The organism is Burkholderia sp. BCC0405 (genome assembly GCF_902833075.1).
In the GTDB taxonomy this organism is placed as follows: Bacteria; Pseudomonadota; Gammaproteobacteria; order Burkholderiales; family Burkholderiaceae; genus Burkholderia.
Genome location: NZ_CADFEO010000004.1, coordinates 336,557 through 394,227 on the forward strand (window position 1 = coordinate 336,557; position 57,671 = coordinate 394,227).

At 67.3% G+C, this 57,671-nt stretch carries 46 protein-coding genes (2 of these 46 running past the window's edge); 27 read left to right on the top strand and 19 right to left on the bottom strand.

Annotated features, from left to right (window positions below):
• Positions 1-268 carry the 5' portion of an ABC transporter ATP-binding protein gene (locus HWX36_RS08960; RefSeq protein ID WP_175951752.1) on the bottom strand. Its footprint begins 1,565 nt before the window's first position, so only the first 268 of its 1,833 coding nucleotides appear in the window; its start codon is at positions 266-268; the stop codon falls past the left edge of the window.
• A 564-nt stretch (positions 269-832) separates the two neighbouring features.
• Here HWX36_RS08960 and HWX36_RS08965 point away from each other — a divergent pair.
• The 3 genes from HWX36_RS08965 to HWX36_RS08975 all read left to right on the top strand — a co-directional run bounded on the left by HWX36_RS08965 (position 833) and on the right by HWX36_RS08975 (position 3,443).
• Positions 833-1,897 carry a glycosyltransferase family 4 protein gene (locus tag HWX36_RS08965; protein ID WP_175951753.1) on the top strand — a complete coding sequence of 355 codons (1,065 nt, stop codon included), beginning with the start codon at positions 833-835 and terminating at the stop codon, positions 1,895-1,897.
• 235 nt (positions 1,898-2,132) lie between these two features.
• On the top strand, positions 2,133-2,939 hold the full coding sequence (locus HWX36_RS08970; RefSeq protein WP_175951754.1) for a hypothetical protein: 807 nt from the start codon (positions 2,133-2,135) through the stop codon (positions 2,937-2,939).
• Positions 2,940-2,978: 39 nt separating this feature from the next.
• Positions 2,979-3,443: a DUF2214 family protein gene (locus HWX36_RS08975; protein ID WP_175951755.1), complete on the top strand. Its 465-nt coding sequence runs from the start codon at positions 2,979-2,981 to the stop codon at positions 3,441-3,443.
• Between the two features lie 177 nt (positions 3,444-3,620).
• Here the strand turns inward: HWX36_RS08975 and gudD are convergent, their stop codons facing one another.
• Positions 3,621-4,973, bottom strand: a complete 1,353-nt coding sequence (gene gudD, locus HWX36_RS08980) for a glucarate dehydratase (RefSeq protein WP_175951756.1) — start codon at positions 4,971-4,973, stop codon at positions 3,621-3,623.
• A 358-nt stretch (positions 4,974-5,331) separates the two neighbouring features.
• On the opposite strand from gudD, the gene HWX36_RS08985 reads away from it, so the two are divergent.
• The gene (locus tag HWX36_RS08985; RefSeq protein ID WP_175951757.1) at positions 5,332-6,093 is read left to right on the top strand and encodes a FadR/GntR family transcriptional regulator; all 762 of its coding nucleotides are present in this window, start codon (positions 5,332-5,334) and stop codon (positions 6,091-6,093) included.
• Positions 6,094-6,231: 138 nt separating this feature from the next.
• On the opposite strand, the gene HWX36_RS08990 is transcribed toward HWX36_RS08985, so the two are convergent.
• The 3 genes from HWX36_RS08990 to pdxY form a co-directional block, all read right to left on the bottom strand.
• Complete coding sequence (locus tag HWX36_RS08990) at positions 6,232-7,380, bottom strand: branched-chain amino acid ABC transporter substrate-binding protein (protein WP_175951758.1); 1,149 nt, start codon at positions 7,378-7,380, stop codon at positions 6,232-6,234.
• A gap of 361 nt (positions 7,381-7,741) precedes the next feature.
• The gene (locus HWX36_RS08995; RefSeq protein ID WP_175951759.1) at positions 7,742-9,886 is read right to left on the bottom strand and encodes a phospholipase C, phosphocholine-specific; all 2,145 of its coding nucleotides are present in this window, start codon (positions 9,884-9,886) and stop codon (positions 7,742-7,744) included.
• A 272-nt stretch (positions 9,887-10,158) separates the two neighbouring features.
• Positions 10,159-11,019 carry a pyridoxal kinase PdxY gene (gene pdxY, locus HWX36_RS09000; RefSeq protein ID WP_175951760.1) on the bottom strand — a complete coding sequence of 287 codons (861 nt, stop codon included), beginning with the start codon at positions 11,017-11,019 and terminating at the stop codon, positions 10,159-10,161.
• Between the two features lie 173 nt (positions 11,020-11,192).
• On the opposite strand from pdxY, the gene HWX36_RS09005 reads away from it, so the two are divergent.
• On the top strand, positions 11,193-12,254 hold the full coding sequence (locus HWX36_RS09005; RefSeq protein WP_175951761.1) for an alpha/beta hydrolase: 1,062 nt from the start codon (positions 11,193-11,195) through the stop codon (positions 12,252-12,254).
• A gap of 36 nt (positions 12,255-12,290) precedes the next feature.
• On the opposite strand, the gene HWX36_RS09010 is transcribed toward HWX36_RS09005, so the two are convergent.
• On the bottom strand, positions 12,291-13,289 hold the full coding sequence (locus HWX36_RS09010; protein ID WP_175951762.1) for an LLM class flavin-dependent oxidoreductase: 999 nt from the start codon (positions 13,287-13,289) through the stop codon (positions 12,291-12,293).
• A 639-nt stretch (positions 13,290-13,928) separates the two neighbouring features.
• Here HWX36_RS09010 and hpnI point away from each other — a divergent pair.
• From hpnI to HWX36_RS09090, 16 genes are all read left to right on the top strand, one after another.
• Entirely contained in the window at positions 13,929-15,104 is a 1,176-nt protein-coding gene (gene hpnI, locus HWX36_RS09015; RefSeq protein ID WP_175951763.1) for a bacteriohopanetetrol glucosamine biosynthesis glycosyltransferase HpnI, read from the top strand.
• Between the two features lie 136 nt (positions 15,105-15,240).
• Positions 15,241-16,683 (top strand): hopanoid biosynthesis associated radical SAM protein HpnJ, encoded by a 1,443-nt coding sequence (gene hpnJ / locus HWX36_RS09020; protein WP_306426965.1) that lies wholly within the window; start codon positions 15,241-15,243, stop codon positions 16,681-16,683.
• Positions 16,684-16,686: 3 nt separating this feature from the next.
• Positions 16,687-17,571, top strand: a complete 885-nt coding sequence (hpnK, locus tag HWX36_RS09025) for a hopanoid biosynthesis-associated protein HpnK (protein WP_175951764.1) — start codon at positions 16,687-16,689, stop codon at positions 17,569-17,571.
• Positions 17,568-18,602: an HpnL family protein gene (locus HWX36_RS09030; protein WP_175951765.1), complete on the top strand. Its 1,035-nt coding sequence runs from the start codon at positions 17,568-17,570 to the stop codon at positions 18,600-18,602. Before hpnK ends, HWX36_RS09030 begins: the two co-directional genes overlap by 4 nt.
• An 87-nt stretch (positions 18,603-18,689) precedes the next feature.
• Entirely contained in the window at positions 18,690-19,247 is a 558-nt protein-coding gene (locus HWX36_RS09035; RefSeq protein ID WP_043182057.1) for a lipoprotein, read from the top strand.
• Between the two features lie 276 nt (positions 19,248-19,523).
• Complete coding sequence (hisQ, locus tag HWX36_RS09040; protein WP_175951766.1) at positions 19,524-20,213, top strand: histidine ABC transporter permease HisQ; 690 nt, start codon at positions 19,524-19,526, stop codon at positions 20,211-20,213.
• Positions 20,210-20,923 (top strand): ABC transporter permease, encoded by a 714-nt coding sequence (locus HWX36_RS09045; RefSeq protein ID WP_043182061.1) that lies wholly within the window; start codon positions 20,210-20,212, stop codon positions 20,921-20,923. Before hisQ ends, HWX36_RS09045 begins: the two co-directional genes overlap by 4 nt.
• 20 nt (positions 20,924-20,943) lie before the next feature.
• Positions 20,944-21,744 carry an ABC transporter ATP-binding protein gene (locus HWX36_RS09050; protein ID WP_175951767.1) on the top strand — a complete coding sequence of 267 codons (801 nt, stop codon included), beginning with the start codon at positions 20,944-20,946 and terminating at the stop codon, positions 21,742-21,744.
• 22 nt (positions 21,745-21,766) lie between these two features.
• Positions 21,767-22,804 (top strand): GlxA family transcriptional regulator, encoded by a 1,038-nt coding sequence (locus tag HWX36_RS09055; protein WP_175951768.1) that lies wholly within the window; start codon positions 21,767-21,769, stop codon positions 22,802-22,804.
• A gap of 1,012 nt (positions 22,805-23,816) precedes the next feature.
• Complete coding sequence (locus HWX36_RS09060) at positions 23,817-25,049, top strand: aspartate aminotransferase family protein (protein ID WP_175951769.1); 1,233 nt, start codon at positions 23,817-23,819, stop codon at positions 25,047-25,049.
• A 30-nt stretch (positions 25,050-25,079) separates the two neighbouring features.
• Entirely contained in the window at positions 25,080-26,132 is a 1,053-nt protein-coding gene (gene aruF, locus HWX36_RS09065) for an arginine/ornithine succinyltransferase subunit alpha (RefSeq protein ID WP_175951770.1), read from the top strand.
• Positions 26,129-27,160, top strand: a complete 1,032-nt coding sequence (gene astA / locus HWX36_RS09070) for an arginine N-succinyltransferase (protein ID WP_175951771.1) — start codon at positions 26,129-26,131, stop codon at positions 27,158-27,160. The genes aruF and astA overlap by 4 nt, the downstream gene beginning before the upstream one ends.
• Before the next feature lie 7 nt (positions 27,161-27,167).
• Entirely contained in the window at positions 27,168-28,631 is a 1,464-nt protein-coding gene (gene astD / locus HWX36_RS09075) for a succinylglutamate-semialdehyde dehydrogenase (protein WP_175951772.1), read from the top strand.
• A 14-nt stretch (positions 28,632-28,645) separates the two neighbouring features.
• A complete protein-coding gene (gene astB, locus HWX36_RS09080) occupies positions 28,646-29,986 on the top strand; it encodes an N-succinylarginine dihydrolase (protein ID WP_175951773.1) in 1,341 nt (446 codons plus the stop codon).
• Entirely contained in the window at positions 29,970-31,040 is a 1,071-nt protein-coding gene (gene astE / locus HWX36_RS09085; protein WP_175951774.1) for a succinylglutamate desuccinylase, read from the top strand. The genes astB and astE overlap by 17 nt, the downstream gene beginning before the upstream one ends.
• 355 nt (positions 31,041-31,395) lie before the next feature.
• Positions 31,396-32,190 carry an ABC transporter substrate-binding protein gene (locus HWX36_RS09090; RefSeq protein ID WP_043182082.1) on the top strand — a complete coding sequence of 265 codons (795 nt, stop codon included), beginning with the start codon at positions 31,396-31,398 and terminating at the stop codon, positions 32,188-32,190.
• A gap of 109 nt (positions 32,191-32,299) precedes the next feature.
• Here the strand turns inward: HWX36_RS09090 and HWX36_RS09095 are convergent, their stop codons facing one another.
• Together HWX36_RS09095 and cdpA are read right to left on the bottom strand one after the other, a co-directional pair.
• A complete protein-coding gene (locus HWX36_RS09095; protein WP_175951775.1) occupies positions 32,300-33,799 on the bottom strand; it encodes an HDOD domain-containing protein in 1,500 nt (499 codons plus the stop codon).
• 27 nt (positions 33,800-33,826) lie between these two features.
• Entirely contained in the window at positions 33,827-35,569 is a 1,743-nt protein-coding gene (cdpA, locus tag HWX36_RS09100; protein ID WP_208457794.1) for a cyclic di-GMP phosphodiesterase CdpA, read from the bottom strand.
• Between the two features lie 279 nt (positions 35,570-35,848).
• Here cdpA and HWX36_RS09105 point away from each other — a divergent pair, with 279 nt between their 5' ends.
• Positions 35,849-36,400, top strand: coding sequence for a peroxiredoxin (locus tag HWX36_RS09105; protein ID WP_175951777.1), 552 nt, complete (start codon positions 35,849-35,851; stop codon positions 36,398-36,400).
• 151 nt (positions 36,401-36,551) lie between these two features.
• On the opposite strand, the gene HWX36_RS09110 is transcribed toward HWX36_RS09105, so the two are convergent.
• On the bottom strand, positions 36,552-37,181 hold the full coding sequence (locus tag HWX36_RS09110; RefSeq protein ID WP_175951778.1) for an NAD(P)H-binding protein: 630 nt from the start codon (positions 37,179-37,181) through the stop codon (positions 36,552-36,554).
• A gap of 288 nt (positions 37,182-37,469) precedes the next feature.
• Here HWX36_RS09110 and HWX36_RS09115 point away from each other — a divergent pair, with 288 nt between their 5' ends.
• Positions 37,470-38,894 (top strand): NYN domain-containing protein, encoded by a 1,425-nt coding sequence (locus HWX36_RS09115; protein WP_175951779.1) that lies wholly within the window; start codon positions 37,470-37,472, stop codon positions 38,892-38,894.
• Between the two features lie 129 nt (positions 38,895-39,023).
• Here the strand turns inward: HWX36_RS09115 and HWX36_RS09120 are convergent, their stop codons facing one another.
• The 8 genes from HWX36_RS09120 to HWX36_RS09155 all read right to left on the bottom strand — a co-directional run bounded on the left by HWX36_RS09120 (position 39,024) and on the right by HWX36_RS09155 (position 52,887).
• Complete coding sequence (locus HWX36_RS09120; protein ID WP_175951780.1) at positions 39,024-39,407, bottom strand: VOC family protein; 384 nt, start codon at positions 39,405-39,407, stop codon at positions 39,024-39,026.
• Between the two features lie 106 nt (positions 39,408-39,513).
• Positions 39,514-42,822, bottom strand: coding sequence for an efflux RND transporter permease subunit (locus tag HWX36_RS09125; protein WP_175951781.1), 3,309 nt, complete (start codon positions 42,820-42,822; stop codon positions 39,514-39,516).
• A gap of 3 nt (positions 42,823-42,825) precedes the next feature.
• Complete coding sequence (locus HWX36_RS09130; RefSeq protein WP_175951782.1) at positions 42,826-45,939, bottom strand: MdtB/MuxB family multidrug efflux RND transporter permease subunit; 3,114 nt, start codon at positions 45,937-45,939, stop codon at positions 42,826-42,828.
• 15 nt (positions 45,940-45,954) lie between these two features.
• Positions 45,955-47,298 (bottom strand): MdtA/MuxA family multidrug efflux RND transporter periplasmic adaptor subunit, encoded by a 1,344-nt coding sequence (locus HWX36_RS09135; RefSeq protein ID WP_175951783.1) that lies wholly within the window; start codon positions 47,296-47,298, stop codon positions 45,955-45,957.
• 252 nt (positions 47,299-47,550) lie between these two features.
• Entirely contained in the window at positions 47,551-48,375 is an 825-nt protein-coding gene (locus tag HWX36_RS09140; protein WP_174935067.1) for an IclR family transcriptional regulator, read from the bottom strand.
• A 594-nt stretch (positions 48,376-48,969) separates the two neighbouring features.
• Complete coding sequence (locus tag HWX36_RS09145) at positions 48,970-50,931, bottom strand: alkaline phosphatase PhoX (RefSeq protein WP_175951784.1); 1,962 nt, start codon at positions 50,929-50,931, stop codon at positions 48,970-48,972.
• A gap of 159 nt (positions 50,932-51,090) precedes the next feature.
• Positions 51,091-52,284 carry an ammonium transporter gene (locus HWX36_RS09150; RefSeq protein WP_175951785.1) on the bottom strand — a complete coding sequence of 398 codons (1,194 nt, stop codon included), beginning with the start codon at positions 52,282-52,284 and terminating at the stop codon, positions 51,091-51,093.
• A gap of 267 nt (positions 52,285-52,551) precedes the next feature.
• Positions 52,552-52,887 carry a hypothetical protein gene (locus HWX36_RS09155; protein WP_175951786.1) on the bottom strand — a complete coding sequence of 112 codons (336 nt, stop codon included), beginning with the start codon at positions 52,885-52,887 and terminating at the stop codon, positions 52,552-52,554.
• Between the two features lie 193 nt (positions 52,888-53,080).
• Here HWX36_RS09155 and HWX36_RS09160 point away from each other — a divergent pair, with 193 nt between their 5' ends.
• The 4 genes from HWX36_RS09160 (at position 53,081) to HWX36_RS09175 (ending at position 55,555) form a co-directional block, all read left to right on the top strand.
• A complete protein-coding gene (locus HWX36_RS09160; protein ID WP_175951787.1) occupies positions 53,081-53,506 on the top strand; it encodes a hypothetical protein in 426 nt (141 codons plus the stop codon).
• 90 nt (positions 53,507-53,596) lie between these two features.
• Complete coding sequence (locus tag HWX36_RS09165; RefSeq protein WP_175951788.1) at positions 53,597-54,028, top strand: Rrf2 family transcriptional regulator; 432 nt, start codon at positions 53,597-53,599, stop codon at positions 54,026-54,028.
• A 167-nt stretch (positions 54,029-54,195) separates the two neighbouring features.
• Positions 54,196-54,837, top strand: a complete 642-nt coding sequence (locus HWX36_RS09170; protein ID WP_175951789.1) for an NAD(P)H-binding protein — start codon at positions 54,196-54,198, stop codon at positions 54,835-54,837.
• Positions 54,838-55,084: 247 nt separating this feature from the next.
• On the top strand, positions 55,085-55,555 hold the full coding sequence (locus HWX36_RS09175) for an Lrp/AsnC family transcriptional regulator (protein ID WP_175951790.1): 471 nt from the start codon (positions 55,085-55,087) through the stop codon (positions 55,553-55,555).
• Positions 55,556-55,636: 81 nt separating this feature from the next.
• Here the strand turns inward: HWX36_RS09175 and HWX36_RS09180 are convergent, their stop codons facing one another.
• Together HWX36_RS09180 and HWX36_RS09185 are read right to left on the bottom strand one after the other, a co-directional pair.
• Positions 55,637-56,410, bottom strand: a complete 774-nt coding sequence (locus tag HWX36_RS09180) for an ABC transporter ATP-binding protein (RefSeq protein ID WP_175951791.1) — start codon at positions 56,408-56,410, stop codon at positions 55,637-55,639.
• 4 nt (positions 56,411-56,414) lie between these two features.
• Positions 56,415-57,671, bottom strand: partial view of an iron ABC transporter permease gene (locus HWX36_RS09185; protein ID WP_175951792.1) — the 3' portion only. Its footprint extends 432 nt past the window's final position; only the last 1,257 of its 1,689 coding nucleotides appear in the window; the start codon falls outside the window, past its right edge; the stop codon is at positions 56,415-56,417.

The following is a 57,671-nucleotide window of genomic DNA, read 5'->3' on the forward strand; positions in this document are numbered from 1 at the left end:
CGGCGGCGATCAGCCCGACGAGCAGCGCGAATGCGCTCCACAGCGGGCCGGGGTGATGCCGCCCGGTCGCCAGCACGTCGATCAGGTGCTTGATCGCGTATTGCGAGCCGAGCGCGCAGCCGACGGCGGCCAGCACGCTGCAGAGCACGACCAGGTGGGCGACGGGGTGAAGGCGAATGTAGCGGAACAGGAACGCGATCGGCCGGTGCGCGTAGCTCGACAGCTTCGCGTTGTGGGCGTTGCGCTGGGCAGGGGTGAGAGATTCCAAAATATGCGTGCGGTGATTCGGTGATTGAGCGTGGCGGCTGGATCGCAGGCCGGCGTTCGCCCGGACTGAATAATCCGGCATTGTAAACAAGGCCGCGTGTCGCGCTGCGCGAATCTTGCCTTGGCCGGGGGCTCGCGATCGATTTTGAGATAAAATCCGGCATCCCGTCCTGCCTCATGTGCCGGAATCACGCTGCCGGCAGTCACGGGGGCAAGGAATGCCAAAAGGGCCTTCCACTCTAGAACGGACACCCAAGTCCGCGGGTTGCAAAGTGTTGCACCTTTGTAACAAAGTAAAGTGTTTGAAATGTTGTGCGCCGTATCGGGATTAACCCTAGATAATCGGCTCCGGGTTCGATTCCAGGTTTTTTTACGAACCCCTGTCAACGGGTCTTCGTTTCAAACGTTCTATGCCTGTCGCGTCGCCGACGCTCCTTGAGCAGCGCGGGTTTGACGCCCCCGGCAGGCTGATTCGTCCGACCTTCGGACGAAATGCATCCAGCCCGGACCGCCGGCAGGTTGCCGACCCATACCTGGTTTTTAGCCGATTTTTTAGGAGTTACGCATGCGAATCGCCCAAATCGCTCCGTTGCACGAAGCGGTGCCCCCGAAACTGTACGGTGGTACCGAGCGAGTGGTGTCCTACCTCACCGAAGCACTTGTCGAGATGGGGCATGACGTCACGCTCTTCGCGAGCGGCGATTCGCAAACCTCCGCGAAGCTCGAAGCCTGCTGGCCGCAGGCGCTGCGCCTCGACCCGACGATCCGCGACGTGATGGCCCCGCACATGCTGCTCCTCGAGCAGGTGCGCCGCCGCGCGGAAGAGTTCGATGTCCTGCACTGCCACATCGACTACTACCCGTTCTCGCTGTTCTCGCGCCAGCCGGTCCCGCATCTGACGACGATGCACGGCCGTCTGGACCTGCCGGAACTGCAGCCGATCTTCAACGCATTCAGCGACGTGCCGGTCGTGTCGATCTCCGACAACCAGCGCATCCCGCTGCCGCAGGCGAACTGGCTGTCGACCGTCTACCACGGCCTGCCGGAAAACCTGCTGACGCCGATCCCGAACGTGAAGCCGAGCTACCTCGCGTTCCTGGGCCGCATCTCGCCGGAGAAGCGCGTCGACACGGCGATCCGCATCGCCGAGCAGGCCGGCCTGCCGATCAAGATCGCCGCGAAGCTCGACAAGGCTGACCGCGCGTACTACGAAGAGAAGATCAAGCCGCTGTTCGCGCTGCCGCACGTCGAGTACATCGGCGAAATCAGCGAGTCCGAAAAGACTGAATTCCTCGGCAACGCGCACGCGCTGCTGTTCCCGATCGACTGGCCGGAGCCCTTCGGCCTCGTGATGATCGAGGCGATGGCTTGCGGTACGCCGGTGATCGCGTTCAAGCGCGGCTCGGTGCCGGAAGTGATCGACAACGGCGTGTCGGGCTTCGTCGTCGAAGACGAGCTGTCGGCTGTTGCCGCGCTCAAGCGCCTCGATGCGCTGCCGCGCGAGCAGGTCCGCGCCGCGTTCGAAGCCCGCTTCTCGTCGAAGGTGATGGCGCAGAACTACGTGAAGGGCTACGAGGAACTGCTGCGCCAGAAGCGTCGCACGGTGCTCCGCGAAGTCAACGCAAGCTGATTGCGGGCCGCCGCCGCGCTGCGGCGCGGCTTGCCCTAGACGCCCCGTCCGGGTTCCCGGCGGGGCGTTGTCACATCCGCGGCGCGGATCTGTTGTATTCTCGCCGCGCCCGACGCCGCGAACGGCCCCCGAAGCGACCCGCCATGGCATCCGGTCGTCTGTCCAGACGGTAATGTCCCTATAATGGCCGTGCCGTGAAATCCGGCCCCGCACGAATATCCAGAGGAGAGCAGTCTTGGCGAGAACGAAATCCACGCGCGCAGCGCCGGCCCCCGGCGCCGGTGTGATCTTCGCGTTGCGTGCGATCGGTCTCGTGCTGCTCGCGCGCTGGCTGTTCTCGATGTCCCAGATGGGTTATCGCTCGTCGCTGTCGGCGATGGTGTCGTCGCCCTGGGCATTCGTCTATCTTCTGCTGATCTTCCTGCTGCTCGCGCTGCCGGGCGCCGTCGCGCGCGCCGAACGGCCGTTTCATCCGCTGCCGCAGTGGCTGCGCCAGGCGCTGCGCGTCTTCGCGCTGATCGGTTTCCTGTTCGCGGTCTGGTCGATCGGCATGTTCGTCTGGGTGGACGGCTGGCGCCTCGCGCTGCATGCGGTGACGGCGACCAACGGCTGGCTCGTTGCCGCACCGGCGCTTTATGCAGCAATCGTCTGGATCTGTCGCCCGCGGCCGCTGTGGCGGACCAACGTGGCCGCCCGCCGCTTCGCGGTCGGCCGTTATGCGATTTCGCTCGACGTGCTGACGCGCACCGCGATCGTGTGGATGGAAAGCCGCAAGGTCGGCCAGTACGATGCGCGCGAACTGTCGGTGCGCTGGCCCGGCCAGGCGGCCCCTGCGGCAGGCGAGGGCGCATCGGACGCGCAGCCGGCAGTCGTGCCGCCGCGCCGCGGCAGCCTCTTCAACCGACCGAAGGTCGAACTGCTGTGGGATTCGCCGGCGGCCGTCGGCCATAACCGGCAGATCGTCATGCGTGCGCCGCTCGCGACCGAAGGCGACCGCGTCGCGGTGCTCGCGCTCGACGCCGCGCTCAAACAGATCGTCTGACAAGTCCCGCGCACGGCCCGCGGGCGACAAGGAGGCGTGATGATCGTCCGCTGGTTGCTGGCTGCCATTCACCTGAGCGCGTTCGGCGTCGCGTTTGCCGCGATCGCGGGGCGTAACCGCGCGTTGCGCCGGCTCATCGCGTCGGCGCAGGCGGCCGACTTGCCCGGTGTATTCAAGGCCGATGCCGCATGGGGGCTGTCGGCGCTCGTGCTGATCGTGACGGGCCTGATGCGCGCGTTCGGCGGTTTCGAGAAAGGCTCCGCGTACTACCTGCACGAACCGCTTTTTCATCTGAAGATGACCGCGCTCGTGCTGATCCTGCTGCTCGAGGTCGTGCCGATGCTCGGGCTGATCCGGTGGCGCGTCGCCGCGCGGCGGCAGCAGATGCCCGATCTCGGCCGTGCGCGCACCTATGTGCGGATCGGCCATTGGCAGGCGGTGCTGGTGATCGTCATCGTGTTCGCCGCGTCGGGGATGTCGCGAGGGATTGGGTTGGCCGGGTAGGTGCGGCCCAGGCGAGGCCGGGCAGGCCGGCCATCGCTGCCGCCACCTTCACCCCGATCCCGTTCGACCCAAGCAGCGTTTTCCGCCCGAGACCCGTCATCGTCCCGGCAGCGGGCCGCAGCGCTTCGCTCGGTGCCGGCTCGACCGGGCGATCCTGCCGCCCGGTCCGTCCCGTGCTTAGCGCACGAGGCAGGGGCGCTTGTTGTTGAAGGTCCACCCCGGAATCAGGTACTGCATCGCCGCCGCGTCGTCGCGGGCACCGAGCCCGTGCTGCTTGTACAGTTCGTGCGCGACCGCGACGGCATCCATGTCGATATCGATGCCGAGCCCCGGCCGCTTCGGCACCTCGACCAGCCCGTTCTCGATCTTCAGCGGTTCGCGCGTCAGCCGCTCGCCGTCCTGCCAGATCCAGTGCGTGTCGATCGCGGTGACCTGACCCGGCGCGGCGGCCGCGACGTGCGTGAACATCGCGAGCGACACGTCGAAGTGGTTGTTCGAATGCGAGCCCCACGTGAGGCCCCAGTCGCGGCACATCTGCGCGACGCGCACCGAACCCTGCATCGTCCAGAAGTGCGGATCGGCGAGCGGGATGTCGACGGCCTGCAACTGCACCGCATGACCCATTTGCCGCCAGTCGGTCGCAATCATGTTGGTGGCCGTCGGCAGCCCCGTCGCGCGGCGGAATTCGGCCATCACTTCGCGGCCCGAGTAGCCGTTCTCCGCGCCGCACGGATCTTCCGCGTAGGCGAGCACGTGATGCTGGTCACGGCACAGCCGCACGGCTTCGTCGAGCGACCACGCGCCGTTCGGGTCGAGCGTCACGCGTGCGTCGGGGAAGCGCTCGGCGAGCGCCGTCACGGCCTCGATCTCGCTCGCGCCTTCGAATACGCCGCCCTTCAGCTTGAAGTCGTTGAAGCCGTAGCGCGCACGCGCGGCCTCGGCGAGCCGCACGACGGCCTCGGGCGTCAGCGCGGCTTCGTCGCGCACGCGCGTCCAGTCGTCGGTCGCGCCGCTGCCGTCGCGGTAGGCGAGCGCGGTCTTCGTGCGGTCGCCGACGTAGAACAGGTAGCCGAGCATTTCGACACGCTCGCGTTGCTGGCCCTCGCCGAGCAGCGCGGCGACCGGCACGCCGAGATGCTGGCCGAGCAGGTCGAGCAGCGCGGCTTCGAGCGCGGTGACCGCGTGGATCGTCGTGCGCAGGTCGAAGGTCTGCAGCCCGCGGCCGCTCGCATCGCGGTCGGCGAAGGTGCGCCGCACGTCGTTGAGCACGGCGAGGTAATTGCCGACCGGCTGGCCGACGACGAGCGCGCGCGCATCGTCGAGCGTGCGGCGGATGCTTTCGCCGCCCGGTACTTCACCGACGCCGGTCCGGCCCGCGCTGTCCTTCAGGATCACGAGGTTGCGGGTGAAGAACGGGCCGTGTGCGCCGCTCAGGTTGAGCAGCATGCTGTCGTGACCGGCGACCGGAATCGCTTGCAGGTCGACGATGCGCGGCGTGTCGTGGGAGGGCGAGGCAGTGACGGCGTTCATGGGCGGCGATGGCGAAAGGGTGGGCAATGCCGCGCGGCAAAAGCTTTGCCGCGCGCGGCGGGAGGTGCGATCATTCGACAACCGACCTGCGTGGCGCGCAAGCCCCGCAGGTCGACGCCACCCGGCACGGGGTGGGAGCGGCAACCGATCCGGCGGAGCGCGGAACGCGAACGCTGGCTGATCGTAAGGCATGGGACCGGGCGGCGCTGGAATGCTCGCTTGAGTCGACAGGAGATCCGTGTTTCTATCATCAGTCGTCGGATGACTTGTGACGAAGTATAATGAATCATCGGCTTTCGCTCAAACCCCGCGTAAACCCTCGGCTCACATCAAGATCATTCAAAAAGGAACCGGCCTCATGTCCGTGCCTACGCTTCCCGCAGCGCCGCGTCGTCGCGCACGCAGCCTCGCACAAGATGTCGTCGACGCGCTGACCGCGCAGATCGAAAACGGCACGCTGCGCCCCGGCGACAAGCTGCCGACCGAAACCGAAGTCATGGCGGCGCAGGGCGTGAGCCGGACGGTCGTGCGCGAGGCGATCTCGCGGATGCAGGCGAGCGGCCTCGTCGAGACGCGCCACGGCATCGGCAGCTTCGTGCTGGAGCCGTCGCGCCGCCAGGCGCTCGGCATCGACCCGGCGACGATCACGACGCTGCGCGACGTGCTCGCGGTGCTGGAACTGCGCATCAGCCTCGAGAGCGAATGTGCGAGCCTTGCCGCGCAGCGCGCGAACGATACCGACCTGGCCGCGCTGCGGCGCGCGCTCGACGCGATCGCAACGGGGGCGGGCGGCGGCCGCGACACCGCACAGCTCGACTTTCAGTTCCACCTGCAGATCGCGCAGTCCACCGGCAACCGCTATTTCGTCGACATCATGACGCAGCTCGGCACGTCGATCATCCCGCGCACGCGCGTGAATTCGGCCCGCTTTGCCGGCGACGATCTCGAGCGTTACGTCGGCCGGCTGAACCACGAGCACGAGGACATCTACGAGGCGATCGCGCGCCACGATCCGGAGGCCGCACGCGCCGCGATGCGCACGCACCTCACCAACAGCCGCGAACGGCTGCGCCGCGCGCACGAGGCGGCCGAGGCCGAGCGCGACACGCAGGCCGGCTGACGCGCCGGGCGGCGCGGCCCGTGTTGCCGCTTGCCCGCTCGAATCGCTTCAACGTCAGTCGTCATACGAGATCGATATCCCTTCATCGATCGCCGCAGGCCGGGCGGCGTCTCCGCCGCCGGCCGCCGGCACCACCGATCAGCCTCCCTTCGTCGTGATCGTCTTCCATGCGCCGCTCTTCACCTGGTACAGCGTCGACATCCCGCTCTTCAGCGAGCCGTCGTTCGCGAACGAGATGCGGCCGGTGACGCCTTCGAAGTCGATCTTCTTCAGCGCCGGACGATAGACCTTCGGGTCGGTCGAGCCGGCCGCCTGCATGGCCTTGATCGCTGCCCACGCCGCGTCGTAGCCGAACTGCGCGTATGACAGCACGTCGACGCCGAAGCGCTTCTTGAAGCGTTGTTCGAAATCCTTTCCTTGCGGCAGCTCGTCGAGGGGCCGGCCGTATTCCCATGCCATCGCGCCTTCGGCGGCCGGGCCCGCGATCTTGATGAACTCGTTGTCCTTCACGCCGCCGCCGCCGACGAACTGCGCGTTCAGCCCGAGCTGGCGCATCTGCTTGATGAAGTTCGCGGCGAGTGAGTCGAGGCCGCCGAAGAAGATCAGGTCGGGGTTCCTGGCCTTCAGGCTCGTGATCTGCGCGCGGAAGTCGACCGCCTGGTTGCTGGTGAATTCGCGGCCGACGATGTTCCCGCCGGCGGCCTTCACGGCCTTCTCGAACTCGTCGGCCTCGCCCTGGCCGAACGCGGTGCGGTCGTCGATGATCGCGATGCGCTTCGCCTTCGTCACGTCGACTGCGTACTTGCCCGCGTTGCCGGCGTTCTGGCCGTCGGTCGCGATCACCATGAACATGTTCGCGAGCCCGCGCGCGGTGAGCGTCGGGTTGGTGGCGGCCGGATCGATCACCGGGATGCCGGCCTTGTCGTAGACGACCGACGCCGGAATCGTCGTCCCCGAGTTGAAGTGGCCGACCACGACCGACACGTTCTGGTCGACGAGCGCCTGCGCGGCCTGCACGCCGATGCGCGGGTCGGCCTGGTCGTCCTGCACGACGAGGTCGAAGTGTGCGGGCTTGCCGGCGATCTGCACCTTCTGCGCGGCGGCATCGTCGAGCGCAAGCTGCACGCCGTTTTGCAGGTCCTTGCCGTAACCGGCGTTCACGCCCGTGAGCGGCGCGGCGAACCCGACTTTTACGTCGGTCGTATCGGCGGCCTGGGCGGCCTGTTGCGAGAGGAGGGCAAGCGCGGATGCAATCGACACCGACAGTACGGAATGACGGAATTTCATGTTGTTCCTCTTGTTCGACACCTGCGAGTGAATACCGCATGCGCTCGGGCGGGCCGGGCGCGTGCGACGGGCGGGCGGTTCGACCGCTTCTCGGAATCGGGCGGGGAGGTCGGCATCGTGATCCTCGGAAGATTCTCCCGTCAGGCTTTGTGAGGCGCCCCGACTGCCTCGATATATAGGTCGCCGATATGCCCGGGTCTTGGCAATTTGCCGCGCATTCGGTGAGGATTTGCGCATAGCTTCCGCGCGTGCGGCGGCGGCCGGTATCGGGAGTTTCCCGTCGCGAACGGAGCGGGTGGAGAGGGGGGAGGAGCAGGGAGGCGGCGCGGCCCGCCGGGGCCGCGCCGCGCACCGGACGCCGTCAGTCGGACAGGGCGTCCGATGCGGCTTCGGCATCGTCGTGCGATGCGTGCGTGCGGATCAGCGGATCGCTGGTGCTCGGACGGCCCGTCTCGACGTGGCCCGCGAAGCGGCGCAGGAAGCCGAGCAGCCGGCCGTCGCTGACGGTCAGGTCGTACCAGCCGTGGCTGCCGCGCAGATCCCAGTAGTCGTCGATCTGCTGGCCCGGTGCGAGGTCGAACGTGCGCGCGCGGCCGTGGCCGTACGCGTTCGTGACCTTGAGCCGCACGGCCTGGTGGCCGCGGTTCATCAGGCGCAGCGTGATGTTGCCGTTCGCGACGTCGTAGCCGTAGATCACCTCGGGGTTCACGTTCGCGCTGCCGACGCCGGTCGCGAACGGGCCACGGAAATGGCAGTAGAAGCCGTTCGGGCCGTACACGTCGAGGTCGTACAGGCCGAGCGACGCGGCGGCGCTCCACGTGTCGTCGATCCGCTTGCCGGCTTCGACCGTATACGTCCACGGACCGTCGAGACGGTTGCGCGACTGCACCTGGAACGCGGCGCCCGCCCGGCCCGTGTTCGCGAAGGTCAGCCGGAACAGGCCGTTCACCGATTCGACGCGGCCGTGCGCGAACAACTCGTACGGCAGCGCGCGCGCCGGACGCAGCCCGGCCTCCTGTTTCGGCAGCTTCTGCAGCACCGGCGGCACCGGGATGTAGTCGGGGTGGCGCAGGCGGTCGGGCGGCGCGTAGCCGCTCGTGTCCGGCAGCGTCGGCCAGCCGGCGTCGGTTGTTGCGAAATCGAACGCGGCGGTCAGGTCGCCGCACACCGTGCGACGCCACGGCGAGATGTTGCCGGCCTTGACCGGATACTGCGCGCCGAAGCGCGCTTCGATGAATTGCAGCAGCGACGTGTGATCGAAGGTCTGCGAGCAGACCCAGCCGCCCTTCGTCCATGGCGACACGACGAGCATCGGCACGCGTGGCCCGAGCCCGTACGGGCCGGCCATGTGCGATGCATCGCCGGGGAATACCTCGTTGGTCGTCGCGACCGTCGACAGTCCGTTGTCGCGCGACTGCGGCGCGAACGGCGGCTGCACGTGGTCGAAGAAGCCGTCGTTTTCGTCGTACGTGATGAAGAGCGCGGTCTTGCTCCATACCTCCGGATTCGACACGAGCGCCTTCAGCACCTGCTCGATGTACCAGGCGCCGTAGTTCGCCGGCCAGTTCGGATGCTCGGAATACGCTTCCGGCGCGCAGATCCACGACACCTGCGGCAGCGTGCCGTTCTTCACGTCCTGCTGCAGCACGTCGAACAGCGTGCCGCCCGCACTGATGTTGGTGCCGGTGCGCGCCTTGTCGTACAGCGGCGTGCCGGGCAGCGCGGTGCGGTACTGGTTGAAGTAGAGCAGCGAGTTGTCGCCGTAGTTGCCGATGTACGGGTTCTGCGTCCAGCCCCACGACCCGGCGGCGTTCAGGCCTGTGCCGATGTCCTGGTAGATCTTCCACGAGACGCCGGCGTTCTCCAGCACTTCCGGGTAGGTCGTCCAGCCGTAGCCCGCTTCCTCGTTGCCGAGCACCGGGCCGCCGCCCGTGCCGTCGTTGCCGACGTAGCCCGTCCACATGTAGTAGCGGTTCGGATCGGTTGAGCTCGGGATCGCGCAGTGGTACGCGTCGCAGATCGTGAACGCGTCGGCGAGCTGGTAGTGGAACGGGATGTCGTCGCGCTTCAGGTACGCCATCGTCGTGGTGCCCTTGTTCGGCACCCACTGGTCGTAGCGGCCCTTGTTCCAGGCGGCGTGCATGTCCTGCCAGCCGTGCGGCAGGTCCTGCAGGAACTGCAGGCCGAGCTTGTCCGCGCCCGGATGGAATGGCAGCAGCTCGGCCGGGCCGACCGGCTGGTGGAACGCCGACTTGCCGTTCGCGAGGCGCAGCGGGCGCGGGTCACCAAAGCCGCGGACACCGCGCATCGTGCCGAAGTAGTGGTCGAACGAGCGGTTCTCCTGCATCAGGATCACGATGTGTTCGATATCGCGGATGGTGCCCGTGCGGCGGTTCGCGGGAATCGCAAGCGCATCGCGAATCACGGGCGGAAACAGGTTCAGCGCGGCGGCGCCGGCGGTGCCGGCAGCGACGCGCAGGAAGTCACGACGGTTCGATCGGGTCATGGTCGTTATCGTGCGTTAAAGGGGGAGCCGATTGGCGGGACCTGCTGGAAGGGCGCGCCTGGGTCGCAGGATGCGGCTGCGTCGGGTCGTGCCGCCGCGAGCATAGCGAGGAATCGGTGTCATTCATGTGAAGTCCGGAAACGTTTGCATCCGCATCGAAGCGATCTCGAGGCAGCGTCGGGACACCTGTCGCCGGCGGTCGTGGTGCGGCGGGGGCGGCTGGAAAGCGGCGCGGGATGCGCGCCGATGAAGCGGAGGGCGACGCCCGCGTGTCAGGCGTCCGTGACCCACGCCCCGAACCATTCGCTCGGGCGCGCGATTTCGTCCTGCGCGGCGACCAGTTCGAGCTCGTAGCGGCGCGCATCGTAGGTAGCCTTCACGACCGCATGCACGGCCGCGAGCGTATGCTCGAACGCGGCGCGCACGGAGTCGCCGCGCAGCCGGCATGCGACGAAGATCGCGCTGGTCAGGTCGCCGACGCCGACCGGATGGCGCGGAAACGCGTACAGCGGACGCTGGCCGATCCACGCTTCGGTTTCGGTGACCGCGAGCATGTTGAAACGATCGGCCGGGCTGTTGCGGTCGTGCAGGTGCTTGACGAGGACGATCTGCGGGCCGCGGCGGATCAGCGCGCGGCACGCGTCGACGGCTTCGGCGACGGTTTCGATGCGCCGTCCGACGAGCTTCTGCAGTTCGGTGTGGTTCGGCGACATGCCGTCCGCGAGCGCCGGCATCTCCTGGACCATGAATTCCTCGACGCCGGGCTCGGGCCGGATGCCGCCCGTCTGGCCCATCGCCGGATCGCAGAAGTACCACGCGTTCGGGTTCATCGCCTTCACCGAGCGGACGATCTCGACGGCCGCACGCGCCTGCGGCGGCGAGCCGAGGAAGCCGGACAGCACGGCGTCGCAGCGCTTGAGTGCGCCAATGGCGGCGATGCCGTCGACGAGCTGCTCCATCTTCGCGGCATCGATCGCACTGCCGGCCCAGTGACCGTACTGCATGTGATTCGACAACTGGACGGTATTGAGCGGCCAGACGTTGACGCCGAGGCGCTGCATCGGGAACACGGCCGCACTGTTGCCGGCATGGCCGTAGATGACGTGCGACTGAATGCTGAGGACGTTTTTCATGGGAATCGCCTGCACGCGTTTCAGGGTCACGTCACACGATACCCGAGTTCGTCGCGCGCGCGGAAGTCGCGCGGCCCCGGAGTGTTGCGCGCCGTCGTCAGCGTGACCGCGTAGAATCGCTGGGCGCGAGGCGGCCTGGCTGCCCGCGAGCGTCTCCAATCACCGTGATCGCCATGCTTTCGATTCGCAAGATGTTGTTTGCCGCGCGCGCCGCCGTGCTCGGCATGGGTGTCGCCGCCGCGTGCGCCATGCCTGCCATGGCGGCCGCCGCATCGCCCGCCGGCAACGACGGGCCCGTGTATGGACCGCGCCTGGAAGGGTTCACCTATCCGGCGCCCGTGCATCTGTACACGTTCGTGTCGCAGCGCGAAACCCTCGAGATGGCCTATCTCGACGTGCAGCCGGCACACCCGAACGGCCGCACCGTCGTGCTGCTGCACGGGAAGAACTTCTGCGCGGCGACCTGGGAGGACACGATCGGCGTGCTGAGCCGTGCCGGCTATCGCGTGATCGCGCCGGACCAGATCGGCTTCTGCAAGTCGTCGAAGCCCGATCGCTACCAGTACAGCTTCCAGCAACTGGCGCGCAACACGCACGCGCTGCTCGAATCGGTGGGGGTGAAGTCGGCGACGATCGTCGGCCACTCGACGGGCGGGATGCTCGCGATGCGCTACGCGCTGATGTATCCGAAGGCGACCGACCAGCTCGTGCTCGTGAACCCGATCGGCCTCGAGGACTGGAAGGCGCTCGGCGTGCCGCCGCTGCCGGTCGACTACTGGTATGCGCGCGAACTGAAGACCACGGCCGACGGCATCCGCCGCTACGAGCAGGGCACGTACTACGCGGGCAAGTGGTCGCCGTCGTACGAGCGCTGGGTGCAGATGCTGGCCGGGATGTACCGTGGCGCGGGTCGCGATGCGGTCGCGTGGAACTCCGCGCTGATCTACGACATGATCCTCACGCAGCCGGTGGTCTATGAACTCGGCGCGATCCGCGTGCCGACGCTGCTGATGATCGGCGACAAGGACACGACCGCGATTGGCAAGGACGTCTCGCCGCCTGACGTGCATGCGAAGCTCGGCCGCTACCCGGAACTCGCGAAGCGCACGCAGGCCGCGATCCCCGGCGCGCAGCTCGTCGAGTTCCCGGCGCTCGGGCACGCGCCGCAGATCCAGGACCCGGACGCGTTCCACAAGGCGCTGCTCGACGGGCTCGAGGCCGTGCACCCGCAGTGATGCGGGGCCGGCCGCAGGCGGCCCGGGCGAGCGCCGTCAGTGCGTTTCGCTCGCGAGTTCGTCGCGGATCTGCGCGGTCAATTCGAACGAGCGCAGCCGTGCCGCGTGATCGTAGATCTGTGCGGTGACGATCAGTTCGTCGGCCCCCGTCTGCGCGATGCGGTCGCGCAGCTTGTCGCGCACCGTGTCGCGCGAGCCGACCGCCGCGAACGACAGCGAATGCGCGACGGTCGCGAGTTCCAGCTCGTTGGCCTCGAGCACGTCGACCGGCGGCGGCAGCTTGCCCGGCGTGCCGCGCCGCAGATTGATGAACTGCTGCTGCAGCGACGTGAACAGGCGCCGCGCCTCGTCGTCGGTATCGGCGACGAACACGTTGACGCCGACCATCGCATGCGGCTTCGGCCATGCGGCCGACGGCCGGTACTGCGCACGATAGATCTCGAGCGCGCGCATCAGGTAATCCGGCGCGAAGTGCGACGCGAACGCGAACGGCAGCCCGAGCATCGCGGCGAGCTGGGCGCTGAACAGGCTCGAGCCGAGCAGCCACACGGGCACGTCGAGCCCTGCGCCGGGCACTGCGCGCACGCGCTGGCCGGGCACGGGCTCCGCGAAGTAGCGCTGCAGCTCGGCGACATCATCCGGAAACGAGTCGGCGCTGCCGATCAGGTCGCGGCGCAGCGCGCGCGACGTGGTCTGGTCGGTGCCGGGCGCGCGGCCGAGGCCGAGATCGATGCGCCCCGGATACAGCGACGCGAGCGTGCCGAACTGCTCGGCAATCACGAGCGGCGCGTGATTCGGCAGCATGATGCCACCCGACCCGACCCGGATCGTCTGCGTGGCGCCCGCGACGTGGCCGATCACGACGGCCGTTGCCGCGCTCGCGATGCCGGGCATGTTGTGATGCTCGGCGAGCCAGTAGCGCCGGTAACCCCAACGCTCCGCATGCTGCGCGAGATCGACGGTGTTGCGGAATGCCTGGGAGGCGTCGGCGCCGGCCGGAATGGGGGCGAGGTCGAGTACGGAAAACGGAGTCATCGGTTGGCCTTCGAACGGGGGAGCGGGGTGATGCACTTACGCAACAAATGCCGGGGATTTTGCCAAAGGGCACCGGAACGTGCTGGGGGCGGCCCGATACCCATGCGCCTTTCAGGGATGCAGGGTTGAATTTGATGATCGTTGCAAAAATCAATCTAATTGCCGATTAATTACCAATCTTTACGGCGATTGGATGTGAATCCGCATCGACATACAAATTTGCACGAAACGTTTGATTTTCAAGACTGCAATACGCCTGCAAACCGCTTACGCTAACGTGAACGCGGGTGTGCCCAAATGGTTCGCCGACTGCGCAGCTTTGCCGGAATTGCACCAGTCCGTTTCTCGTAGTGCCGAGCGCGGGGTGCCGCGGGCTGCTAAAATCCGGCGCCTGCCCATGTTGTGCCGAAGGTAGCCATACGAGTCTTCCCGTATCCCGTCCGGGTGTCGCGCGGCGATGCGCCACGCGAAGCCGGGCATGGCCATACCCGAAAGATGGGTCGAGCCTCCCTCATATACAGACGCTGCTGGAACAAGGAGTCGGGTCGTGCCCGCGTTCGTCGTTGTCGGAATACCGAATCACGCTCAATCACGCTCAGGCGTGCTCCATGGCGTTCAGGTCGCCGGGAGGCGTCGCGCATGACGGCAACCGCAACGATGCTCGACTGGCTCCTGATCGCCTTCACGCTGGCCGCGGCCGGCTATGCGCTCGTCGCGGCGTTCGCACCGCGGCCGCGTACGCCGCGCACGGCCATGCGCGACGGCTTCGAGCCGGTCAGCGTGCTCAAGCCGCTGTGCGGCGCGGAGCCGCACCTGTACGAAAACCTCGCGACGTTCTGCGAGCAGCGCCATCCGCGTTATGAAGTGCTGTTCGGCGTCGCGTCGGCGGCCGATCCGGCCATTGCCGTGGTCGAACGGCTGCGCGCCGATTATCCCGAGTGCGACATCACGCTCGTGGTCGACGCGCGCGTGCACGGCAAGAATCTGAAGGTCGCCAACCTGATCAACCTCGCCGAGCGCGCGAAGTACGGCCGCATCGTGATCGCGGACAGCGACATCGCGGTGAGGCCCGACTATCTGGAGCGCGTGACGGCGCCGCTCGCCGACGTGTCGGTGGGGGTCGTCACGTGCCTGTACCATGCGCGCAGCGTCGGCGGGTTCTGGACGCGGATCGGCGCACAGTTCGTCGACGCCTGGTTCGCGCCGTCGGTCCGGATCACGCACCTCGGCCGCTCGAGCCGCTTCGGCTTCGGCGCGACGCTCGCGCTGACGCGCGACACGCTCGACCGGATCGGCGGCTTTCCCGCGCTGAAGGACGAACTGGCCGACGATTTCTGGCTGGCCGAGCTGCCGCGCCGCCTCGGGCGACGCACCGTGCTGTCGGAGGTCGAGGTCGCGACCGACGTGATCGAACCGTCGTTCGGGCCGCTGTGGCACCGCGAAACGCGCTGGCTGCGCACGATCCGTTCGCTGAACCCGGCCGGCTTCACGTTCCTGTTCATTACGTTTACCGTGCCGTGGCTCGCGATCGGCGCGGCGCTCGCGCTGCGCCTCGACGGAACCTTCGCCGGCTCGCTGGCGGGCTGGGCGGCCGTGGTGGGCGCGTTCGGGCGGCTCGTGCTGCACGCGCGCGGCGAGGACGGCTGGCTCGCGTTCTGGCGCGACCTGCCGCTCGTCGCGGTGCGCGACACGCTGCTCGCGCTCGAATGGCTCGCGGCCGCGTTCGGCACGCACGTCGTGTGGCGCGGCGCGCGGATGACGGTCGTCGGCGGCGAACGCGCGACGGCGGCAGTGGAAGCAGTGGACGGCCGCTAGGGCCGCTCCAACCGAACCCGGCCCGAGGGCCGAGACGCGCTGCGCGGCGAGGCCGCGCGGCGCGACATGACAGAGAGGCGGGCGCCGGTACGGCGGCCCGCGGTTTTTTGACTGAATCGTTGTGACGAATCGAACTATGCAGGCTACCGGAGCATTCATGAAAACGCTGTTCTTGCAGGCCCCTTCGTATGACGGCTTCGACGGCGGAGCCGGCTCGCGCTATCAGGCGAAGCGCGAAATCCGTTCCTTCTGGTACCCGACGTGGCTTGCGCAGCCGGCCGCGCTCGTGCCGGGCAGCCGCGTCGTCGACGCACCGGCCGACGGCCTGTCGGTCGAGGAAACGCTGAAGATCGCGAACGACTACGACCTCGTGATCATCCACACGAGCACGCCGTCGTTCCCGACCGACGCGATGTTCGCGCAGGATCTCAAGAAGATGAAGCCGTCGATGCTGGTCGGCATGGTGGGCGCGAAGGTGATGGTCGATCCGCACAACTCGCTCACGGCGAGCGAGGCAATCGACTTCGTGTGCCGCGAGGAATTCGACTACACCTGCAAGGAAATCGCCGAAGGCAAGCCGTTCCCCGAGATCAAGGGCTTGAGCTGGCGCGCGAAGGACGGCTCGATCGAGCACAACGAAGCGCGTCCGATCCTCGAGAACATGGACGAACTGCCGTTCGTCGCGCCCGTCTACAAGCGCGACCTGAAGATCGACAACTACTTCATCGGCTACCTCAACTATCCGTACGTATCGATCTATACGGGCCGCGGCTGCAAGTCGCGCTGCACGTTCTGCCTGTGGCCGCAGACGGTCAGCGGCCATCGCTATCGCACGCGTTCGGTCGAGAACGTGCTCGCGGAAGCGAAGTGGATCCGCGACAACATGCCGGAAGTGAAGGAACTGATGTTCGACGACGACACCTTCACCGACGACCTGCCGCGCGCTGAGGCCATCGCCATCGGCCTGGGCAAGCTCGGCATGACGTGGTCGTGCAACGCGAAGGCGAACGTGCCGTACAAGACGCTCAAGGTCATGAAGGAAAACGGCCTGCGCCTGCTGCTGGTCGGCTTCGAATCCGGCGACGACCAGATCCTCGTGAACATCAAGAAGGGCGTGCGCACCGATTTCGCGCGCCGTTTCAGCGCGGACTGCAAGAAACTCGGCATCAAGATCCACGGCACCTTCATCCTCGGCCTGCCGGGCGAGACGCAGGAGACCATCAAGAAGACGATCGAGTACGCGAAGGAAATCAATCCGCACACGATCCAGGTGTCGCTCGCCGCGCCGTATCCGGGCACGACGCTCTACAAGCAGGCCGTGGAAAACGGCTGGATGGAAGAGAACAAGACCATCAACCTGGTGAGCAAGGAAGGCGTGCAGCTCGCGGCGATCGGCTATGCGCACCTGTCGCGCGACGAGATCTATCACCATCTCGAGCAGTTCTATCGCCAGTTCTACTTCCGTCCGTCGAAGATCTGGGAGATCGTCCGCGAGATGCTGACGAGCTGGGACATGATGAAGCGCCGCCTGCGCGAAGGCGTCGAGTTCTTTCGCTTCCTGCGCGCACACGAGGCCTGATTCGTGGCGACGCAGCGGGCGGCGCGGGCGCTGATCTACACCGCGGACGACTTCGGGCTGCACCCGCGCGTCAACGCGGCGGTCGAGCGCGCACACCGCGACGGCGTGCTGAACGCCGCCAGCCTGATGGTCGGCGCGCCCGCCGCGCAGGATGCGATCGAGCGCGCGCGGCGGTTGCCGTCGCTCGCGGTCGGCCTGCATCTCGTCCTCGCGGACGGGCCGGCCACGCTGCCCGCGCATGAGATTCCCGCGCTCGTCGGCCCCGACGGGCGCTTCGGCGATGCGATGGCGAAGGACGGCTGCCGCTTTTTCTTCCTGCCGCACGTGCGGGCGCAGCTGCGCCGCGAGATTCGCGCGCAGTTCGACGCGTTCGCGGCGAGCGGCCTGCCGCTCGACCACGTGAACGCGCACAAGCATTTCCACCTGCATCCGACCGTGCTGTCGATGATCATCGAGATCGGCCGCGACTACGGGCTGCGCGCGGTGCGGCTGCCGTACGAGACGAGCGCACCCGCGCTGCTCAAGCCGTGGATCGCGCTCGTGCGCGCGCGGCTCGACCGCGCGGGGCTCGCGCACAACGACTACGTGGTCGGGATCGAGCATACGGGCGCGATGGACGAGGCCGTGCTGCTCGACGCGCTGGCCAAGCTGCCGCCGGGCGTCGGCGAGATTTACTGCCATCCGGCCGAAGCCGGCGACGGCCCGATCACGCCGACGATGGCCGGCTACCGTCCGGTGGACGAACTCGACGCGCTGCTGTCGCCGCGTGTCGCGGCCGCGCTGAAGGCCGCCGGCGTCGCGACCGGCGGCTTTGCCGAGGTGTTCGGTCAGCCCGCGGCACGGCGCGGCGCACAAACGTCGCGTGCACCGGGGGCGCAGCCGTCATGACCAAGTGGATCAAATGGCTCGGCTGGCCGCTCGGTATCGGCATCCTGCTCGCGCTGGGGCTGCATGAAGGTATCGGCGACGTGTCGCAGATGCTCGCGCGCGCCGGTTACGCGCTGCTGTGGCTCGTGCCGTTCCATGCGCTGCCGCTGCTGCTCGATGCATATGCGTGGCACTTGCTGCTCGACAAGCGCTCGTCGCTGCCGTTCCTGTGGTGGATTGCCACTGTCCGCGAAGCGGTGAACCGGCTGCTGCCGGTGGTCGGGATCGGCGGCGAGCTGGTCGGCATCCGGCTTGCGCGCTGGCAGGTGCCCGACGCGAGCCGCGTGACGGCGTCGGTGATCGTCGAGGTGCTCGTGACGATCGTCGTCCAGTATGCGTTCGCGACGCTCGGCCTCGTGCTGCTTCTTGCGACAACGGACAACATGGGCGGCGGCACGATCGGCCTCGCGCTGCTGCTCACGCTGCCGCTGCCGGTGCTCGGCGTCGTGCTGATGCGTCGCGGCGGCATCTTCCATGCGATCGAGCGTTTCGCGGGCCGCCTGCTCGGCGATTCGCACCGGCTGCTGCAGGGTGTCGACGGCAAGCGGCTCGATGCCGACATCGATGGGCTGATGTCGCGCACGGGCCTGCTGTTCAGCGCATTCTTCTGGCAGCTGGCCGGCTATGTGCTCGGCGCGCTCGAGATCTACTGGGCGCTCGCGCTGCTCGGCCATCCGGTGTCGATCGGCGGCGCGATCGCGATCGAGGCGATGACGCAGGCCGTGCGTCATGCGGCGTTCATGGTGCCGGGCGGCCTCGGCGTGCAGGAGGCGACCGTCGTGCTGCTCGCGCAGATGTTCGGCGTCGACCGCGAGACGGCGCTGTCGCTCGCGCTGGTCAAGCGCGGCCGCGAGGTGCTGTTCGGCTGCCTGGCGCTCGGTTCGTGGCAGCTTGCCGAACTCGTGCGCACGCGGCGCCGCATCGGTGTGCCGCCGGCCGCGCCGCAAGCGACGAGCCGCGTGGCCGAGACCGAAACCGAAACGATGCATTGAACACGAGACGGACCGCGCGCCCGTCTCGCGCTTTTGGCGTCGCGCGGGTATCCTTGGCGCGTGTTTTCTCGACGCGCATTTCTTCCGATGAATTTCCGTTTCCGGCTGCTTCCCGTCACGATGCTGGCCGCCGCGCTGGCGCTGACCGGCTGCGACGACAAGCAAGGCAACCTCGACGTGCAACGTATCAGGGACTTCTTCAACGCGATCAAGCCCGCGCCGCTGCTGCTGAAGGGGCTGAAGGTCGGCGAATCGACCGAGGCCGACGTGCGCGGCACGATGGGCAAGCCCGAGACCGAGCGCGACTTCACCGATGGCTCGAAGCGTCTCGAATACCCGCGCGGCCCGATGGGCAACCAGACGTGGTTCGTCGATCTCGATGCGAACGGCCGCTATACGGGCGCGACGCAGGTGCTGACCGCCGAGAATTTCGCGAAGGTGCGCCCGGGGATGAACGAGGACGAGGTGCGGCGCCTGCTCGGCAAGCCGGGCGACATCGCGCAGTATCCGCTCAAGCCCGAGACGGTGTGGAGCTGGCGCTGGCTCGAGGACGGCGTCAACACCGACGCATTCTTCAACGTCCATTTCGGCCCGGACGGGCTTGTCTATACGACTTCGCGCTCCGACATCCTGAAGGGGCGATAACCGCAGCCGCAGCCCGCTTCGGCGCTATATCGAAAAAGCGACCGGAAAATTGCAAAAAGTCCGCTTCCCTGCCCGTTATCCGGTTGTCAGGGAGCGGCTTTTCTCCTTTTGAAACAGCGGTGTAGGCCAACGTCGTAAATGGTGGGGCGGATTGTTGCGGCGCAGCAATCGCATGCAAGGTGATTTGAGACAATCAATTTCGCTTGCGACTATCCGCGTCAGCCCGGCGCGGGACAGGCATACGCGTCGGCATCCATTCCAACTCTGGAGACGCGCGTGTTCCTTTACGGCTTTGGTCCCGTCCTCTGGGCCGGCACCGTGCAGACCATCGAGCTGTCGGTGCTGTCGCTCGCCACTGCGGTGGCGCTGGGGCTGATCGGCGCGGTGGTGAAGCTGTCGCACAACCGGGTGCTGCGAGCGATCGCGACCGGTTATACGACGCTGATCCGCTCGGTGCCCGATCTCGTCCTGATGCTGCTGTTGTTCTACAGCATCCAGATCTGGCTGAACCAGTTCACCGACTTCGTCGGCTGGGACCAGATCGACATCGACCCGTTCGTGGCCGGCGTGCTGACGCTCGGCTTCATCTACGGCGCGTACTTCACCGAGACGTTCCGCGGCGCGTTCCTGTCGGTGCCGCGCGGCCAGCTCGAAGCCGGTGCGGCTTACGGGATGAGCGGCGCGCGCGTGTTCGCGCGGATCATGTTTCCGCAGATGATGCGCTTTGCATTGCCCGGGATCGGGAACAACTGGCAGGTGCTCGTGAAGGCCACCGCGCTGGTGTCGATCATCGGCCTGGCGGACGTCGTGAAGGCCGCGCAGGACGCCGGCAAGAGCACGTTCAACATGTTCTTCTTCATCCTCGTCGCGGCGCTGATCTATCTCGCGATCACGACCGTTTCCAACCTCGTGCTGATCCAGCTCGAGAAGCGATATTCCATGGGCGTGCGGCACGCAGAACTATGATCGAGATCCTTCAGGAATTCGGCCAGGCGTTCCTTTACTGGGACGGCCAGCGCCTCTCCGGCCTCGCGGTGACGCTGTGGCTGCTCGTCGCGTCGATTTCGCTCGGCTTCGTGTGCGCGGTGCCGCTCGCGGTTGCGCGCGTGTCGAGGAACAAGTGGGTGTCGACGCCGGTGCGGTTCTACACGTACGTATTCCGCGGCACGCCGCTCTACGTGCAGTTGCTGCTGCTGTACACGGGCATGTACAGCCTCGAGTTCGTGCGTTCGCATTCGCTGCTCGATGCGTTCTTCCGAAGCGGCTTCAACTGCGCGATTCTCGCGTTCGCGCTGAACACCTGCGCGTACACGACGGAGATCTTCGCGGGGGCGATCCGCGCGATTCCGCACGGCGAGGTCGAGGCCGCGCGCGCATACGGGATGTCGCCGTTCACGATGTACCGCCGCGTGATCCTGCCGTCGGCGCTGCGCCGCGCGCTGCCGCTGTACAGCAATGAGGTGATCCTGATGCTGCACGCGACGACCGTTGCGTTCACGGCGACCGTACCGGACATCCTGAAGGTCGCGCGCGACGCGAATTCCGCGACCTACATGGCGTTCCAGTCGTTCGGAATCGCCGCGCTGATCTATCTTGCGGTATCTTTCGCACTCGTCGCGGCGTTTCGCCGCGCGGAGCGCCACTGGCTTGCGTATCTCGCGGCCGCCCGTCATTGAATCACTTCGAGGAGAGCCAGTTGGCCGAGATCACTCAAACGAGCGCTGCCGCTTCCGTCAAGCTTGCCGCGATCGACATTCACAAGCGCTATGGCGACAACGAGGTGCTCAAGGGCGTGTCGCTGAACGCGAAGGCCGGTGACGTCATCAGCATCATCGGCGCGAGCGGCTCGGGCAAGAGCACGTTCCTGCGCTGCATCAATTTTCTCGAACGGCCGAATGCGGGGCAGATCGTCGTCGACGGCGAGACCGTGCGCACGAAGACCGACCGCGCCGGCGCGCTCGAAGTCGCCGATCACAAGCAGCTTCAGCGTATCCGCACGAAGCTTGCGATGGTGTTCCAGCACTTCAATCTGTGGGCGCACATGAACGTGCTCGAGAACGTGATGGAAGCGCCGGTGCACGTGCTCGGCATTTCGAAGAAGGAAGCCGAGGAGCGTGCACGCGCGTATCTCGAGAAAGTCGGCCTCGCGCCGCGCGTCGAGAAGCAGTATCCGTCGCACCTGTCGGGCGGTCAGCAGCAGCGCGTCGCGATTGCGCGTGCGCTGGCGATGCATCCGGACGTGATGCTGTTCGACGAGCCGACGTCGGCGCTCGACCCCGAGCTGGTGGGCGAAGTGCTGAAGGTGATGCAGAAGCTTGCGGAGGAAGGCCGCACGATGATCGTCGTCACGCACGAGATGGGCTTCGCGCGCAACGTGTCGAATCACGTGATGTTCCTGCACCAGGGGCGGACCGAGGAAGAGGGCGATCCGAAGGAGGTGCTGGTGCGCCCGCAGAGCGAGCGGCTCAAGCAGTTCCTGTCGGGCAGTCTCAAGTAACGCGACAGGGCAGGTTTCAACCGTGGTACCGGTGTCTCGTCCCGCAGGCGCTACCCGCACGACGCAGGTGGCGATCGTTGCATTGCCGCCCGTGTCGATGTCGGGCGTGGGGCCGATCGTCGATGCGTTGAACCTCGCGAACGAGATCGACGGGCGGCTGCTGTATCGCTGGCAGGTGTGTTCGTGGGACGGGCGACCCGTGACGCTCGCGGGCGGCGCGCAATGGCATGCCGATGCGGCGTTCAACGATGCGATCGCGTGCGACTGGCTGATCGTCGTGTCCGAGCGGTTCCAGCAGTTCGCCGATTACCGGCTGTTTCTCGCGAGTCTCGCGCGGGTCGGGCAGCGCACGCCGGTCGTGACCGGCATTCATCATGGCGTGTGGTGGCTGGCGATGGCCGGGCAGCTTTCCGGGTATCGCGTGAGCGTGAACTGGGAAACGTATCAGCAGTTCGCAGAGCAGTTCGAGCGCTCGATCGTCACGCAGCAGATCTTCGAGATCGATCGGGATCGCGCGACGTGCGCGGGTGGGCAGGCTACCGTGGATTTCATGCTGGCCATGATTGGCCGGGAGCATGGGCCCGATCTCGGTGAGCGGATTGCCGATGCGCTCGGTGCGGGGACTTTGCGGAGTGGCGAGGAACGCCAGCGGATTCCTTTTGTGACCGCGCCCGGCGAGCGGCATCCGCGGTTGAACGATGCGTTGCTGTTGATGGAAGCCAATATCGAGGATCCCCTGACTACCGATGAGATCGCCGAATTGGTCGGCGTTTCGCGCCGACAGTTAGAGCGGTTGTTTCGGCAGTATCTTGGGGCGATGCCCTCGAAGTATTACCTCAATCTTCGGTTGCTCAAGGCTCGGACCCAGTTGCAGCGCACGAGCAAATCGGTCGTGCAGGTGAGTCTTGCCTGTGGGTTTTCTTCTGCTGCGCACTTTTCCAATGCCTATCGGGAAAGGTTCGGCGTGACGCCTCGCGAGGACCGGCGAGCGTGGCTCGAAAAGCAGACCGGGGGGGAGCCTCGCGGGGGCGCGTTGGTTGAGCGGGAGGGGAAGGATTGATTCGGGGTTTGCTTGCGGTTTTCGTGAAGTGCCTGTGATGGTGTCGGTCTATTAGCGTCGCCCCTGCGCGGGGCGGCGGTTACTTTTCTTTGTCTTGCCAAAGAAAAGTAACCAAAAGAAAGGCGCTGTGAAAACGCATGACTTCCCGGTGCCGTGGTCATCGGAGTGGCCCGCGCCTAAGTGTCCGCGCCAGTCAGGAAACCGGAGTGGTTCGAGCAATGGTTCTGACACCACTCACCACCCGACAGAGCGGTATACCGCCCGCAAGCTCCATCCTCGCTACGCTCGGCTGCAAGGTGCCTCAAATCGCGCGGCTGGCACTTATGTGCTTCCGCCCGCGCGGCGCGCCGGGTCCGATATTCTGACCGATTACGCCCCTCTGACGACCGGGCCGGTTGCCTGTTATCGCTGCTCAACTGCGCTATGAGGGCGCGTGTTTCCGTGTTGGTGAGTACGTCCCTCTTTTTCTGCAGCGAGAGGTGAGGACCGCGTACGTATCGGGTTTGGGGTGATCTTTCGATCGTGCTGCTTGAGCGGTGTGAACCTGTCGACCGAGCGAAGCGAGGGCGGAGCTTGCGGGCGGTATACCGCTCTGTCGGGTGGTGAGTGGTGTCAGAACCATTGCTCGAACCACTCCGGTTTCCTGACTGGCGCGGACACTTAGGCGCGGGCCACTCCGATGACCACGGCACCGGGAAGTCATGCGTTTTCACAGCGCCTTTCTTTTGGTTACTTTTCTTTGGCAAGACAAAGAAAAGTAACCGCCGCCCCGCGCAGGGGCAACGCTAATAGACCGACACCATCACAGGTGCTTCACGAAAACCGCAAGCAAACCACCCAAAACCCCCAAAAAAAACGAGACACGAAAACACGACCTCCCCCCGCCGAAAGGGCAAAATAAAGCGACCTATCCGCTTCCGATAGAACCCGTCGCAATTCCGCAAGACGCTTGCGTCACCCTTCCCTAAACTTGATCCTGTTGAACCCTCTTACGAAACCGAAAGGAACGACCATGACGACCTCGACCGTGACCCGCCAGACATTCGATGAAGTGATGGTGCCGGTATTTTCCCCCGCGCCGTTCGTGCCGGATCGCGCAGAGGGCTCCCGCGTGTGGGACACGGCCGGCCGCGAATACATCGATTTCGCGTGCGGTATCGCCGTGACGTCGCTCGGCCACGGCCACCCGGAACTGCTGAAAGTCCTGGACGAACAAAGCCGCAAGCTCTGGCACATCGGCAATGGCTACACGAACGAGCCGGTGCTGCGCCTCGCAAAGCGCCTCGAATCGCTGACCTTCGCCGACCGCGCATTCTTCGCGAACTCGGGCGCGGAAGCGAACGAAGCCGCACTGAAGCTCGCTCGCCGAGTCGCATTCGATCGCCACGGCGCCGATAAAGCCGAAATCATCTCGTTCGTGCAGTCGTTCCACGGCCGCACGTTCTTCACGGTCAGCGTCGGCGGCCAGCCGAAGTACTCGGAAGGCTTTGGCCCCGTGCCGGCCGGCATCACGCACCTCCCATACAACGACATCGAAGCCGCCAAGGCCGCGATCGGCCCGCAAACCTGCGCGGTGATCGTCGAGCCCGTGCAAGGCGAAGGCGGCGTGATCCCGGCCGATCCGGCCTTCCTGAAGGCGCTGCGCGAAGCCTGCGACGCCAACGACGCACTGCTGATTTTCGACGAAGTGCAAACGGGCGTCGGCCGCACGGGCCAGTTCTACGCTTACATGGATACCGGCGTCACGCCGGACATCCTGACGACCGCGAAGGCGCTCGGCAACGGCTTCCCGATCGGCGCGATGCTGACGACGAACGAACTGGCCGCGCACTTCAAGGTCGGCGTGCACGGCACGACGTACGGCGGCAACCCGCTCGCATCGGCAATCGCCGACAAGGTCGTCGAACTGATCGGCGACCCGGCACTGCTCGAAGGCGTGCGCGAACGCAGCGTGCGCCTGAAGGGCGCGCTCGAGCGCATCAACGCGCGCTTCGGCATCTTCAAGGACATCCGCGGCAAGGGCCTGCTCGTCGGCGCCGAACTCACCGCCGCGTTCGACGGCCGCGCGAAGGACTTCGTCACCGCAGCAGCAGAGAACGGCCTGATCATGCTGATCGCCGGCCCGAACGTGCTGCGCTTCGTCCCGTCGCTGGTGATCCCGTTCGACCTGCTCGACGAAGGCGTGAAGCGCTTCGAGAAGGCCGTCGAACAAGTGCTCGCCGCCCAGGAAGCCACCGCGCGCTGATCGGCGCACCCATCGCAGACAGGAACGACGATGCTATTTGTTCGCCCCGGCAAACTCACGGATCTCGATGCGCTCGCGCACATGGCGCGCACCGCGCAGCCGGTCCTGCACTCGCTGCCGCACGACCGCGCGGCGCTCGAGGCGCGCGTGGCGCTCTCCGAGGATTCGTTTCGCGCGGACGTCGACTTCGCCGGCGAGGAGTTCTACCTCTTCGTGCTCGAGGATTCGTCGACCGGCAAGCTGCTCGGCACGGCGAGCATCGTGGCCGCGGCCGGCTACTCGGAACCATTCTACGCATTCCGAAACGACGCGCTGATCCACGCGTCGCGCGAGCTGCACGTGAACCGCAAGATCCACGCGCTCACGATGTCGCACGAGCTGACCGGCAAGAGCCGGCTGGCGGGCTTCTACGTCGATCCGTCGCTGCGCGGCGACGCGGCCGCGCACCTGATCTCGCGTGCGCGGATGATGTACATCGCCGCGAACCGCCGCCGCTTCACGCCGGAAGTGTTCACGCTGCTGCTCGGCGTGAGCGACGGCAACGGCGCATCGCCGTTCTGGGAAGCGGTGGGGCGCAAGTTCTTCGGCCGCAACTTCACCGACGTCGACATCGCGTCGGGCGGCCGCAGCCGCACCTTCATCGCGGAAGTGATGCCGGCGTATCCGCTCTACGTGCCGCTGCTGCCGGAAGCCGCGCAGCGCGTGCTCGGCGAGCCGAACGAATCGGCGCTGCTCGCGTACGACATCCATCTCGAGGAAGGCTTCGAGCCCGACCGCTTCGTCGACATCTTCGACGCGGGCCCGGTGCTGACCGCACAGGTCGATCGCACCGCGTGCGTGAAGCACGGCGCCGAGCGCATCGTGCGCGAGGCCGCGCACCAGCAGGGCGATGTCGCATACATGGTGTCGACGGGCAGCGGCGAATCGTTCCGCTGCGTGCTGGCCGACCTGCCGGCCGATGCGGGTGACGCGCCGCTGGCCGGCGACGTGCGCGCGGCGCTCGATGTGAAGGATGGCGATGTCGTGCGCTGCGTGCCGCTGCATCGCCGCGACGAGGAAGATTTGAAGGGAGACGCAGCATGATCGTCGTTCGGGTCGTACAAACGGGCGACGTCGACGCGCTCGTGTCGCTCGCGAAGGAAACCGGGCCGGGCCTGACCACGTTCAAGCCCGACCGCGACGCGCTCGCCGCGCGCATCGAGCGCACGCGCCGCACGCTGGCAGGCGAGGCGGCGCCCGGCGAAGCCGGCTACTTCTTCGTGATGGAAGAATCGAAGACGGGCGACATTGCAGGCGTGTGCGGGATCGAGACGCAGGTCGGCCTCGAACAGCCGTTCTACAACTACCGCGTGAGCACGGTCGTGCACGCGAGCCAGGAGCTCGGCGTGTGGACGCGGATGTCCGCGCTGAACATCTCGCACGACCTGACGGGCTATGCGGAAGTGTGCTCGCTGTTCCTGAGCCCGCGCTATCGCACGGGCGGCGTGGGCGGCCTGCTGTCGCGCTCGCGCTTCATGTTCATCGCGCAGTTCCGCGAGCGCTTTCCGGAGCGCATCTGCGCGGAATTGCGCGGCCACTTCGACGAAGACGGTACGTCGCCGTTCTGGCGCGCGGTCGGTTCGCACTTCTACCAGATCGATTTCAACGCAGCCGACTATCTCAGCTCGCACGGCCGCAAGTCGTTCCTCGCGGAACTGATGCCGCGCTACCCGGTGTACGTCGACCTGCTGCCGCAGGACGCGCAGGACGCGGTCGGTCTCACGCATCGCGACACGCTGCCGGCCCGCAAGATGCTCGAAGCGGAAGGGCTGCGCTACCAGAATCACGTCGACATCTTCGACGCGGGCCCGGTGCTCGAATGCCACGTCAATGACCTGCGCACGGTGCGCGAGAGCGTCGTCGTGCCGGTCGCGATCGGCGTGCCGGATGCGCGAGAGGATGCACCGAAGTCGCTCGTGTCGAACACGTCGCTCACCGATTTCCGCGTCGGCGTCGCGCCGGGCGTGGTCGCGAACGGCTCGTTCGTGCTGTCGGCCGACGATGCCGTCGCGCTCGACGTGAAGGCCGGCGATCCGGTGCGCGTGCTGCCGCTCAAAGTCAAACAGGGATAAACGAATCATGACGGAACTCTTCATCGACGGCGCCTGGGTCGCAGGCTCGGGCCCCGTGTTCGCTTCGCGCAACCCGGGCACCGACGAGATCGCGTGGCAGGGCGCAAGCGCGTCGGCGGCCGACGTCGACCGCGCGGTCGCGAGCGCGCGCCGCGCATTCGCCGGCTGGTCGGCGCTCGACTTCGAATCGCGCTGCGCGATCGTCAAGCGATTCGCCGCGCTGCTCAACGAGCGCAAGGAAGCGATCGCGACCGCGATCGGCCGCGAGACGGGCAAGCCGCTGTGGGAGGCGCGCACCGAAGTCGCGTCGATGGCCGCGAAGGTCGGCATCTCGATCCAGGCCTACCAGGAACGCACCGGCGAGAAGCGCCAGGACATGGCCGACGGCGTCGCGGTGCTGCGTCACCGCCCGCACGGCGTCGTCGCGGTGTTCGGCCCGTACAACTTCCCCGGCCACTTGCCGAACGGCCATATCGTGCCCGCGCTGATCGCCGGCAATGCGGTCGTGTTCAAGCCGTCGGAGCTCGCACCGGGCGTCGCGCGCGCGACGGTCGAAGTGTGGAAGGAGGCCGGGCTGCCGGACGGCGTGCTGAACCTCGTGCAGGGCGAGAAGGATACCGGCATCGCGCTCGCGAACCATCGGCAGATCGACGGGTTGTTCTTCACGGGCAGCTCGGACACCGGCACGCTGCTGCACAAGCAGTTCGGCGGCCGTCCGGAAATCGTGCTCGCGCTCGAGATGGGCGGCAACAACCCGCTCGTGATCGGCGAAGTCGAAGATATCGACGCGGCCGTCCATCACACGATCCAGTCGGCGTTCCTGTCGGCCGGCCAGCGCTGCACGTGCGCACGCCGCATCTTCGTGCCGCAGGGCGCGTTCGGCGATCGCTTCCTCGCGCGCTTCGCCGACGTCACGTCGAAGATCACGGCCGACGTGTTCGACGCCGATCCGCAGCCGTTCATGGGTGCGGTGATCTCGGCGCGGGCGGCGGCGAAGCTCGTCGACGCGCAGTCGCACCTGATCGAGCAGGGCGCGAAGCCGATCATCGCGATGACGCAGCGCGATCCGCGCCTCGGCTTCGTGAACGCGGCGATCGTCGACGTGACGGGCGTCGCGAACCTGCCGGACGAAGAACACTTCGGCCCGCTCGCGCAGATCGTGCGCTACGCGACGTTCGACGAAGCGATCGAGCGCGCGAACGACACGGCGTTCGGCCTGTCCGCCGGCCTGCTTGCCGACGACGCGAAGGCATGGGAGCACTTCCGTCGCACGATTCGCGCCGGGATCGTCAACTGGAACCGGCCGACCAACGGCGCATCGTCCGCCGCGCCGTTCGGCGGCACCGGCCGCTCGGGCAACCACCGCCCGAGCGCGTACTACGCGGCCGACTATTGCGCGTATCCGATGGCGTCGGTGGAAAGCACGCAACTGACCTTGCCCGCGAGCCTGTCGCCGGGCCTGCATTTCTGATCGAGGGAACGACGATGAACGCACAAGAAGCCAATTTCGACGGGCTCGTCGGCCCGACCCACAACTACGCCGGGCTGTCGTTCGGCAACGTGGCGTCGCTCAACAACGAAAAGTCGGCCGCGAACCCGAAGGCCGCGGCGAAGCAGGGGCTGCGCAAGATGAAGCAGCTCGCGGATCTCGGCTTCGCGCAAGGCGTGCTGCCGCCGCAGGAACGGCCGTCGCTGCGCCTCTTGCGCGAGCTCGGCTTCTCCGGCAAGGACGCGGACGTGATCGCGAAGGCCGCGAAGCAGGCGCCCGAACTGCTCGCCGCGGCGAGCTCGGCGTCGGCGATGTGGACCGCGAACGCGGCCACCGTCAGCCCGTCGGCCGATACGAGCGATGGCCGCGTGCACTTCACGCCGGCGAACCTGTGCAGCAAGCTGCATCGGGCGATCGAGCACGAAGCGACTCGCCGCACGCTGTCGACGTTGTTCGCCGATCCCGCGCACTTCGCGGTGCATGAGGCGCTGACCGGCACGCCGGCGCTCGGCGACGAAGGCGCGGCGAACCATACGCGCTTCTGCGCCGAATACGGCAAGCCGGGCATCGAGTTCTTCGTGTACGGTCGCGCGGAATATCGCCGCGGCCCCGAGCCGAAGCGCTTCCCGGCGCGCCAGACGTTCGAGGCGAGCCGTGCGGTCGCGCATCGCCACGGGCTCGCCGAAGAAGCGACGGTCTACGCTCAGCAGGATCCGGACGTGATCGACGCAGGTGTGTTCCACAACGACGTGATTTCGGTCGGCAACCGCGACACGCTGTTCACGCACGAGCGCGCGTTCGTCAACAAGCAGGCGATCTACGACACGCTGACCGCCGCGCTCGACGCACGCGGCGCGCGCCTGAACGTGATCGAGGTGCCGGAGGCCGCCGTGAGCGTGAATGACGCGGTGACGTCGTATCTGTTCAACAGCCAGCTGCTGTCGCGTGCGGACGGCTCGCAGGTGCTCGTCGTGCCGCAGGAATGCCGCGAGAACGGGAACGTTGCGGCCTATCTCGACGAACTCGCGGCCGGCAACGGCCCGATTCGCGACGTGCTCGTGTTCGACCTGCGCGAGAGCATGAAGAACGGCGGCGGCCCGGCGTGCCTGCGCCTGCGCGTCGTGCTGAACGACGCGGAACGCGCGGCCGTCACGTCGAACGTGTGGATCGACGACACGCTGTTCGCGTCGCTCGATACCTGGATCGACCGGCACTATCGCGATCGCCTCGCACCGGAAGACCTCGCCGATCCGGCGCTGCTCGACGAATCGCGCACGGCGCTCGACGAACTCACGCAGATCCTGCGCGTCGGTTCGCTGTATGACTTCCAGCGTTGATTCCCGTATGGCCGCCGCGTTGCTCGACGACTTCCTCGCGTTCACGCTGACCGGTGGCGCGCCGTCCGCAACGGACGGTACCTGCGCCGCCGGGGCCGTGCGCTGGCAATGGCTCGGCGACGGGCTGCTCGCGCTCGAACCGGTGGCGGCCGAGGCCGCCGGCACGGCGCGCGCGAGCGTGCTCGTATCGGCCGGCGTGCACGGCGACGAGACGGCGCCGATCGAGCTGCTGTCGATGCTCGTGCGCGATCTCGCATCGGGGGCGCTGCCGCTCGCGTGCCGGCTGCTCGTCGTGCTCGGCAACGTGCCGGCGATGCGCGCCGGCGAACGCTATCTCGACGACGATCTGAACCGCCTGTTCAGCGGCCGTCACGCGCAGGTGCCCGCCAGCCGCGAAGCGCCGCGTGCCATGCAGCTCGAAGCCGCTGCCGCCGCGTTCTTCGCGGCCGCGCCGGCCGGCGCCGCGCGCTGGCATATCGACATGCACACGGCGATTCGCGCATCGGTGTTCGAGCAGTTCGCACTGCTGCCGCACACGGGCATGCCGCCCACACGCACGATGTTCGAATGGCTCGGCGACGCGCAGATCGCGGCCGTGCTGCTGCATACCGCGAAGGGCAACACGTATTCGCATTTCACGGCCGAACATTGCGGCGCGCTCGCGTGCACGCTGGAACTTGGCAAGGTGCGCCCGTTCGGCCAGAACGACCTGACGCGCTTCGCGCCGGCCGACCGCGCGGTACGCAAGCTTGTGTCGGGTGCCGCTCGCGACGTTGGCGCTCGGGGCGGCTCTCCATCGCTGCCGCGCGTCTTCACGGTGATCGACCAGATCACGAAGCAGAGCGACGCGCTCGAGCTGTTCGTGGCGGCCGACGTCGCGAACTTCACCGCGTTTGCTCGCGGCACGGTGCTCGCGCGGGACGGCGACTACCGCTACACGGTGAAGCACGACGAGGAGCGCATCGTGTTCCCGAACCCGACGGTGAAGCCGGGTTTGCGCGCGGGGCTGCTCGTCATCGACACGACCCGCGAGACGGTCGCGGCGCTCGTCTGACGGTAATCGATTGCGCGTGGCCGAGGCGACCCGCGGCCCGCGCATCGCCCTGCGACCATTCCATTTTCGAGATGACGCCCGCATGCCGCACCGAGCGCCCGCGCGTTGCGCTTGCGTATTTGCGACATCGTCTTGCAAGTTCGACGGGCCGCCCGGCTGACGTCGGCGCCCGCAGCGCAGCATCCCGTGTCGGCGGCTGCTTTGCCATGCCGGGCCGCGCGGATTGGTACAATCGCGGCCTTGCGGCTGTTGCGCCGCATCACGGCGCGGCGGCAGCATTGCCGTGGTCATCCGACCCTGCAATGATGCATGCGCCCGTAGTTCCGGAACATTCGAGTATCGAGGAGAACACCTGATGAAGTTGGATTGGCGTAAAGTGGCCGCGCATGCGGTGGTGGCGGCATCGGCCGTGGCGGCAGGCAGCGCGATGGCGGCGGATCTGAAAGAGATCCGTTTCGGCGTCGAAGCCTCGTACGCGCCGTTCGAATACAAGACGCCCGACGGCAAGCTGACCGGCTTCGACATCGACATCGGCAACGCGGTGTGCGCGAAGCTGAAGACGAAGTGCGTGTGGGTCGAGAACGACTTCGACGGTCTGATCCCGGCGCTGCAGGCGCGCAAATTCGACGCGATCAACTCGGACATGACGATCACTGACCAGCGCAAGCACGCGATCGCGTTCACCGATGCGATCTACACGATCCCGAACCAGCTGATCGCGAAGCAGGGCAGCGGCCTGCTGCCGACCCCGCAATCGCTGAAGGGCAAGCGCGTCGGCGTGCTGCAGGGCACGATCCAGGAAGCGTATGCGAAGAAGAAGTGGGCGCCGGCAGGCGTCGAGGTCGTGCCGTACCAGACGCAGGATCTGGCCTACGCCGACCTGAAGTCGGGCCGTCTCGACGCGACGTTCCAGGACGCGGAAGCCGGTTCGAAGGGCTTCCTGACGAAGCCGCAAGGGCAGGGCTTCGCGTTCGCGGGCGGTACCGTGAGCGATGCCGAGATCCTCGGCTCGGGCGTCGGTTTCGGCCTGCGCAAGAACGACGCGGCGTTGAAGACCGCGCTCGATCAGGCGCTGAAGGAGCTGAAGGCCGACGGCACGATCGACAATCTCGCGAAGAAGTACTTCAGCGTGCCCGTGACGCTCAAGTAAGCGTTGCGTTCGATCGCACGATGCAAGCAAACCGGCCGCTGATGCGGCCGGTTTGTTTTTGGGAGGCGGGAATCGGCAGGAATAGGCGCGGCAGCGGCCGGCGGCCGCGTCAGGCCGGAAAGAACCGGCCCAGTTCGCGCGCGAGTTCGTTGAGCACGCTCATTTCCTGCTGCGTGATCTTGCGTGCAGGCTGCGCGCCGGCCCAGTCGCCGTACAGCAGCGCAACGGTCGTCGTGCCGACGCGCACGGGCAGCAGCACGAACGCGCGCGAGTCGCCGAATGCGTCGAGATACCACGCGGGCAGGCGCTTGCGCATCTTCGGCTCCTGCGCCTGCTCGATGAAGATGCCGACCGAGTTCGAGATCGCGAGATGAAACACGTCCGGCTCGAAGCGCTCGTCGAAGCGCAGCCGGTCGAGCGTCGTATCGACGCCGGGGCCGAAGCCGAGGCGTGCGGCGAAGATGCCGTCGTCGTGACGCACGAACATCACGGTGCGCGTGAACGCGAGGCCGGCCAGCAGGCTTTCCGATGCGAGCGCGAGCACCGGCGTCAGCACATGCTCGGACGGCAGCGCACGCAGGTCCGCGAGGCCGGCTTCGAGGCACGCCTCGGGCTCGGCCTGTGCACGCGCGATCGCATCGGCGTTCGCGCGCAGTTCGACGATCTCGCGCATCACGGTGTCGCTCGCTTCCTCGCGCGCGAGCCGCTCGGCGATCTCGACGAGCGCGTCGGCTTCCATGTCGAGTTCCGCGCCATAGTGCTGCGCGAGCGCCGCGATGCGCGCGTCGCGCTGCGGGCTCGCGGGCATCACGAGCGCGCCCGCGACGTCGGTCGAGCAGCGGCTGATCGCGCGCAGCCAGCGCACGCGGGCGGCCGGGCCGTCATCGGTCGCGTGGCCCGCATCGCGGTCGTGCTCTTCGTTGCCGAACGCGTCGGTGTGGACCACGTGGTCGTGGTCGGCCATCCCCGCGCGGATCACGTCGGGCAACCGCCAGCGCGCGGCCGCCTCGAGCCCGATCTCGTCGAAGCCGACGCCGAGCACGTCGATGCAGGCGGCCGCTTCGTCGCCGTTCAGCTCGGCCGCGCGGCGGCGGATCCGGTCCCATTCGCTGTCGAGATAGCAGACCACGAGCAGCTTGCCGACCTGGCGCATCAGCGTACAGACGACGGCTTCCTCGCCCGCGCGCAGCTCGGCGCGTTCGGTGAGCTTGCGCGCGACGCAGCCGGACAGCAGCGCGCGGTTCAGTTCGAGCTTCGCGTCGATGCGGCGCGGCGTACTGTGGTGGAAATGGTCGACGAGCTTGAGCCCGACGACCAGGTGGCCGACGGCGTCCATGCCGAGCACCATCAGTGCGCGGGTCACGGTGGTGATGTTGCCGCCGAACGCCATGTACATCGCGGAGTTCGCGAGCCGCAGCACTTTCTGCGTGAGCGCGAAGTCCGACAGCACGACGCGCACGAGCGCGGTGAAGTCGAGGTCGTCGTTCTTCATCGCGGCCATCGTCGCGCGCAGCGATTCCGACAGCAGCGGGAAATCGCCCCGTTCGTTCATCCGGGCCCACAGCTTGTCGAGCAATGCGGTGCGGGGCAAGTGTTCGGTGATTGACATACGGATCTGTCCGGTTCGCCGCGCGCGTCAGGCGGCGGCGTGCAGGTGCAGTTGCTGCGCCTCGAAGCGCCGCGCGAGCTCCTCGGACGGCAGCGCCTGGCAGACGAGCCAGCCCTGGATATGGTTGCAGCCCATCTCCGTCAGCAATTCGCGCTGCGCCTCGGTCTCGACGCCTTCCGCGACGAGCTCGAGATCGAGCGTCTGCGCGAGGCCGACCACCGCCGACACGATCGCGCGGTCGTTGCGCGAGGTCAGCAGGTTCTCGACGAAACTGCGGTCGATCTTCAGCTTCGCGAGCGGGAAGCGCTGCAGATACGCGAGGCTTGAATAGCCGGTGCCGAAATCGTCGATCGCGAAGCGGATGCCAAGATCGGTCAGTTCCTCGAGCAGCCCCTTTGCCTGCGCGGGATCGTGCATCAACAGGCTTTCGGTGATCTCGAGCACGATGCGGCGCGGGTCGATGCCCGTCAGCGCGATCGCCTCGCGCACGCTCTGCGTGAAGCGCGGGTCGCGAAACTGCTGCGGCGACACGTTGACCGCCACGTACTGCAGCGCGAGCCCCTGGCGGTCCCAGGCGACGAGCTGCATGCACGCGGCCTTGAGCACCCAGTTGCCGAGATAGTTGATCAGGCCGATCGATTCGGCGAGCGGAATGAAGGTCGCCGGCGGCACGAGGCCGTGCACCGGATGGCGCCAGCGGATCAGCGCCTCGACACCGACCACCGCGCCCGACTGGCTGCGCGTGATCGGCTGGAAATGGAGCGAAAACTCGCCGTTGCGCACGCCGTCGTACAGGTCGGCTTCGAGCTTCAGCCGTTCGGCGTCGGCCGGATCGTCGACGGGCGCGTGGAATGCGAGCGCATTGCCGCCCGACGCCTTCGCCTGTGCGAGCGCATGGTCGGCGCGGCGCAGCAGCGGGCTGTGGTGCTGCGCGCGATGGGGCGCCGAGCGCTCGTCAGGGTAGAGCGCGATGCCGATGCTCGCGGACAGGTGCACGGTCTGCCCCTGGTACACGTAGGGCTCGCGCACCGCGGCCTGCAGCCGGCGTGCGAGTGCGTCCGCCGCATTGCTCGCCTGCGTGCGGTCCGGTGCGCCGAGCACGACCGCGAACTTGTCGCTTGCGACGCGCGCGAGCTGCTCGTTCGGCGTGACGAGCGCCTTCAGCCGCTGCGCGGTTTCGCGCAGCAGCGTGTCGCCCGCGTCATAGCCGAGCGCACGGTTGATCCGCTGGTAGTCGTCGAGGTCGAGCAGCAGCAGCGCCGCACAGGTGCCGTCCCCGTCGGCGGCCTGCTGCGCGCGCATCAGCGCGGGCACCAGCGCGGACAGGTTGCCGAGCCCCGTCATCGGGTCGTGGTGCATTTCGTAAGTCAGGCGCGCCTCGAGCGCGCGCCACGACGACACGTCGAACGCCGCGATCGCGAACCCGTCCACGCCGTGGTGGCGGCTCTTGAACGCGCGGATCTCGACGTCCAGCGGGTAGGTGAGCGACTTGACGATGCACATCGTCGCCTTCTCGACCTGGCCGGAACGCGCGGCGCGCGCAAGCAGGCCTTCGAGCGCCGCGGTATCCTGTTCGGCGATCAGGTCGCGCAGCGTCAGCGTGTGCAGGTAGTCGCGGTGGTAGCCGATGAAGCGCAGGCTCGCGTCGGACACGTACAGAAAGCGCAGTTCGCGGTCGACATGGGCGAGGAAATCCACCGTGCCGACCGTCTGTTCCAGCCAGTCGCGCACGGAGTCGTCGCGTCGCGGCGCGCCGGCGCGCGCGGGCATCAGCGCGCCGCCCGACCAGGCGAAGCGGCGCAGCGTATGCAAGGCGCTGCGCCAGGAGCCCTTGCGTGACGTCTGTTTCCTGTTGGCTTCCATGTTTCTCGCTGACGTGAAGGGCTGGAACCGGTTGTCCGGAAGGAATAACGGCAGACTGTGCGGAATCTTTAACGGGCCGGCCGCGGATGGCATGGCCGCTGGACCGGATCGGTCACGCGGGTGTTCGACAGCCGAACGCCGGCGAGGTCTACTTTGAGGCTGACTTTATAAGAAATGAGGACGCAGATGAAGCGAAAACTGTTGCTGGGCGCCGCCGTGGCGGCGCTGGTGGCCGGCCATGCGCTGGTGGCGCAGGCGGAATTGAAGCCGGGGGCCGCGGCGCCCGATTTCACGACGCAGGCGTCGCTGGGCGGCAAGACTTACACGTACTCGCTCGCGGACGCGCTGAAGCAGGGGCCGGTCGTGCTGTATTTCTACCCGGCCGCGTTCACGAAGGGCTGCACGATCGAGGCGCACGCGTTCGCGGATGCAGTGGATCGCTACAAGGCTTACGGCGCGACCGTGATCGGCGTATCGGCCGACAAGATCGACACGCTGACGAAGTTCTCGGTGAGCGAGTGCCGGAGCAAGTTCCCGGTCGCGGCCGATCCGGACGCGAAGATCATCCGGGAATACGACGCGAAGCTGCCGGCGATCGACCGCGCGAACCGCGTGTCCTACGTGATTTCGCCGGAAGGGAAGATTCTCTACGAATACACGAGCATGTCGCCCGACAAGCACGTCGAGAACACGCTCGCTGCCGTGAAGGCGTGGGCCGACGCGCATCCGAAGCAGTAAGCGGGCGAGTAAGCGGGCGAGTAAGCGGGCGAGTAAGCGGGCGAGTAAGCGGGCGAGTAAGCGGGCGAGTAAGCGGGCGCCCCGCGCGTCGAAGCGGCCCGTCGTGCGGGCCGCCGGTGCGGATCCCCGCGCGGCGGCGCGGGCGAGGCCGCTAGGCGCGCAATGCCTGCTCGATCGGCACGCTGCCGCCGACGAAGCCGACGATCTTGCGCGAGATGCCGAGCTTGATCGCTTCGATCGCGGCCCAGGCCACATCCTGGCGCGACACGGGCGGGGCGCCTTCGAACCACGCGTCGGTCAGCGCGATCTTGCCGACGCCCGGGCCGTCCGCGAGCGGGCCGGGGCGCAGGATCGCGTAGTCGACGCCCGACGCGATCACGCGCTCGTCGCCTTCGCGCTTCATCTGCGAATAGTGGCGCAGCGCGTCCGGGCCGAGCTCGGGCCGGTACGCGGACAGCGAGCTGATCACCACGAGCTTCTGCGCGTTGTAAGCCAGCGCGTATTCGGCCGCGCGGGCGACCGCGTCGCGGTCGACCTGCTCCTCTTCGGCCGCGCCTTCCGATTCGGCCGAACCGGCCGCGTAGATCACGTGCGAGATGCCCTGGAATGCGTGCGAGAAATCGTTCGTCAGATCGGCCTCGACCACCCGTGCGCCCGCCAGCGCATAGCCGTGCCGGCGCACGAGCGCCGTGACCTCGAACTCCGGCTGCTTGAGCAGCAGATCCGCGCAGGCCTGGCCCGTTCGGCCGGTCGCGCCAATCAGCAGTACCTTCGTCGTCATGAAACCGCTCCTTGCTCGATGCGTCATCCTTCCAGATAGGGACGGAGGACCGATAACTCAAGTGTAATGGCGATTCGCCGCCGCGGCGGGTGTGTATTAAGGGGCGTACCGCCCGCGCCTGCCCGGCGGGGCTGCCCACGCGATCCGCGGCGGCGCGACCGGCACCGGCATTCCGGGCGCCATTCATTCACACCGATGCGGGAATGACGCGCCGACCAGCTATCATGTGCGCGATGCATTTTTCGCCGATACGTCATACAACGCATCGGCCCACCGGTTGGAGTACACATGGCATTACCCCTGGACAACGTCAGCATGGCCGTGTTCTGCGACTTCGAGAACGTCGCGCTCGGCGTGCGCGACGCGAAGTACGAGAAATTCGACATCCAGCCCGTGCTGGAGCGTTTGCTGCTGAAGGGCAGCATCGTCGTGAAGAAGGCCTATTGCGACTGGGATCGCTACAAGGGCTTCAAGGCATCGATGCACGAGGCGAGCTTCGAGCTGATCGAGATTCCGCACGTGCGCCAGTCGGGCAAGAATTCGGCCGACATCCGGCTCGTCGTGGACGCGCTCGACCTCTGCTACACGAAGTCGCACGTCGATACGTTCGTGATCATCAGCGGCGATTCGGATTTCTCGCCGCTCGTGTCGAAGCTGCGCGAGAACGCGAAGAAGGTGATCGGGGTCGGCGTGAAGAATTCGACGTCGGACCTGCTGGTCGCGAACTGCGACGAATTCATCTTCTACGACGATCTGGTGCGCGAGCAGCAGCGCGCGCTCGCGAAGCGCGAACAGCAGCGCACGGGCAACAGCGGCGTGAAGCGGCCCGACGAGCCGTCGCGCAAGCACGAGATGGACGCGCGCAAGGCCGAGGCAATCGCGCTGGCGGTCGAGACGTTCGACGCGCTCGCGTCGGAGCGCGACGACGTCGGCAAGATCTGGGCGTCGGTGCTCAAGAGCGCGATCAAGCGCCGCAAGCCGGATTTCAACGAGTCGTACTACGGGTTCCGCGCGTTCGGCAACCTGCTCGAAGAAGCGCAGGCGCGCGGCCTGCTCGAAGTGGGGCGCGACGACAAGTCGGGCGCGTTCGTGTCGCGGGCCCGCCAGCCGGCGGCCGCGGAGCACGCTGCGCCGGCCGGTGACGGCGGCGCCCCGCACCACGGCACGCACCACGGGGCGCGCGCGGCGGAGCCGGCGCGGCCCGGGCGCGAGCCGCGACGTCGCGAGCAGCGGGCGGAAGCGGTCGTGCATGAACCCGCGCAGGTCGACGTGGAAGAGGCGGCAACGACCGAAGCCGTCGAAGCGGTCGAAGCGATGGACGTGGCCGAGGTGCACGGCGACGCGAAGGATGGCCGCAAGCGTGCACGCAAGAGCACGGCGAAGAAGACCGGCGCGAAGAAGGGCGCTGCCGCGAAGAGCGCCGGCCGCCAGGCGGCCGGGAAGCCGGACGACGCCGGGCATGGCGCGGCGAAGCACGAAGGCGACAAGCACGCGCACGGCACGCACGCGGACGATACGCATCGCGACGCGGAGCAGGGCGACGAGCGGCACGTCGCGGTGACGCACGCCGAGCCGGTGGCCGGCGATCTCGGCGGCGAGGCGGCTGCCGCGCCGGCCGAGGCGCCCGCCGAAGCCAAACCGAAGAAGCCGGCCCGCAAGGCGGCGGCGCCGCGCGCGCGGCGCCCGCGCAAGACGGCGGCAGCGGCCGAGTAATGGTCGGGTAACGGCCGAGCAAAGGCCGAGCAAAGGCCGCCGGCCTCGGGTGTCGTCCGCAACAGGCCGACACCCGGGCGGGCTCCGCACCCGCAATGGCGGCCGGCGCAATGCCGGCCCGCGGCCGAACTAGCCGTTCAGCCCATAAGGCTGCGTCATCACTTCGAGGAAGTGGCCGTCCGGATCGTCGAAGTACACGCCGCGGCCGCCGTTGTGGCGGTAGATGTCATCGGGTTGCCGCTTCGCCGGATCGGCCCAGTGCGGCAGCCCGCGCTCGCGAATCCGCGCGAGCACGCGATCGAAGCCTGCTTCGTCGAGCAGGAACGCGTAATGCTGCGACGCGATCTCTCCCGGCTGTTCATGAAAATCGAGCGACACGCCGTTGCCGAGCGGCACGACCAGCATCGCGCCGAACGGCGTCGGCGGCGGCAATTCCAGAAGCTCGGTGAGGAAGCGGCTCGACGCGCGTTTGTCGCGGCACCAGACGATCGTATGGTTGAGCTGGACGTTCATGGCGTGTCCCCGTGAAGGGCCCCGCGGTGGGCATGGACTCACGATAGCCGATCGTCGCAGCGGTTCAAGCACGAAAAAACGGCCGCACCACGGGCGGCCGCTTTCCTCACTCCCCGGCGACCGCCGGCCCGCCCGGGTTCCCGCGGCGGTTGCGCCGCTTCTCGGCCCACACGCGCAGCCGGTCCATGTACAGGTAGACGACCGGCGTCGTATAGAGCGTCAGCACCTGCGACACGATCAGGCCGCCGGCGATCGCGATCCCGAGCGGCGCGCGCAGCTCGGCGCCGTCGCCGTTACCGAACGCGAGCGGCAGCGCGCCGAGCAGCGCCGCCATCGTCGTCATCATGATCGGGCGGAAGCGCAGCAGGCACGCCTCGTGGATCGCGTCGAACGACGACTTTCGGTTGTTGCGCGTCTGGTCGATCGCGAAGTCGACCATCATGATCGCGTTCTTCTTCACGATACCGATCAGCAGGATCACGCCGATCAGCGCGATGATGCTGAACTCGGTCTTGAACAGCAGCAGCGCGAGCAGCGCGCCGACGCCGGCCGACGGCAGCGTCGACAGGATCGTGATCGGGTGGATGTAGCTCTCGTACAGGATCCCGAGCACGATATAGACGGCCAGCAGCGCCGCGAGGATCAGGATCGGCTGGTTGTTCAGCGACTGCTGGAACGCCTGTGCGGTGCCCTGGAAGCTGCCGACGATCGTCGGCGGGACGCCGACCTGCGCCATCGTCTGGTAGATCGCCTGCGTCGCCTGCGACAGCGACACACCCGGCGGCAGATTGAACGAGATCGTCGTCGCGACGAACAGCCCCTGGTGGTTGACCGACAGCGGCGTCGTGCTCGGCCCGAACGTCGCGATCGCCGACAGCGGAATCATCGTCGACTCCGACGTCGACACCGACGCACCCGACGACGCGCTCGACTTGCCGCTCGCCGCGATCGAGTTGAGCGCCAGGTTGCGCGCGGAGTCCGACGCGATCGCCGCGGCGCTCTGAGCGGCCGTGCCGGCGCTCGACGTGCCGGCGGACGTCGCGACGTAGGTGCCGGCCGCCGCGTTGGTGGTCTGCGAGCCGTTCGCGCTGCCGCCCGACGTGCTGACCCACACCTGGTTCAGCATCTCGGGGCTCTGCCAGTACTTCGGCGCGACTTCCATCACCACGTGGTACTGGTTCAGCGGGTTGTAGATCGTCGAGACCTGGCGCTGGCCGAAGGCGTCGTACAGCGTATTGTCGATCTGCGCGGGCTTGATGCCGAACCGCGCGGCCGTCGCGCGGTCGATCGTCACCATCGCCTCGAGGCCGCCCTGCTGCTGGTCGGAGTTCACGTCGGTCAGCTCGGGGCGCTTCTGCAGCGCCTCGGTCAGGATCGGCCCCCACTTGTACAGGTCGGCGCTCGAATCGCCGAGCAGCGTGAACTGGTACTGCGCGTTGCTCTGCCGGCCGCCGACGCGGATGTCCTGTGCCGCCTGCAGGAACGTGCGCGCGCCGGCGACGTCCGACAGCGACGGGCGCAACTGCTGAATCACCTGATCGGCAGACAGCTTGCGCTCGGTGCGATCCTTCAGCGTGACGAACATGAAGCCGGAGTTGGTCTGCGTGCCGCCCGTGAAGCCCGCGACGCTCTTCACGTTCGGGTTGTTCTGCACGATCCGCATCATCTCGGAGAACTTCAGCTTCATCGCCTGGAACGACGTCGACTGGTCGGCCTGGATGCCGCCGATCATCAGCCCGGTGTCCTGCTGCGGGAAGAAGCCCTTCGGCACGACGATGTACAGGTAGACGTTCAGCCCGATCGTCGCGAACAGGGTCAGCAGGATCAGGAACGGCCGGCGCAGCGCCCACGACAGCGAGCGTTCGTAGCCGCGCTGCATGCGGCTGAAACAGCGTTCCAGGAAGCGCCCGAGGCGGCCTTCGCTTTGCGGGTCGTGCGCCTCGGGCAGCAGACGCGCGCACATCATCGGCGTGACCGTGAGCGACACCGCGAGCGACACGGCGATCGCGAGCGACAGCGTCAGTGCGAACTCGCGGAACAGCCGCCCGACGATGCCGCCCATCAGCAGGATCGGGAGGAACACCGCGACGAGCGAGATGCTCATCGACAGCACCGTGAAGCCAACCTCGCGCGCGCCGTCGAACGCGGCCTGCATGCGCGACTTGCCGTTCTCGATGTGCCGCGCGATGTTCTCGAGCACGACGATCGCATCGTCGACGACGAAGCCGGTCGCGACGATCAGCGCCATCAGCGACAGGTTGTCGATCGAGAAGCCGAGCAGGTACATCGCGCCGAATGTGCCGACGATCGAGATCGGTACCGCGACGCTCGGGATCAGCGTCGCGCGCCAGTTGCGCAGGAACAGGAACACGACCATCACGACGAGGCCGACCGCAATCAGCAGCGTGTGCTCGGTGTCCCTCAGCGACGCGCGAATGGTGGTCGAACGGTCGAGCACGGGCGTGACCGTGATGTCGGCCGGCAGCGACGCGGTGAGCTGCGGCAGCGCCTCGCGCACGCGGTCGATCGTGTCGATGATGTTCGCGCCGGGCGAGCGGTAGAGGATCACGAGCACCGCGCGCTTGCCGTTCGACAGGCCGAGGTTGCGGAGATCCTCGACCGAATCGACGACGTCGGACAGGTCGGACAGCCGCACGGCCGCGCCGTTGCGGTACGCGACGACGAGGTCGCGGTATTGCGACGCCTCGGACGCCTGGTCGTTCGTATACAGCTGGTAGCGCTGCGGGCCGAACTCGATCGCGCCCTTCGGCGCGTTGGCGTTCGCGGACGCGAGCGCCGCGCGCACGTCCTCGAGGCCGATCCCGTAGTGGAACAGCGCCTGCGGCTCGAGCTCGACGCGCACGGCCGGGTTCGCGGAACCGCTCACCGTCACCTGGCCGATCCCGTCGATCTGCGACAGCGACTGCTGCAGCACCGTCGACGCGGCGTCGTACAGCTTCGCGGCCGAAGACGTTTCCGACGTCAGCGACACGATCATGATCGGCGAGTCGGCCGGGTTGACCTTGCGGTAGGTCGGGTTGCTCTTCAGCGCGGCGGGCAGGTCGGCGCGCGCCGCGTTGATCGCGGCCTGCACGTCGCGCGCGGCACCGTCGATGTCGCGGTTCAGGCCGAACTGCAGGATGATCCGTGCATTGCCGACCGTGCTCGTCGACGTCATTTCGGACACGTCGGCGATCGAGCCGAGGTGCCGTTCGAGCGGGCTCGTCACGCTGGTCGCGACGGTCTCGGGGCTCGCGCCGGGCAGCGACGCCTGCACCGAGATGGTCGGGAAGTCGACCTGCGGCAGCGGCGACACCGGCAGCTTGACGAACGCGAACAGGCCCGCGAGCGCGACGCCGATCGCGAGCAGCGTCGTCGCGACGGGCCGGGTGATGAAGGGGCGCGACAGGTTCATCGCTTATGCATCCGTGCGCGTGCCGGCATGGGGGCCGTGGCGTTCGAACCAGCCGCGCACGCGGCGCGCGAGCGAGTCGAAGCCGAGGTAGATCACGGGCGTCGTGAACAGCGTCAGCACCTGCGACACGATCAGGCCGCCGGCGATCGCGATCCCGAGCGGCTGGCGCAACTCGGAGCCCGCGCCGGAGCCGACGATTAGCGGCACCGCGCCGAGCAGCGCGGCGAGCGTCGTCATCAGGATCGGCCGGAAGCGCAGCAGGCACGCCTGGTAAATCGCTTCGCGCGGCGGCTTGCCTTCGACGCGTTCGGCCTCGAGCGCGAAGTCGATCATCATGATCGCGTTCTTCTTCACGATACCGATCAGCAGCACGATGCCGATGATCCCGATGATGTCGAGGTCGTGCCCGGTGATCATCAGCGCGAGCAGCGCGCCGACGCCGGCCGACGGCAGCGTGGACAGGATCGTGATCGGGTGGATGTAGCTCTCGTACAGCACGCCGAGCACGATGTACATCGTGACGACAGCCGCGAGAATCAGGAACAGCTGGTTCGACAGCGACGCCTGGAACGCGAGCGCCGCGCCCTGGAAGCGCGTCTGGAACGACGCGGGCAGCCCGATGTCCTTCTCGGCGGCGCCGATCGCCTTGACCGCCTCGCCGAGCGAGGCGCCCGCCGCGAGGTTGAACGAGATCGTGGTCGACGGGAATTGCGACAGGTGCGCGACCAGCAGCGGCGACGGCCGCTCATGGAACGACGCGATCGACGACAGCGGCACCTGGCCGCCGCCCGCCGACGGCAGGTAGATGTCGTTCAGCGATTGCGCGTAGTGCTGCTCCTTCGGCTCGGACTCGAGAATCACGCGGTACTGGTTCGACTGCGTGAAGATCGTCGATACGATGCGCTGGCCGAACGCGTCGTACAACGCGTTGTCGACGGTCGCCGGCGTGATGCCGAAGCGCGCGGCGCTTGCGCGGTCGATCTCGATGTACACGGACTGGCCGCTGCTCTGCAGGTCGGTCGCGACGTCGGCGAGCGACGGCTCCTGCTGCAGCCGCGCGACGAGCTTCGGCACCCAGGTCGCGAATTCTTCCGAATTCGGGCTCGTCAGCATGAACTGGTACTGCGTCGGGCTGACGGTCGAGTCGATCGTCAGATCCTGCACCGACTGCATGAACAGCGAGATGCCGGTGATGTTCGCGACGCGGTGCTGCAGGTCGCGGATGATCTGAGCAGCCGTCTCGGAGCGGTCGTCGCGCGCCTTCAGGTTGATCAGCATCCGGCCGCTGTTCAGCGTGATGTTGTTGCCGTCGACGCCGATGAACGACGTGAGGCTCTCGACGTTCGGATCCTTCAGGATCTCGGCCGCGAGCGCCTGCTGGCGTTCGGCCATCGCGCCGTACGAGATCGACTGCGGAGCCTGCGTGATCGCCTGGATCACGCCCGTATCCTGCGCGGGGAAGAAGCCCTTCGGCACGTAGACGTACAGCAGCCCGGTCAGCACGAGCGTCAGCACCGCGACGACGAGCGTCGAGCCCTGGCGGTTCAGCACCCATTCGAGCGCCACCCCGTAGCGCGCGATCACCCAGTCGATCGCCCGGTGCACGCGCGCCTCGAAGCGATGGCTCTCGGGCGGCGGCGAATGGCGCAGCAGCTTCGCGCACATCATCGGCACGAGCGTGAGCGACACGATCGCCGAGATCACGATCGTCACCGCGAGCGTGATCGCGAATTCGTGGAAGAGGCGCCCGACCACGTCGCCCATGAACAGCAGCGGGATCAGCACCGCGATCAGCGACACTGTCAGCGAGATGATCGTGAAGCCGATCTGCTTCGAGCCCTTCAGCGCGGCCTCGAGCCCTGTTTCGCCCTCCTCGACGTAGCGCGCGATGTTCTCGATCATCACGATCGCATCGTCGACCACGAAGCCGGTCGCGATGGTGAGCGCCATCAACGACAGGTTGTTCAGCGAGAAGCCGGCCATGTACATCACCGCGAGCGTGCCGATCAGCGACAGCGGCACCGACAGGCTCGGGATGATCGTCGCGTAGATGTTCGCGAGGAACAGGTACATCACGATCACGACCAGCGCGACCGCGAGCAGCAGTTCGAACTGCACGTCGCGCACGGCGGCGCGGATCATCGTCGTGCGGTCGGTGACGATCTGCACGTCGAGCGCGGCCGGCAGCGTTTCCTGCAGCTTCGGCAACTGCGCCTTGATCGCGTCGACCGTCTGGATCACGTTCGCGCCCGGCTGGCGCTGCACGTTCAGGATGATCGCCGGCTCCTTGTTCACCCACGCGCCGAGCTTGGTGTTTTCCGAACCGGCGACGACCGTCGCGACGTCGGTGAGCATCACCGGGCGGCCGTTCTTGTACGCGACCACCGCGCTGTTGTACTGGTCGGCGCTCGTGAGCTGGTCGTTCGCGTTGATCGTGTACGCGCGCGTCGGACCGTCGAAGTTGCCCTTCGGCGTGTTGACGTTCAGGTTCGAGATCGTCGTGCGCAGGTCGTCGAGGTTCATCCCGTACTGCGCGAGTGCGGTCGGGTTCGCCTGGATGCGCACGGCCGGGCGGTTGCCGCCCGACAGGCTGACGAGGCCGACGCCCGCGATCTGCGAAATCTTCATCGCAAGGCGTGTGTCGGCGAGATCCTGCACCTGCGTGAGCGGCAGCGTCTTCGACGTGACGGCGAGCGTGATCACCGGCGCGTCGGCCGGGTTGACCTTCGCGTAGATCGGCGGGGCAGGGAGGTCGGACGGCAGCAGGTTGCCGGCCGCGTTGATCGCGGCCTGCACTTCCTGTTCGGCGATGTCGAGCGGCAGGTCGAGCGAGAACTGCAGCGTGATCACGGACGAGCCGGCCGAGCTTTGCGACGACATCTGGTTCAGCGACGGCATCTGGCCGAACTGCCGTTCGAGCGGGGCGGTGACCGACGAGGTCATCACCTCCGGGCTCGCGCCCGGGTAGAAGGTCTGGACCTGGATCGTCGGGTAGTCGACTTCGGGCAGCGCCGCGAGCGGCAGGAAGCGCAGCGCGACGAGACCGGCCAGCATGATCGCCGCCATCAGGAGGGCGGTGCCGACCGGCCGGAGAATGAAGAGGCGGGATGGATTCATCGAGCGGCCCGCGCGTTACTGGGCCGCGGAGGCCGCTGCCTGCGACGCGCCGTGCTTGTGTCCGCCGCGATGGCCGCCGGCGCCGTGCGCGCCCGACGCGCCTTTCGGCTTGTCGGCCGGGATCGAGATCTTCGCGCCTTCGCGCAGGCGGTCGGAGCCGTCGATCACCACGCGCTCGCCGAGCGAGACGCCGCTGACGATGCTCGTGCGCTCGCCGTCGACCGGGCCGGTCGTGACCTTGCGCACCGTCACCGTGTTGTCGGGTTTCACGACGTAGACGAACTGGCCGATCGAGCCGGTCAGCACCGCGGACGTCGGCACGATCGTCGCGTTGCGCAGCACGTCGACGAGCAGGCGCGTGTTCACGAACTGATTCGGGAACAGCATGCCTTCCTTGTTGTCGAAATTCGCGCGCAGCTTGACCGTGCCCGTGCTCGTGTCGATCTGGTTGTCGAGCGTCGCGAGCGAGCCCGTCTCGAGCGGCACCGTGTTGTTGCGGTTGTACGCGGTGACCGACAGCTTCTGGCCTGCGTTCACCTGCTTGAGGATCTGCGGCAGGTTGTCTTCCGACGTCGTGAAGATCACGCTCATCGGCTGCAGCTGCGTGATCACGACGATGCCGTTGCTGTCGCCCGGCGTCACGTAGTTGCCGGGGTCGACTTGGCGCAGGCCGACGCGGCCCGACACCGGCGCGGTGATGCGCGCATACGTGAGGTTCAGCTTCGCGGAATCGATCGCGGCCTGGTCGGTCTTCACCGCGCCTTCATATTGCTTGACGAGCGACGCCTGCGTATCGACGGTCTGCGACGCGATCGAGTCCTGCGACAGCAGCGTCTGGTAGCGCTTCAGGTCGAGGCGGGCCGTCGCGAGCAGCGCCGAGTCGCGCGCATACGTGCCTTCGGCGTTCTCGAGCGACACCTGGTACGGGCGCGGGTCGATCTGGGCGAGCACGTCGCCCTTCTTGACGATCTGGCCTTCCTGGAACGAGACCGACTGCAGGTAGCCCGACAACTGTGTCTTGACCGTCACGTTCGCGAGCGGCGTGACGGTGCCGAGCGCGGACAGCACGATCGGCATTTCGCCCTGCGTCACGGTCGCGACCTGCACGGGCTGCGGAATGTTCGCCATCGCAGCGGGGCCGCCACGGCCGCGGTGGCCGCCGGCACCACCGGCGGCGCTTGCGCCCGCGCCGCTCGCCGCGGTGCCGGCTGCCGGCGTGCGGTTCCACGGATGCCACCACAGCAGGCCGCCGATGACGACGACCGCGAGCGCCCCGGCCATCAGCGTGCGGCGCGGGCGCCGAGCGGCGGGGGACGCGGGGTCTTTCGAAGGAGGCGTGGGTTTTTGTTCGTTATCCATCGTGATCTGTCAGGAAGACGGCGCGGCGTGCCGGAAATCGGAGTGCTGGACTGCGCGTGGGCGAGCGGTGCCGGGAGGGGGCGCCCGGCTCGGTCCGGGCCCCGCCGGTCTGCGCGGGAAAAGAGCGGTGCGCACCGCGAGTGCGGCGCGACGATGGGCATGATCCTACGTCCCGTCCCCGTTACAGTCCAGTGTTCTATCTTTCATCGGGTTACGGTCGTTACAGAACGCGACAGAACGATGACGAAACGATTACACGCTGATGCGCCGGGCCGGCGCGCCGCCGATTTCGCGGGTGATCTTCGCGATGCATTCGTGCAGCGCGGGCACCACGTGTTCGTGCAGCCATTCGGGCGGGCACTGGTGCGACGCGCCGCCGCAATTCACCGAATAGCGCTGGCCCGACGGGCCGACGAAACCGGCCGCGACGGCATTCAGGCCCTCGCGCCATTCGCCGATCGCGATCGCGTGGCCGTCGCGCATCGCGTCGTCCAGTGCGGGGTTCAGGCGGGCGGACACATGCGGCCAGTCGTCGCCCGCCGTGGTGCGCAGCGACTCGAGCAGCAGGCGGCGTTCGTCCTCCTCGAGCGCGGCGAGATACGCGCGGCCTACCGCGGTGCGCGCGATGTCCATCCGCGAGCCGATTTCGAGGCGCGTGACGAGCACGGCCGAGCGCGGCCGGATCACGTCGATCGCGACCATGTCGAGCCGGTCGCGCACCGCGAGGTGCACGGACAGCGACGTGCGTTCGGCCAGCTCGATCATGAACGGCCGCGAACGCGCGCGGATGTCGAAGTTGCGCAGGAAGCCGTGGCTCAGTTCGAGTACCGACGCAGTGAGCACGAAGCGCTCGCTGTCGGGCAACTGGAACAGGAAGCCGGCGCTGACGAGCGTCGCGGTGATGCGCGAGACGGTTGGCTTCGGGATGCCGGTCAGTTCGGTCAGCTCGCGGTTGCTGACGGGCGCATCGGCCGCCGCGATGCGACGCAGCACGGCAAGGCCGCGGGCGAGGGCGGTGATCTCGTCGGGCGAGGATTCACGGTCCCGCGACGCGGGAGGGGTTACAGTTGTCGACACGAGGGATTCTCTCTAATTCCGAAACTCGATTTCAATTTTGTTGGTATTGTAGGATTATTGTCAAACGATGCATATTCTGAGGGTGAACCGTTCATTGGATGAAATTTTACGGGTTCACCCTTGGTTTATTAGGAAAACGCGCAAATGAGCGTTACCGGAAAGTGCATGGGCCGGTGCAAATACCGCTTGACTTGTCGGGCGGAAACGGAAAGAATGTCTCACGTTTTCGAAACATCGTTTCAAGAGTTTAACCGGCAACGATGTTTTGCGCAGTCTCTCAGGTTCTAGCACGGCCCTCGGAATGGCTAGAACTTTTTTAGCGCCACGGTCTCCGTGGCGCTTTTTTTTTGCCCGTCTTCCCGCGCGTCCGCCCGGACGCGTCAGGCCCGTATTATCCCCCGATCGTCGCCCCCCCCTGTTTGAACGCAGGCGGCGCCCGTTTGCGCGCGCGCCTTGCGTGATTCGCATGCGCAAAAAAAAGCGCGATGCCCGCACTGGGCATCGCGCATCAAACGGCGTGGAGCGCCGACGAATGAACGGTGATGAAGAAAGGGCGGGTCTGGCCGGAAGGCAGGCCCGCCTCGCGTGGCCCGGTCAGGCCTTCGCGAGCTTGATGCTGGTCTGCTCGGCCGTCAGGTAGCCGACGCTGGCGCCGAAGCGGTCCTTGAAGTTCGCGCGCACGAGCGGATCGAGCGTCGGCTTGACCTTGTCGTGCAGCGGCGATTCCCAGTCGCCCGCGTGCTGGAAGTTGCTCATGATGTACGTCCAGCCGTTGATCTCGTCGACCGCGTGCAGGCCCGTCGATTCGGCGCCGGCCGGGCACGACAGCACGCGCGAGAGCGACTTCGTGTCGACGTTGTAGGCCCACAGGAAGTTGTTCACGTGCATGCCCGAGTCTTCGCCGATGAAGAGCGTGCGCAGCTTTTCGGAGAACTTCAGGTTGTCCGGGTTCGCGATCCTGTCCGGGTTCGCGAGGTTGCCGAGCGCGTCGGCCGCGGCGAGATCCTCGCCGACGAGCGCGGCCGGCGCGCCCATGTCGACCGGCACCCATTCGCTGTCGATCGCGCTGCCCGTCGTGTCGCGCTGGCTGCCCTTCAGGTTCAGCGCATAGACGGCGCCCGCGGCGATCTTCTTGTCGACCGCGACGTCGCGCGACACCGCATTGCCCTTGACCATCGACGTCTCGATCCGCGACATCGCCGTGTAGACGATCTTGTCCTTCGCGTTCACGGTCGTGCCTTCGAGCTTCGTGAACGCCATGCTGCCGCCGAGCAGCGCCGCGTAGCGGTGCGTCTCGAGGAACGCGGCCGCCTTTTCCATCCCCGGCTTCACGCGCATCCAGTTGAACTTGCCGCCGAAGTGGATCTTCGTGTAGCTCGCATCGTTCGGGTCGGTGGTCGTCAGGTCCATGATGTCGGACGCCTTCAGCGTGTTCGCGAGCGCTTCGATCTCGCTGCTCGTCGCGTGGCCGATCCTGATCCACGTGAGCGTCGCGGTGCCCGCGCCGGCGGACGACGTCTGCGTCCACTTCGCGACGTACAGCGTGCCGGCCGACAGGTCGGCCGCCTTGTCGGCGACGAACATGAACAGGCCGCCGTTGGTTGCGTCGTCACCCATCATCACGGTGCGCTGGTCCGGCATCACCTGGATCAGCTCGTGCGAGATGCGGCCGAGGCAGTAGTGCTTCTTCACGGTGCCGGTGCCGTCCGGATTCACGGTGATCTCGGGCAGGTGCCCGTAGTGGTAGGGGTTCGCCTTCGTCTCGTCGCCGAACGTGTTCTTGCTGAACGCCTTGAACTGCGCGTCGGTCGCGACCTTCGTCGCGTCCGGCTCGTACTCCTCGCTCGACAGGTGCGTGCCCCACGGCGACAGGCTCGCGCCGCACGTGATCCACAGGCCGTGCGCCTTCGACGTGTCGACGTTGTGGTACTTGACGACCTTCAGCGCGCCGGTGGCCGGATCCTGGTCGAGCGTCAGCACCGCGATCGGCGACGGCAGCTGGCCGTACTGCGATGCGCTCGCCTGGTCGCGCGTCGTGTATTCGAACTGCACGACGGCGAACACCGTGTTGCCCTTCACGCCGGGCACGTTCGCGTTCTTCAGCGTCAGCAGCGAACTGCCGTCCGGACAGTCGGAATAGAACTGGCGCTCCTTGCCGGCTACCGAGCGATCGATGATCGGCTGGTTGTTGATGTCGTAGTAGCCGCCCGCGAGCGTGGTGCCGCCCTTGCCGTCCGGCACTAGGTCGCCCGTCACGAAGAACGGCCGGTACGCGAGCTTGAAGTTGCGCGACGAACCGTCCGAGAACGACACCGACAGCGTCGAGCCGACCGTCGTCGTGGCCATTGCGGCCGCGTTGTCGAGCGTGGGGGCGGCCATTGCCGAGAACGTCGCCGACGTGTACGCGGCGGCGACCGGGGCCGGCGTCGATGCAGGATCGTCGCCGCCGCAACCCGTCAGCAGGGCCGGCAGTGCGAGGCCGGAAAGGGGAAGCATCGGCGCGCCGGCGAGGATCTTCAGGGCCTGGCGACGGGCAGCATTGGGCAACGCGGGCATGTGGAGTCCAGTTTCAGTTGTTGGAAGAATGGCCTTCGCGAAGCAGGCGGTCGGCAAGCTCGGCGAAGGCGAATTGAAAACTGGACGGAAGTGTACGGACGCTCGATGAAAGTTTTTTGAATTGAAAACGTAATAATGCGTCGGGCGTTCGTCAGGCGCTCAATCGCGCTCGGGCGTGGCCGAAATGCGGTGGATCGACAGGTCCGCGCCGTCGAACTCGGCTTCGCGGTCGAGGCGCAGCCCGACGGTCGCTTTCAGTGCGCCGTAGACGAGCGTGCCGCCCGCGGTGGCGATCGCGATGCCGCCGAGCGTGCCGACGAGCTGCGACATGAACGACACGCCGCCGAGACCGCCGAGTGCGGGCAGGCCGAACACGCCGGCCGCGAGGCCGCCGAGCGCGCCGCACATGCCGTGCAGCGGCCACACGCCGAGCACGTCGTCGATGCGCCACTTGTTCTGCACGCAGGTGAACATCGCGACGAACAGTGCGCCGGCCGCGGCGCCCGTGACGAGCGCGCCGATCGGGTGCATCACGTCGGAGCCCGCGCACACCGCCACGAGGCCCGCGAGCGGCCCGTTGTACGTGAAGCCCGGGTCGTTTCGGCCGGCCATCCACGCGGCGAGCGTGCCGCCGACCATCGCCATCAGCGAGTTCACCGCGACGAGGCCGCTGATCTTGTCGAGCGTCTGTGCGCTCATCACGTTGAAGCCGAACCAGCCGACCGCGAGCACCCACGCGCCGAGCGCGAGGAACGGGATGTTCGACGGTGGGTGCGCGGCGATCCGGCCGTCCTTCGCATAGCGGCCGTGGCGCGCGCCGAGCAGCAGCACGGCCGGCAGCGCGACCCAGCCGCCGAACGCATGCACGACGACCGAGCCCGCGAAATCGTGGAACGGCGCACCGAACGCGTGCGTGAGCCAGGCCTGCACGCCGAAGCGTTCGTTCCATGCGATTCCTTCGAAGAACGGATAGATGAAGCCGACAATGATCAGCGTCGCGACGAGCTGCGGATTGAACTTCGCACGCTCGGCGATACCGCCGGACACGATTGCGGGGATCGCCGCCGCGAAGGTCAGCAGGAAGAAGAAGCGCACGAGCGCGTAGCCGCTGTGCTGCGACAGCGTGCTGATGTCGTCGAAGAACTCGACGCCGTACGCGATCGTGTAGCCGATGAAGAAATACGCGAGCGTCGACACCGAGAAGTCGACCAGGATCTTCACGAGCGCGTTGACCTGGTTCTTCTTGCGGACCGTGCCGAGTTCGAGAAATGCAAAACCCGCGTGCATCGCGAGCACCATGACGGCGCCGATCAACAGGAACAGTGTGTCGACGCCGGATTTCAGACCATCCATGCCGTGGCTTCCTTGCGCAAAAAAAACGGGCAAGGAACGCAAGTATCGAGCCAACTTGGTGAACGGCTGCGTGGCGTTGGTGCTGTAACACCGCATGGTGCGGCATTCCGGTGAATCCGTGCACGGGAAGAGGGCGCGACTGGCCCGAGCCCGGTGCGATGCCGGGTGCACGCGCTTGGTGCGGCGCGTGCGAAACTGGTGCGCTTGGTGTGGCGATTGGTGCGGAACGGTGCGCGGCGGGGCATTGCCGCGCACCGTTCCGGCGCGTCAGTGGCGCGGGAACAGCTGGGGCGGCCGGCGCAGCCGCAGCGCGCACGCCGACCAGTATGCGGCGACGGTTGTCAGCCCGAGCGCGGCAAACGCGAGCGCCGCGAAGCCCGCAAGCGACTGGCCGTCGGCAGTGGGGCCGAGGATGCCTTCGGCCACGATTAGCGCGGCCGTCCAGAAACCGATCACGGCCTGCGTGAGCAGGCGCGCGCACGCGACGCGGCGCGGGCGCCCGGATTCGGCCAGACGGCGCGCCGACGGCGGGCGCAGGCACAGGAACAGGGTGGCGGCGAGCACGGCGGCCAGGGCGATGAACCAGTCGACGAGGAAATCCATGAGAAAAAGGGGGCACGTCCAAAGCGGATTGAAGCGTGCCCACTTTAGTGTCCTCGCGTGTGCGATTGAATCAGACGAGTCCGAAATTGAAAGTCATTTTAAATAACGGAGCGCGATTGGTCCTGTTCCACAGGCGGTATCATCGACATCGGTCCAACCACGAGGCCGCGCGACGCGCGGCCGGAGATTGCTGATGAACATGAAGACATCGCGCGCGCGTCGCGTGCCCGGATCCGTGACGGCCGTGGCTGCCGGTGCGCTGCTGTTGCTCGCGGGCTGCGAGAAGTCCGGTGCGCCGGTCACGCAACCCGATACGGCCGCGAGCGCGGCCGCCGATGCCGCGAACAATGCGGCCAAGGCGCTGGACCAGGTGGCGAGCAGCGTCAACCAGCAGATCAACGCCGCGAAGGCCGGCATCGCGTCCGCGGCGTCGGCCGTGCCGCCGCTGTCCGCGAGCGGCCTCGCATCCGCCGCGCAGGCGCAGATCGACGCGGCCGCGTCCGCGGTCGTCGCGCATGCGGCTTCCGAAGCCGGCGCGAAGATCGCGGAAGCCGGCAAGAAGCTCCAGCAGTGGAGCCAGCAGAATGCGCCGGGCGCCAAGCCCGCGAGCGGAGAGTGACGCGGGCTTGCATGATCCGCGAAATGTAATTATAGTAGTTACACATGTCGCCGGCCGCGGGATGGGCCGGCGTCGTCAGGTGAGTCAGGAATGAATACCAGCAGCCGGTTTGCGTTTGCCGTCCACGTGCTTGCTTTGCTGTCGATGCAGGAAGGCGTCCCGCTGTCGTCCGATATCATCGCGGGCAGCGTGAACACGAATCCGGCGCTGATCCGCCGGTTGCTGTCGATGCTGGCAGCCGCGGGGCTGACCACCTCGCAGCTGGGCGCGGGCGGCGGTGCGCTGCTGGCGCGCGAGCCCGGCGCGATCACGCTGCTCGACGTGTATCGCGCGGTCGACGAAGCGCAACTGTTCGCGCTGCACCGCGAGGCGCCGAATCCCGCGTGTCTCGTCGGGCGGCATATCCAGGGCGCGCTGATCGGCTATATCGGCGACGCGCAGCGTGCGATGGAAGCCTCGCTCGCCACGCGCACGCTGGCCGACGTTACGGCCGACGTGCTGGATCTGGAGCAGCGCACGTAACACGCGGCGGGCGCCGGCGCGCAACCGGCGGCAGGCAGGGCAGGAAGCCGGACGGCGCGAGCGGCGCGAGCGGCGCGACGACCGGCGCAACGGGGGATTTGCCCCATTTTTTTTCGATCTTATATGTAATTAACGCAATTACATATTTTTCTTACTGGAGAATCGATATGACGCAACGTACCTTGAATATCGCGCTGTTCGGCGCCACCGGCACGATTGGCTCGCGCATCGCCGCGGAAGCCGCACGACGGGGCCATCGCCTGACCGCGCTGTCGCGCAATCCCGGCGCGGCCGGCGACGGCATCACCGCGAAGGCGGCCGACCTGTTCGACGCGGCGAGCATCGCGGCCGCACTGCCGGGCCATGACGTCGTCGCGAGCGCGTACGGTCCGAAGCAGGACGATGCGACGAAGGTCGTCGCGGCCGCGAAGGCGCTGGTCGCCGGTACCCGCCAGGCGGGGCTGAAGCGGCTCGTCGTGGTGGGCGGTGCCGGTTCGCTCGAAGTCGCACCCGGCAAGCAGCTCGTCGACAGCGAAGGTTTCCCGGAAGCGTACAAGGCGGTCGCACTCGCGCACCGCGACGCACTCGATTACCTGAAGACGGTCGGCGATCTCGACTGGACGTTCTTCGCGCCGGCCGCGTTGATCGCCCCGGGTGAACGCACGGGGGCGTTCCGCACGGGCGTCGGCAAGCTGATCGCGGACGCGCAAGGCAACAGCAAGATCTCGGCGGAAGACTACGCGATCGCGTTCGTCGACGCGCTCGAGCAAGACAGCTTCGTGCGCGAGATCGCGACGGTCGCGTATTGAGCGGTGCGCGGGCCAGTGGCGCGTGGGCGCCGGGCTGGCCGCGTCGTGCATGAACGCCAGGCGATTCCACCTTGACGGGCGGGATCGCCTGTTTCATTTGGCGCGGGGCGTGTGCCGGTGGATTCGCTCGCCTTGCGCGCGTACCGGATCGGTATTTATACCGGTCGACGCGGCCAGGTGGTTTTCATATTGTTCCCCGTTGTGCAAGATGAATAGAATAAACTTCTATCTACGAGGGACTGGAGAAATGGACGCCATCGATCGCAAGCTGCTCGAGCTGTTGCAGGCGGATGCCACGCTGCCGATCGCGGAACTGGCACAGCGCGTGAACCTGTCGCAGACGCCGTGCTGGAAGCGCGTGCAGCGGCTCAAGGAAACCGGCGCGATTCGCGCGCAGGTTGCACTGTGCGATCCGCGCAAGCTCGGGGTCGGCACGACCGTGTTCGTCGCGATCCGCACGAACCAGCACACCGAGGAATGGGCGCAGCGTTTCACGCAGGCCGTGCGCGACATGCCGGAAGTGGTCGAGGTGTACCGGATGAGCGGCGAGACCGATTACCTGCTGCGCGTCGTGGTGGCCGGCATCGACGATTACGACCGCGTCTACAAGCAGCTGATTCGCGCGGTGCCGCTGTTCGACGTCAGCTCGTCGTTCGCGATGGAGCAGATCAAGTATTCGACCGCGCTACCCGTGCGCGATCTTGCCGGGCCCGCATGACGCGGCAACGAAACGCAGCAATGAAACGCGGTAGTGAAACGCGGCAGTGAAACGACGCGGGCGCGCATCGTGCCCGCGGTTTCAGCGGCCGCGCGCCAGTGCGCGTGCGCGTTCGTCGGCCAGCGCGTCGCGGCGCACGAAATCCGCGACGAACGGGCTGGCCGGATGGTGATGCAGCGCGTACGGCGTATCCCATTGCGCGAGCCGGCCGTCGTTCATCACGCCGATCCGGTCGGCAATGGCAAATGCTTCGGCCTGGTTGTGCGTGACGAGGATCGCGGTGTGGCCCGTGCGTTTCAGGATGTCGCGCAGCTCGAACGCGAGCCGCTCGCGCGTATCGACGTCGAGATTCGAGAACGGCTCGTCGAGCAGCAGCAGCTCCGGCGACGGTGCGAGCGCACGCGCGAGTGCAACACGCTGTTGCTGGCCGCCCGACAGTTCATGCGGATAGGCGTTGCCGGAATCGGCGAGGCCGACGAGTTCGAGCATCTCCGCGATGCGCATGCGCCGTTCGGTCTTCGGCATCCGCCGCAGGCCGAATGCGACGTTGTCCGCCGCGCTCAGGTGCGGGAACAGCGCGTAATCCTGGAACATCATGCCGATGCGGCGCCGTTCGGGCGGCACGTCGAGCGACGGCGCCGCGACGGGCGCGCCGTCCAGCACGATGCGTCCCATGCGCACCGGTTCGAAGCCGGCGATCGCGCGCAGCACGGTGGTCTTGCCGCAGCCCGACGCGCCGAGCAGGCAGCCGATGTCGCCGCGCGGCAGCGCGAGGCTCAGCCCGTCGACCACGGTGCGGCGGCCGTGCGGCGTATCGTAGGCGAGGCAGAGGTCATCGAGTTCAAGCAGGTTCACGGTGTCAGGCTCCGATCTTGTGGCGGGTGCGGGCGAGCAGGATCACGGGCACGAGCCCGGCCAGCACGATCGCGAGCGCGGCGACCGCGCCTTCCTCGTAGGTGCCGCGCGCGGCTTCCGCATACAGCCAGGTCGCGAGCGTGTCGAAGTTCAGTGGGCGCAGCAGCAACGTCGCCGGCAATTCCTTCATCGCGTCGACGAACACCAGCAGCGCGCTCGTCGTGAGCGCGGGCCGCAGCAGCGGCAGGTGCACGCGGCGCAGCGTGCCGCCGGCCGTCTCGCCGAGCGAGCGCGCCGCGTGTTCGAGCGACGGCGGGATGCGCGCGAGGCCGGCTTCGATGCTGCCGGCCGGGATCGCGAGAAAGCGCACGGTATAGGCGATCACGAGCGCGGCCGCCGAACCCATCAGCAGCAGCCCGTCGCGGCCGAGTGCCGCGCCGAACAGCCGGTCGGCCGCGGCGAACGGGATCAGCAGGCCGATCGCGAGCACGGTGCCCGGCACCGCATAGCCGAGGCTCGCGATTCTCGCGCACACGCGGGCCGGGCCTGCACGGGCGCTGTCGCGTTGCGCGCGCGCGGCCCAGGCGACGACGAGCCCGCATGCGAGGGTCGCGGCGGTGGCGGCGGTGGCGATCGTCAACGTGTTCGCGAGCCCGGTCATCAGTTGTCCGGATACACCGCCGACCAGATGCAGCCGCTTGCCCGTCTCGACCGCGAGGTACGCGGCGGGCGCGCCGAAGCCGAGCAGCACGGGTAGCCAGCCGAGCGCGGCGGCGCCGAATGCGGCCGTGCCCGTCAGGCGGCGCGGGGCGATCGGCCGCATGCGTCGGCCATGCGCATAGCGCTGGCGGCGGCGTCCGTAGCGTTCGAGCACGATCATGCCGACGACGATCGCGAGCATCGCGAGCGCGATCTGCGCGGCGCCGGCGAGGTCGGAGCGCGTGATCCATGTCGTGTAGACGGACACGGTCAGCGTCTGAACGCCCAGAAATTCCGACGCGCCGATATCGTTCAGCGTTTCGAGCAACGCAAGGCTCACGCCGACCGCGATCGCGGGCCGCGCGAGCGGCACGACGATGCGCCAGAAGGTGGCGATGCGTCCCGCGCCGAGCGTGCGCGCGGCTTCGAGCAGGCTCGCGGACTGCGTGACGAACATCGCGCGCGTGCTCAGGTACACATAGGGATACAGCACGAAGCCGAGCACGAAGATCGCGCCCGGCAGCGAGCGCAGGTCGGGCAGGCGGAACTGGCGTGGGCTGTC

Excerpts from the sequence above, each read along its gene's own strand:
- HWX36_RS09160 (WP_175951787.1), top strand. The coding sequence starts at position 53,081 with ATGAACATGAAGACATCGCGCGCGCGTCGCGTGCCCGGATCCGTGACG.
- HWX36_RS09030 (WP_175951765.1), top strand. The coding sequence starts at position 17,568 with ATGACCAAGTGGATCAAATGGCTCGGCTGGCCGCTCGGTATCGGCATC.
- astB (WP_175951773.1), top strand. The coding sequence starts at position 28,646 with ATGAACGCACAAGAAGCCAATTTCGACGGGCTCGTCGGCCCGACCCAC.
- HWX36_RS09130 (WP_175951782.1), bottom strand. The coding sequence starts at position 45,939 with ATGAATCCATCCCGCCTCTTCATTCTCCGGCCGGTCGGCACCGCCCTC.
- HWX36_RS09035 (WP_043182057.1), top strand. The coding sequence starts at position 18,690 with ATGAATTTCCGTTTCCGGCTGCTTCCCGTCACGATGCTGGCCGCCGCG.
- HWX36_RS09175 (WP_175951790.1), top strand. The coding sequence starts at position 55,085 with ATGGACGCCATCGATCGCAAGCTGCTCGAGCTGTTGCAGGCGGATGCC.
- HWX36_RS09060 (WP_175951769.1), top strand. The coding sequence starts at position 23,817 with ATGACGACCTCGACCGTGACCCGCCAGACATTCGATGAAGTGATGGTG.
- pdxY (WP_175951760.1), bottom strand. The coding sequence starts at position 11,019 with ATGAAAAACGTCCTCAGCATTCAGTCGCACGTCATCTACGGCCATGCC.
- HWX36_RS09120 (WP_175951780.1), bottom strand. The coding sequence starts at position 39,407 with ATGAACGTCCAGCTCAACCATACGATCGTCTGGTGCCGCGACAAACGC.
- HWX36_RS09090 (WP_043182082.1), top strand. The coding sequence starts at position 31,396 with ATGAAGTTGGATTGGCGTAAAGTGGCCGCGCATGCGGTGGTGGCGGCA.
- HWX36_RS08975 (WP_175951755.1), top strand. The coding sequence starts at position 2,979 with ATGATCGTCCGCTGGTTGCTGGCTGCCATTCACCTGAGCGCGTTCGGC.
- HWX36_RS09155 (WP_175951786.1), bottom strand. The coding sequence starts at position 52,887 with ATGGATTTCCTCGTCGACTGGTTCATCGCCCTGGCCGCCGTGCTCGCC.
- astA (WP_175951771.1), top strand. The coding sequence starts at position 26,129 with ATGATCGTCGTTCGGGTCGTACAAACGGGCGACGTCGACGCGCTCGTG.
- HWX36_RS09145 (WP_175951784.1), bottom strand. The coding sequence starts at position 50,931 with ATGCCCGCGTTGCCCAATGCTGCCCGTCGCCAGGCCCTGAAGATCCTC.
- HWX36_RS09125 (WP_175951781.1), bottom strand. The coding sequence starts at position 42,822 with ATGAACCTGTCGCGCCCCTTCATCACCCGGCCCGTCGCGACGACGCTG.
- HWX36_RS09045 (WP_043182061.1), top strand. The coding sequence starts at position 20,210 with ATGATCGAGATCCTTCAGGAATTCGGCCAGGCGTTCCTTTACTGGGAC.
- HWX36_RS09095 (WP_175951775.1), bottom strand. The coding sequence starts at position 33,799 with ATGTCAATCACCGAACACTTGCCCCGCACCGCATTGCTCGACAAGCTG.
- HWX36_RS09110 (WP_175951778.1), bottom strand. The coding sequence starts at position 37,181 with ATGACGACGAAGGTACTGCTGATTGGCGCGACCGGCCGAACGGGCCAG.
- HWX36_RS08990 (WP_175951758.1), bottom strand. The coding sequence starts at position 7,380 with ATGAAATTCCGTCATTCCGTACTGTCGGTGTCGATTGCATCCGCGCTT.
- gudD (WP_175951756.1), bottom strand. The coding sequence starts at position 4,973 with ATGAACGCCGTCACTGCCTCGCCCTCCCACGACACGCCGCGCATCGTC.
- astE (WP_175951774.1), top strand. The coding sequence starts at position 29,970 with ATGACTTCCAGCGTTGATTCCCGTATGGCCGCCGCGTTGCTCGACGAC.
- HWX36_RS09135 (WP_175951783.1), bottom strand. The coding sequence starts at position 47,298 with ATGGATAACGAACAAAAACCCACGCCTCCTTCGAAAGACCCCGCGTCC.
- cdpA (WP_208457794.1), bottom strand. The coding sequence starts at position 35,569 with ATGCCCGCGCGCGCCGGCGCGCCGCGACGCGACGACTCCGTGCGCGAC.
- HWX36_RS09165 (WP_175951788.1), top strand. The coding sequence starts at position 53,597 with ATGAATACCAGCAGCCGGTTTGCGTTTGCCGTCCACGTGCTTGCTTTG.
- HWX36_RS09005 (WP_175951761.1), top strand. The coding sequence starts at position 11,193 with ATGCTTTCGATTCGCAAGATGTTGTTTGCCGCGCGCGCCGCCGTGCTC.
- HWX36_RS09105 (WP_175951777.1), top strand. The coding sequence starts at position 35,849 with ATGAAGCGAAAACTGTTGCTGGGCGCCGCCGTGGCGGCGCTGGTGGCC.
- HWX36_RS08965 (WP_175951753.1), top strand. The coding sequence starts at position 833 with ATGCGAATCGCCCAAATCGCTCCGTTGCACGAAGCGGTGCCCCCGAAA.
- HWX36_RS09170 (WP_175951789.1), top strand. The coding sequence starts at position 54,196 with ATGACGCAACGTACCTTGAATATCGCGCTGTTCGGCGCCACCGGCACG.
- hpnI (WP_175951763.1), top strand. The coding sequence starts at position 13,929 with ATGACGGCAACCGCAACGATGCTCGACTGGCTCCTGATCGCCTTCACG.
- HWX36_RS08995 (WP_175951759.1), bottom strand. The coding sequence starts at position 9,886 with ATGACCCGATCGAACCGTCGTGACTTCCTGCGCGTCGCTGCCGGCACC.
- hpnJ (WP_306426965.1), top strand. The coding sequence starts at position 15,241 with ATGCAGGCTACCGGAGCATTCATGAAAACGCTGTTCTTGCAGGCCCCT.
- astD (WP_175951772.1), top strand. The coding sequence starts at position 27,168 with ATGACGGAACTCTTCATCGACGGCGCCTGGGTCGCAGGCTCGGGCCCC.
- aruF (WP_175951770.1), top strand. The coding sequence starts at position 25,080 with ATGCTATTTGTTCGCCCCGGCAAACTCACGGATCTCGATGCGCTCGCG.
- HWX36_RS09150 (WP_175951785.1), bottom strand. The coding sequence starts at position 52,284 with ATGGATGGTCTGAAATCCGGCGTCGACACACTGTTCCTGTTGATCGGC.
- HWX36_RS09115 (WP_175951779.1), top strand. The coding sequence starts at position 37,470 with ATGGCATTACCCCTGGACAACGTCAGCATGGCCGTGTTCTGCGACTTC.
- HWX36_RS09010 (WP_175951762.1), bottom strand. The coding sequence starts at position 13,289 with ATGACTCCGTTTTCCGTACTCGACCTCGCCCCCATTCCGGCCGGCGCC.
- HWX36_RS08985 (WP_175951757.1), top strand. The coding sequence starts at position 5,332 with ATGTCCGTGCCTACGCTTCCCGCAGCGCCGCGTCGTCGCGCACGCAGC.